The sequence below is a fragment of the Arcticibacterium sp. genome (assembly GCF_055134445.1).
On the sequence record NZ_JBSRVI010000062.1, the window covers coordinates 1 to 57,671 of the forward strand.

36 protein-coding genes (1 of these 36 running past the window's edge) are annotated in these 57,671 nt (G+C 38.4%); 18 read left to right on the forward strand and 18 right to left on the reverse strand.

The annotated features are described in order from the left end of the window. The 4 genes from ACTBZY_RS08255 to ACTBZY_RS08270 form a co-directional block, all read left to right on the forward strand. Positions 1–2,921 (forward strand): SprB repeat-containing protein (locus tag ACTBZY_RS08255; protein ID WP_463045854.1); only part of this gene is annotated, 2,921 nt, incomplete at its 5' end. 3 nt (positions 2,922–2,924) lie between these two features. After that, positions 2,925–4,604, forward strand: coding sequence for a TonB-dependent receptor (locus ACTBZY_RS08260; RefSeq protein ID WP_463045855.1), 1,680 nt, complete (start codon positions 2,925–2,927; stop codon positions 4,602–4,604). Between the two features lie 2 nt (positions 4,605–4,606). Beyond that, positions 4,607–11,389: a fibronectin type III domain-containing protein gene (locus tag ACTBZY_RS08265; protein ID WP_463045856.1), complete on the forward strand. Its 6,783-nt coding sequence runs from the start codon at positions 4,607–4,609 to the stop codon at positions 11,387–11,389. Continuing rightward, entirely contained in the window at positions 11,389–13,458 is a 2,070-nt protein-coding gene (locus ACTBZY_RS08270; protein ID WP_463045857.1) for a fibronectin type III domain-containing protein, read from the forward strand. Before ACTBZY_RS08265 ends, ACTBZY_RS08270 begins: the two co-directional genes overlap by 1 nt. A 250-nt stretch (positions 13,459–13,708) precedes the next feature. Here the strand turns inward: ACTBZY_RS08270 and ACTBZY_RS08275 are convergent, their stop codons facing one another. The 5 genes from ACTBZY_RS08275 to ACTBZY_RS08295 form a co-directional block, all read right to left on the reverse strand. Then, positions 13,709–19,657, reverse strand: coding sequence for an Ig-like domain-containing domain (locus ACTBZY_RS08275; protein WP_463045858.1), 5,949 nt, complete (start codon positions 19,655–19,657; stop codon positions 13,709–13,711). A gap of 2 nt (positions 19,658–19,659) precedes the next feature. Further along, complete coding sequence (locus tag ACTBZY_RS08280) at positions 19,660–20,013, reverse strand: LytTR family transcriptional regulator DNA-binding domain-containing protein (protein WP_463045859.1); 354 nt, start codon at positions 20,011–20,013, stop codon at positions 19,660–19,662. Between the two features lie 592 nt (positions 20,014–20,605). Then, on the reverse strand, positions 20,606–24,226 hold the full coding sequence (locus ACTBZY_RS08285) for a PVC-type heme-binding CxxCH protein (protein ID WP_463045860.1): 3,621 nt from the start codon (positions 24,224–24,226) through the stop codon (positions 20,606–20,608). A 29-nt stretch (positions 24,227–24,255) separates the two neighbouring features. Next, positions 24,256–25,374 carry a Gfo/Idh/MocA family protein gene (locus ACTBZY_RS08290; RefSeq protein WP_463045861.1) on the reverse strand — a complete coding sequence of 373 codons (1,119 nt, stop codon included), beginning with the start codon at positions 25,372–25,374 and terminating at the stop codon, positions 24,256–24,258. A gap of 172 nt (positions 25,375–25,546) precedes the next feature. Next, on the reverse strand, positions 25,547–26,380 hold the full coding sequence (locus ACTBZY_RS08295; RefSeq protein WP_463045862.1) for a sugar phosphate isomerase/epimerase family protein: 834 nt from the start codon (positions 26,378–26,380) through the stop codon (positions 25,547–25,549). Positions 26,381–26,529: 149 nt separating this feature from the next. Between ACTBZY_RS08295 and ACTBZY_RS08300 the strand changes: the two genes are divergently transcribed. Together ACTBZY_RS08300 and ACTBZY_RS08305 are read left to right on the forward strand one after the other, a co-directional pair. Further along, on the forward strand, positions 26,530–27,399 hold the full coding sequence (locus tag ACTBZY_RS08300) for an AraC family transcriptional regulator (protein ID WP_463045863.1): 870 nt from the start codon (positions 26,530–26,532) through the stop codon (positions 27,397–27,399). Between the two features lie 94 nt (positions 27,400–27,493). Beyond that, on the forward strand, positions 27,494–28,465 hold the full coding sequence (locus tag ACTBZY_RS08305; RefSeq protein WP_463045864.1) for a Gfo/Idh/MocA family protein: 972 nt from the start codon (positions 27,494–27,496) through the stop codon (positions 28,463–28,465). A gap of 252 nt (positions 28,466–28,717) precedes the next feature. Here ACTBZY_RS08305 and ACTBZY_RS08310 read toward each other — a convergent pair whose 3' ends face one another. After that, positions 28,718–30,175: a type III PLP-dependent enzyme domain-containing protein gene (locus ACTBZY_RS08310; protein ID WP_463045865.1), complete on the reverse strand. Its 1,458-nt coding sequence runs from the start codon at positions 30,173–30,175 to the stop codon at positions 28,718–28,720. A 153-nt stretch (positions 30,176–30,328) separates the two neighbouring features. Between ACTBZY_RS08310 and ACTBZY_RS08315 the strand changes: the two genes are divergently transcribed. Together ACTBZY_RS08315 and ACTBZY_RS08320 are read left to right on the forward strand one after the other, a co-directional pair. After that, positions 30,329–31,783, forward strand: a complete 1,455-nt coding sequence (locus ACTBZY_RS08315) for a UDP-N-acetylmuramate--L-alanine ligase (protein ID WP_463045866.1) — start codon at positions 30,329–30,331, stop codon at positions 31,781–31,783. 52 nt (positions 31,784–31,835) lie between these two features. Beyond that, the gene (locus ACTBZY_RS08320) at positions 31,836–32,363 is read left to right on the forward strand and encodes an NADPH-dependent FMN reductase (RefSeq protein WP_463045867.1); all 528 of its coding nucleotides are present in this window, start codon (positions 31,836–31,838) and stop codon (positions 32,361–32,363) included. Between the two features lie 75 nt (positions 32,364–32,438). Here ACTBZY_RS08320 and ACTBZY_RS08325 read toward each other — a convergent pair whose 3' ends face one another. Continuing rightward, complete coding sequence (locus tag ACTBZY_RS08325) at positions 32,439–33,728, reverse strand: Gfo/Idh/MocA family protein (protein WP_463045868.1); 1,290 nt, start codon at positions 33,726–33,728, stop codon at positions 32,439–32,441. 166 nt (positions 33,729–33,894) lie between these two features. On the opposite strand from ACTBZY_RS08325, the gene ACTBZY_RS08330 reads away from it, so the two are divergent. The 4 genes from ACTBZY_RS08330 (at position 33,895) to ACTBZY_RS08345 (ending at position 38,147) form a co-directional block, all read left to right on the forward strand. After that, entirely contained in the window at positions 33,895–35,028 is a 1,134-nt protein-coding gene (locus tag ACTBZY_RS08330) for a MalY/PatB family protein (protein WP_463045869.1), read from the forward strand. Between the two features lie 272 nt (positions 35,029–35,300). Further along, positions 35,301–36,251 (forward strand): aldo/keto reductase, encoded by a 951-nt coding sequence (locus ACTBZY_RS08335; RefSeq protein WP_463045870.1) that lies wholly within the window; start codon positions 35,301–35,303, stop codon positions 36,249–36,251. Between the two features lie 112 nt (positions 36,252–36,363). Beyond that, on the forward strand, positions 36,364–36,945 hold the full coding sequence (locus ACTBZY_RS08340; RefSeq protein WP_463045871.1) for a hypothetical protein: 582 nt from the start codon (positions 36,364–36,366) through the stop codon (positions 36,943–36,945). Continuing rightward, positions 36,942–38,147, forward strand: coding sequence for a hypothetical protein (locus tag ACTBZY_RS08345; RefSeq protein ID WP_463045872.1), 1,206 nt, complete (start codon positions 36,942–36,944; stop codon positions 38,145–38,147). The genes ACTBZY_RS08340 and ACTBZY_RS08345 overlap by 4 nt, the downstream gene beginning before the upstream one ends. A gap of 87 nt (positions 38,148–38,234) precedes the next feature. Here ACTBZY_RS08345 and ACTBZY_RS08350 read toward each other — a convergent pair whose 3' ends face one another. From ACTBZY_RS08350 to ACTBZY_RS08360, 3 genes are all read right to left on the reverse strand, one after another. Continuing rightward, on the reverse strand, positions 38,235–38,957 hold the full coding sequence (locus ACTBZY_RS08350) for an SDR family oxidoreductase (protein ID WP_463045873.1): 723 nt from the start codon (positions 38,955–38,957) through the stop codon (positions 38,235–38,237). Positions 38,958–39,031: 74 nt separating this feature from the next. After that, positions 39,032–39,598 carry a redoxin domain-containing protein gene (locus ACTBZY_RS08355; RefSeq protein WP_463045874.1) on the reverse strand — a complete coding sequence of 189 codons (567 nt, stop codon included), beginning with the start codon at positions 39,596–39,598 and terminating at the stop codon, positions 39,032–39,034. A gap of 53 nt (positions 39,599–39,651) precedes the next feature. After that, positions 39,652–40,215, reverse strand: coding sequence for a TetR/AcrR family transcriptional regulator (locus ACTBZY_RS08360; RefSeq protein WP_463045875.1), 564 nt, complete (start codon positions 40,213–40,215; stop codon positions 39,652–39,654). 300 nt (positions 40,216–40,515) lie between these two features. On the opposite strand from ACTBZY_RS08360, the gene ACTBZY_RS08365 reads away from it, so the two are divergent. The 5 genes from ACTBZY_RS08365 to ACTBZY_RS08385 all read left to right on the forward strand — a co-directional run bounded on the left by ACTBZY_RS08365 (position 40,516) and on the right by ACTBZY_RS08385 (position 43,997). Further along, the gene (locus ACTBZY_RS08365; RefSeq protein WP_463045876.1) at positions 40,516–41,451 is read left to right on the forward strand and encodes a hypothetical protein; all 936 of its coding nucleotides are present in this window, start codon (positions 40,516–40,518) and stop codon (positions 41,449–41,451) included. A 42-nt stretch (positions 41,452–41,493) separates the two neighbouring features. Next, complete coding sequence (locus ACTBZY_RS08370; RefSeq protein ID WP_463045877.1) at positions 41,494–41,862, forward strand: DUF2200 domain-containing protein; 369 nt, start codon at positions 41,494–41,496, stop codon at positions 41,860–41,862. A 138-nt stretch (positions 41,863–42,000) separates the two neighbouring features. Further along, entirely contained in the window at positions 42,001–42,828 is an 828-nt protein-coding gene (locus ACTBZY_RS08375; RefSeq protein ID WP_463045878.1) for an ion transporter, read from the forward strand. A gap of 223 nt (positions 42,829–43,051) precedes the next feature. Beyond that, positions 43,052–43,576, forward strand: coding sequence for a TetR/AcrR family transcriptional regulator (locus tag ACTBZY_RS08380; protein WP_463045879.1), 525 nt, complete (start codon positions 43,052–43,054; stop codon positions 43,574–43,576). Positions 43,577–43,586: 10 nt separating this feature from the next. Next, entirely contained in the window at positions 43,587–43,997 is a 411-nt protein-coding gene (locus ACTBZY_RS08385) for a DUF1348 family protein (RefSeq protein WP_463045880.1), read from the forward strand. Between the two features lie 97 nt (positions 43,998–44,094). Here ACTBZY_RS08385 and feoB read toward each other — a convergent pair whose 3' ends face one another. The 4 genes from feoB to galK all read right to left on the reverse strand — a co-directional run bounded on the left by feoB (position 44,095) and on the right by galK (position 49,701). Then, entirely contained in the window at positions 44,095–46,188 is a 2,094-nt protein-coding gene (gene feoB / locus ACTBZY_RS08390; protein WP_463045881.1) for a ferrous iron transport protein B, read from the reverse strand. A gap of 5 nt (positions 46,189–46,193) precedes the next feature. Continuing rightward, positions 46,194–46,439: a FeoA family protein gene (locus tag ACTBZY_RS08395; protein ID WP_463045882.1), complete on the reverse strand. Its 246-nt coding sequence runs from the start codon at positions 46,437–46,439 to the stop codon at positions 46,194–46,196. A 76-nt stretch (positions 46,440–46,515) separates the two neighbouring features. Further along, on the reverse strand, positions 46,516–48,156 hold the full coding sequence (locus tag ACTBZY_RS08400) for a glycerol-3-phosphate dehydrogenase/oxidase (protein ID WP_463045883.1): 1,641 nt from the start codon (positions 48,154–48,156) through the stop codon (positions 46,516–46,518). A 354-nt stretch (positions 48,157–48,510) separates the two neighbouring features. Next, complete coding sequence (gene galK / locus ACTBZY_RS08405) at positions 48,511–49,701, reverse strand: galactokinase (RefSeq protein ID WP_463045884.1); 1,191 nt, start codon at positions 49,699–49,701, stop codon at positions 48,511–48,513. Positions 49,702–50,114: 413 nt separating this feature from the next. Between galK and ACTBZY_RS08410 the strand changes: the two genes are divergently transcribed. Then, positions 50,115–51,119, forward strand: coding sequence for a LacI family DNA-binding transcriptional regulator (locus ACTBZY_RS08410; RefSeq protein WP_463045885.1), 1,005 nt, complete (start codon positions 50,115–50,117; stop codon positions 51,117–51,119). Here ACTBZY_RS08410 and ACTBZY_RS08415 read toward each other — a convergent pair. From ACTBZY_RS08415 to ACTBZY_RS08430, 4 genes are all read right to left on the reverse strand, one after another. Continuing rightward, entirely contained in the window at positions 51,105–51,428 is a 324-nt protein-coding gene (locus ACTBZY_RS08415) for a hypothetical protein (protein WP_463045886.1), read from the reverse strand. The genes ACTBZY_RS08410 and ACTBZY_RS08415 overlap by 15 nt on opposite strands. Positions 51,429–51,439: 11 nt before the next feature. Beyond that, positions 51,440–54,739 carry a VCBS repeat-containing protein gene (locus ACTBZY_RS08420; RefSeq protein WP_463045887.1) on the reverse strand — a complete coding sequence of 1,100 codons (3,300 nt, stop codon included), beginning with the start codon at positions 54,737–54,739 and terminating at the stop codon, positions 51,440–51,442. A 73-nt stretch (positions 54,740–54,812) separates the two neighbouring features. Beyond that, complete coding sequence (locus ACTBZY_RS08425) at positions 54,813–56,660, reverse strand: RagB/SusD family nutrient uptake outer membrane protein (protein ID WP_463045888.1); 1,848 nt, start codon at positions 56,658–56,660, stop codon at positions 54,813–54,815. Between the two features lie 10 nt (positions 56,661–56,670). Further along, positions 56,671–57,671 carry the 3' end of a SusC/RagA family TonB-linked outer membrane protein gene (locus tag ACTBZY_RS08430; protein WP_463045947.1) on the reverse strand. The gene runs 2,146 nt beyond the window's last position, so only the last 1,001 of its 3,147 coding nucleotides appear in the window; its start codon lies beyond the right edge, outside the window; the stop codon is at positions 56,671–56,673.

Genomic DNA, 57,671 nt, shown 5'->3' on the forward strand with positions numbered 1-57,671 from the left:
CTGAGTTTTGTCAAGGTGAAAACACCACCATTTCCGTTAATTCATCTTCCAGTCCAAACTGTTCAGGCACCTACATTTGGAACACAGGTCAGACAGGAAGTAGCATCACGGTCTCTTCTAGTAATACTTACTCTGTCAGATGTCAAGAAACAAATTGCAGCAGCCCCCAAAGCAATGCCATTACGATTAACGCCAAACCTATACCAGCAGCACCCACGGTATCTGGCGGTGGAGATTTTTGTTCCCCTACTACCAGTACAGTATTGAGCGTAAGTGGCTGCTCTGGCACTATCTCTTGGAGCACAGACGAAGACACGCCTACCATCACTGTTTATTCCTCTGGAAGCTATTACGCCCATTGCAGGGTAAATGGCTGCCTATCTGAGCAGTCGAACACGGTCAAAGTAAATTTTTATAATTCTCCTGGTGCTCCTATCATCCAAGCGACAAACCAAGCCAAGTTTTGTAAAGGAGGAAATACCATCCTTTCTATTAATACCTCATCAAGTCCAAACTGTGCAGGTACCTACGTTTGGAATAATGGTCAAACTGGGCCTAGTATTACCGTGACTGGTAGTAACACTTATTCTGTTATTTGTCATGAGACTTTATGCAGTAGTCCTAAGAGTAACGAAATCACGACCAAGCTACTACCGAGCCCTAGTTTTGAAATCGCCAAAGATGACATTTCCTGTTACGCCGCCAATGACGGTAAAATTTCTATAACTCCTATAGGTGGAAATGGCCCAAATTATAGTATCCAGTGGAAGGATACCGAAAAGAGAGATTTCGAAAGAAATAATCTTAAAAAAGGGACTTATACCTTCACAGTATTTGATAATGAAGGATGTGAAAACGCTAGAAGTTTGGACATTTATGAACCCACAATTCCTTCTGCTTCCTTTTTCACAAACCCTATCACGTGTTTTGACGACGCCAATGGACAATTATTTCTAGAAGCAAGCGGAGGAAATGGCGTTTATTTCTATCAGCTGAATGGAGGTGCAGTCATACCATTTGACGAAACTAACAAGACCGCTATGAACGGGTTTGCTCAATCCTTAAATCAAGTAATCATCACAGACCATAGAACCTGTTTGGTTAAACAATTTAGTGGCATTGAATTTATCAATCCAGCTCCAGTTGTTCTCAACCTGGTTCAAAAAATAGAACCCAAGGGTTATAATACAAATGATGGAAGCATAGCTTTTTCGGTCATGGGTGGTACTGGTGAATACGAAAGTTATAATTGGAGAAACGAACAAAATCAGCTTTTAGAAACAAAAACTCTTTCAAGTGGCCCAGTTTCAACACTCCATTCCATAGGAGAAGGCACTTACGCTTTACAGGTTATTGACAGTCATGGCTGCTCTGCTCTTTCCTCTGAGTTCTTGGATGCCCCATCTCAAATTACCGGTGAATTCATCATAGGCCCTGTCTCCTGTTTTGGACAAAACGATGGCTCCTTAGATATCAACCCTTCTGGTGGTGTGCATGAGCAAAACTCAGAATCAGGATATTCCATATTATGGTATAAGGTGGAGGCGTCTGGCGGAGAAACCAAAATCTCAGAAAACACTGCGGCTCAAAACATAAATGCTGGAAATTACTTTGTTACCATAACCGATGGCAACGGCATTAGTATAAAAAAAGAAATAGAAGTTACAGAGCCAGACCTAATTGAAATAAACCTTTTACAACAACTCAACAATTACTGCGAAACCTCAAATAAAGGCATTTTAGAAATCGACATTAAAGGTGGAACTAAGCCCTATCAAACGTCGTGGTCTAATCAATCTAATAGCACCTTAAACACCGATTTACCAGAAGGCGATTACACCGTCATGGTAACAGACCAGAACAACTGTACCGCTGAAGCTAATTATACGATCGAGAAAGAAACCATTCCTTTTTCCAGTTCAGTTGCCTTAACCGAAGCCCTTTGTTTTGGGTTATGTGAAGGCGTATTTACAGGTCAGGTAACTGGCGGTATAGGCCCATTCACTTATTCATGGGAAAACTTTGCGGAAAGAGGGAGTCCAATGGAGATAGAACATATATGCGAAGGTGAAACCACTGCTTTCATCGCCAAAGATGCTCTAGGATGCGAAGCCCGTTCAGAGCAACTGACGATGACCTCACCACCAGAAAATGAAATCATATTGGACGACCAAGAGGTTTGTCCAACGAATTTCGTAGTTGACGGTACACAAGCGGAGTGGGCTGTTTCTTACTTTTGGGAATCGCCCAGAGGTGATGTCATAGAAGGCCCCACGCTAACAGATGACACCACGGGCTTTTACTTACTTCAGGTGGTTGATGCCGATGGATGTCAGTCCTTTAAATCTATTGAGGTCTATGCCGACCGCTCGGTGAACACCTATTTAGCCGCTCCTTCCGTAGCTCCAAATTATGACCATGTGGTTTTGGTTGACATTACAGAACCCATACCTACCAAAGTGGAATGGCGACTCCCCCCATACGCCAATGTGATATCGGAAGAAGAACACAAACTGATACTTCAATTCACAGAAATGGGCAACTATACCATTGAAGCTTTCCTCACCATAAATGGCTGCGTTTTCCCCGTTACTCAAGAAATAGAGATTATAAGCAAAGCTTTTTATGACGACAAGGGCTTCCCTGCTCCCACAGGAGTAAACTATGCAGAGCTTAAAGTATTAAACAATCCAATTATAAATAATGAGCTGACCTTAGATATCACTTTAAACCAAGAAGATGCCTATGCTATCATACTCATACAGGCTGCCAATAAAAAAGTAATTTTCAATAAATCCTATGAAAATGATGAAGTGGGAAGGCTATCCATACCATTGGATGCTCATCTTTCCCCTGGACTTTATCTCGTTCTGCTTCATACCACAGAGGGCAATATTGCCAAAAGAATAGTCATCAGATAGAAAATGAAAAGGTTCCTTTTGTATTGTATTCTTTTTAGTGGATTTCAACTCTCTGCTCAAAACTTAAATGACGACAGAGCCATTAGAAAGGCCCCATTAATGAAGCTTAATGGCGGATTAAATTTGACCACCAATTATAATTCGTATTTTCTTGACAACAAACTTAACCTATTTGCCTCTGGCAACCTGAACCTTGGAATCAATAAGTTTAACATTCCAGTGAGTTTTAGCTATTCTGATAGGAAGTTTAACTTCAGTCAAGCCTATAACTTTAACCAATTGAGCATCAGACCTAGCTACAAATGGGCATCGGCAACGCTAGGAACTGGCAATTTCAATTTCTCCCCTTATACCCTAAATGGACATCAATTTCTGGGTGCAGGTTTTGAACTAAAACCTGAGAATTGGGACGTTAAAATCATGTATGGCAGAATGGTAAAAGCGAGCCCTATGGACTCCGTAGCTGGCCCTACTTTTGGTAGAATGGGAGCTGGAACTAAAGTTAGCTATAGGTTTGGTCGGCAACTAAAATTAGGTGCCACTGCCTTTTATGCTTCCGATAACAAGAATTCAATCCCTGCGGAAAATCAAATATTCTATGGTCAAACCATTACACCTTCCGAGAATCTGGTGTTGGCTTTAGACTGGCTTATAAAACCCCTTCCCTTCTTAGAATGGAAAGGTGAAATGGCCAATAGTTTGTTGACCTCAAATGCCAACGAAAACCCAACAGCATTGAAAATCAAATCCGCTGCAGCCCTATTTGTTAATGAAAACAGTACTTCCAAATCTTTAAATGCCTTTAAAACCCAAGTAAACTTTCATCTCGGCAAATCTGCCTCACTCATAGGTGTGGGCTATGAAAAGGTAGACCCTGGTTACAAAACTTTAGGAGGTTACTATTTCGTCAATGACCTTGAGAGTTATAGTTTTCATTTGTCAACCAATTTTTGGAAAAAGAAAGTGGCACTATTTGCCCGGCTAGGAACCCAAAAAGATGACTTAGAAAACACGAAGAGCACAAGCCAAAACCGTTGGGTAGCGTCCGTAAATTCCACTATTAGTCCTACAGAAAAACTGCAGATGAATTTAAGTTTCACCAACTTCAAATCCTTCATGTTTGTAAAAGATTCTTATCAAGAAATCACCAGAATTCCAGGACAACCTATTGACAGTCTAGATTATTCACAGATTTCAAGAAACTTTAATTTCGGTATCAATCAAACTTTGACCAGTTCAGAAACAAAATCTTCTGCCCTGAGACTAAACCTGTCCCTCATGAAAGCCGAAGGGAGTAATGGCCCTATCATAAGAGAGGAAACCCAATCGGATATTATCAATGCCGCCTTATGGTACAATTTAAACCTGATAAGTAAAGATTTCGGAATAAATACGGGCTTCTCGTTTAATCAAAACAAATATCATTTAGGAGATAATAAAGGATTAGGGCCTTCTCTGAGCCTTCAAAAGTCTTTTTTCAATAAGAAATTGACCAGCAGCATTAGCTCCAATCTCCTTTTTTCAAATTTCAACTCGGAGCAGCTAACCGCATATAATGTCTTCCTATTGGCAAATTACAGCCCTTTACCAAGGCAAAAGATTTCTATGAATATTGGTTTAGTTGCAAACGGAATTGGATCAAATTACACCAACGCTAACCTAGGATATAACATCAGCTTCTAGCCATGAAAACCACTAAAATAACATTCTTAACTTTTCTGCTAGTTTCAATGTTTATTAACCTTGAAGCTCAAGACTTTAGATACCCCGTAGTGGCGAGAATAACTCAAACCGCTCCTTATCCTATATATTTAAACGAATACGCTAGCCCTGCTCAAAACAACTTTAGTGTGCAGCTGGAAGTTAGAGATAACAGTTTACCCACAAGACAAATAAAACTACGGCTATGGATTCAAGGCCCTGGTATCATTATTCAGAGTACACCAGTTGTTCAAAATGAACAAACCATAGAATTGTCTAGTGGACAAACGTATCATATTCCAAATAATCAAATCGCTAATTATTTTCAGAATCATAACCTCCTCATTTCCCCACAACAATATGCCAACTCCTTAGAAGAAGGAACATATCAATTTGGCATTGAGGTAATTGACGCTAATACAGGCAGAGCTCTTTCTGGTGTCCAATACGGCAATCCAATCTGGATGACCGTTAACGAACCTCCAATTTTTGCGGTACCAGAAAACGATGATTTACAACAGCCTCTTTCTCCCCAAAACATAAATTTCCAATGGATTCCGAGGCATAAAAACGTAACAGATGTGGAATACGAATTCACTATTACAGAAATAAACAGCCCTAACGACTATCTTGGAAACTATCAAAATCTGTTCTTATCTCAACCACCTATTTATAGCACTAAAACCAGGCAAACAACACTAAACTATAATTACGCACTACCACCTCTAATTCCTGGAAGAATTTATGCTTATCGGGTAAGGGCTATCGCCAAACAAGGCTTGGAAGAAATTGGTATTTTTAGGAATAACGGTTTTAGTGAGATCCAATGGTTTAAATATGACCATCAACTTTTGCCACCCTTAAATGAAAAAGTAGAAAGAAGTGGACGATATGACTTTAATATAAGCTGGGAAGGGCATGATAATGACGAAAGTTATGAACTGTTCTATAGGGAAAAAGGGGCAGATTGGTCATCAAAAGAAATCCCAAAAGTTAGCTCTAAATCTGGCGTAAATATCCATGACGACATCCTATATCTACTACCAGAAGGCTCATACGACTTCCAAATAGCCGTCAAAGGGAGTCCATTTTATGAAACAGCTTATGGCCCCATCTTTCATTATAAAGACACTATAAAACCCCCTTTTGATTTAAAACCCCTTTGGTTGGATTCTACCCAGGCATATTTGTCATGGAGTGGCTATCCAAACCATACCGACTTCAAGATTCTTTATGCCACCAACATTAAAAAGGATTGGAAAGAGTTTAAATATGACAGCCCTGAAAATTATAGTCTTCAGGGTGGTGAAAATAGCTACGCCGCTTATATTTCTCATTTAAATTGGGACAGCTCTTATTTATTCAAAATAGTCGCTTTTGATGTAGACAGAGATTCCATAGTGAGTCAGCAAGCCTATTTGAAATATGAAGATAGAGAAGAAGTAAAACTTCTTTTGGAAGAAAAGAGTATCTCTGGAAATGTCTCTTGGGCCTTTTTAGAAGAAGAGCTAGCACAGGGAGCTATCAGCGGCACGGCTCAGGAAGAATGGAATAGACTGAACTCTTCTGGAAAAACAAAAACCACCAAAAAATTCATTCATAATAATCAGGAGGTATCCAATCTAAAATACCCATTGGCAGAAGCAAAAATAGAAGTCTTTGCGGATGAAAGCTGTCAAGTTTTATTAAAAACAATTGCTGCAGGTAGTTTAGGTGGCTTTAATGTCAGTTTCCCTGCCGAAGCCCTCCGTGGAGGTTTGTTACCCGACAAAATATATTTAAGCGTAAAACATGAGGTTTTTGGCACCTTTAAAAAAGAAATAAATTCCAATAGTTTTGAAAACTCATTAGACGTTGGCGAATGGGTAATTCCAGCCAAAACATTTAGATTTACCACAGAACTATCTGAAAGAGGATTTCAATCTTCAAATCCTCGAGACCATCTGGTAAAAGTTTATAGACGAGTTTCTAGTCTAGTGACTGCCCCTTATGCCAAATATGAGAACTTTAAATCGGGCAGCTATAATGTTGAAAGGATCAATAATGAAGACTATTTCCAAGTAGCGGAGTTAAAACCAGGGGAATTTGCCAACGGTATGTTTTACGCTGCCAGTAAATTCAAACAAGAGTATCTACTAAAAATAGAAGGTCCTTCTCCTTATCTCGACAAGCTTCAATTTGCTCAACTAGACACGGAAAATGGCGTTTACGAAATCACAGTTCCCATAAGTCAGAAAAAAGGCAAACCATACATTCATGGCAACATTTCTTATGAAAATAGCCTGAATGAAGGAAAGTCTGTCAAGCTGGTCTTAACATCTCCAAATGGCACAAAAAGCACTTTGCTTACGGGAAATGACAATTCTTATCGCTTTAATCTATCAACCTCCGCCGCTACGGCAGATTTGACCTATCAAATTGAAGTTTATTTTAAGAATAACCTTGTAGAAACGGTCAACCTCAAACTGGATAAAAGCAACTTAGGAACCAGAAAAGATTTCCTAATTAAACAGCGATATCTCACCGCGGTTATGGTTCAATTATTGAATGAAGAAAACGAACCTTTGAAGAACACTTTAGTAGAGTATGCCGCCTATAGTTTTACCACAGACGGCAACGGTTGGCTTCACTTCTTAGCTCCTGAAAACTCCACCGCCAACTTACAAATCAGAAGACCAGGTTATGACAATGCCACTATTAGCCTACCCATTTCCAGTCAAATAAAGAACAACAGGACAGACATTGATAGGTCATTGGTCAAACAATATATAGAAGACGATTTCACAAGTTTAGCCGAAAACCTCCCAACCGATGCAAAACCAAATAACTATAAACTGGGTTATTATTCTCATTTAGTCGGCTCTCAGTTTCTACAATCAAAAAATCAAGATGCCTTTTACGCAGGAGCAAGTATTTATAGAAGCTTTGATGACGCTAAACCAAAGGCTTTTCAGCTAACTTTCAAGGTCATAGATAAAGAAACGCAGCAGCCCATCAAAGATGTGGTTATTAATGAAAATCGTTTGGATGTCATTGGCCAGACCAATACGGAAGGTCTGTTGATGCTAGACAGCCATATTGGCCGTGGAAACAAAGTCTTCAACATTATGCCAAGCAGTACCTCTGTTGATGCACAAGGGCAAAAATATGGAAATGTAGATATCCCATTCGAATTCCCGCCACTTAAAAACGGTCAAGCAAGCACACAAACCATTACGATTGAATTAGAGTCTGGAGGCAAAATAAGTGGGATTGTTTATAAATATGGCACTTCCGGCATTTTGGCCAATGTCAACATTCAAGTGGACTTCTTAGGAACACAAACGACAACAACCACAGATGAAAATGGATACTATTCTGTAAAATTCCAGCCCTCAGAAGATGAAAACTTTCTAACCATTGAAGCCACAAAAGATGGCTACTACGATAGAATAGTGCACATGGCCACTGCAGAAAGTTATGGTCTAACCTACACCAGAGATATCTATATAAAAATTGGGGCTCAAACGGACTCTACTATAAATTCCAAAGCCCCACAGTTAGTGTCTTTGTATGGCTTTAATATTACTGAAATCACGCAATTTGATTCTGAATCTATGTTGGGGCAAATATTAGCAACTTACCCAGACATTGTCGCTAATATTCCCGTATCAGGGACAATAGCAGACAGACAGGGTAATACATTTGAATTTGCCGACGTCAATTTAAAAATAGAGGGTAAGGGTGTGTCTATTCCTACCTTCAAATTCACCTCACCAATAGTCAGCTTAGTTCACAAATCAGGAGAAATGCTTTTCGCAAATAAACTGGATGTAAAAGCCGACGCCGCAATTTACCTAAGACCTGTAAAGGAAAACGATCATAAAATAGGGATGATTTACACCAAATCATTCAGTTTGGAAGAAAGTAAGCTTTCTTCTGACATTCTCAGTGTTTATCAAAAAGCAGATTTAACCAAGTTTTCCCAGTCTAACATCGGCTATAAAAATAAGGATGAGGAAAAAGGAATTACCTACAATAAAGATCTCGGCATAAATAATTTTGAAAACATGCCATATCCTATTGCTTACAGTAATGGTGACATACCCATTTCACAACTTAAATTTATCTCTAAAAAAAGCAATACATCTTCAGCAGCTGCACTTCAAGAATTGTTCGGATATTATGAGACTATAAAATCAGACAACAAGCAGCTTGAAAAAATGTTTCAAAAGAGTAATGTCAATAAAAGTGTATTTCAAACAGGTAATTTGATTTTTGAAGCTTTGACTTTAAGTCCGATAACAACCGAATTACACAATATGGTGGTGATGCCCCTCATGAGTATTCCTAACATCCATATTTCTCTTTTGAATATTGACAAGCTACGCCTCGCAAACGAGTCTATTTCAGGTGTGTTAATCGATTATTCTAGGTCGCCCAGAAAACTCTCCATGGGAGCTGATGTGGTACAAGCCCAAATTGAAGAAGTCTATGTAGAAAGCGATGGCGTAGAAATAGTCTATTTTACGAATAACGATGGCAATAAAATCAAAGCCAATAGCGAGAGTCTAAAAGAGATCTCTTATAACGCCAATGGCATCTCTTATTCAGACTATAAAAATCAAAAAGAAGTAGTACAAACAGCCGCGGTATTAAATGAAGTTGAGATGTTCAAAATTCCCCAACCAGCCATGGAACCTGGTTCTAGAATTAAGATAACGGCTTCTGCCCGTACAAATACGGACGGCTTTGGGTACATTGAGCAGATTTTTAGAGAAGATATTTTTTTCGCCACCAACACAGGTAACAGCTACATTCCCAAGCTAAATATGCCTCTAGCCGATACCGAAGGCAGTCTTACACTAGAAGGACTTGCCGAAATTTCTATTGACCCTCATGATTTTATGCTTTCATGGAAATACAGTGATGCCGATTCCGTTTGGGCTATGAAATTGGAAAGTTGGAAATCCAATAACTTTTGGGGTTATACGGTACTCAGGCCCAAACAATTTGCTGGAAGCTCCACAGACGTCAATATAGAAGATAAGTTAATGGAAGATGGTCTTACTTCATTACCTGAGGCCAATCTAAATGATGGTGAAATAAATATCGTTTACGGAGCCGCTATTCCTCTAATTTCGACTTTTGATATGGAAGTAGTGGCAAAATGGGATGAAAGTGCCAATACTTTTAATAGAGAAACGGCCTCCGCCTCTGGTAGTTTAAGGCTACCAACAGTCATAAGTCTGGAAGTTGGCGGCATGTTGTTTTTTGACTCTACCAATAAGGTAAACGGTCTTTTCCTATCTGTTAATGGCAATTTGGAGATTGTTGGGGCAGAAATATCTGGTTCAGGAGGCTATGTGAATGTAAACGGAGATATCATATGGGGTGGAAGTTTAGCCGTAGCTTCAGAAGGCGGAATAGGGGCACCTAGTTTCAAAATGTATAGTTTGAAAGCTGGTTTCTTATACGACAAGGCCACTGATGCCACTTTTTTACAATTGGCCACATCTATTGGTATAGGGAAAGAGCAAACTTTTCCTGCAGAGATAGTGCAATACCTAAAAGATTCGACAGCAACTCAAACGGCAGATAAGGCCACTACTGATGCCGCTATTAAACAAAAATGGAAGAAAGGAAACAGCCATAACCCAATTTATATAGGTTTTGATGAGTTATTTTTTGCAAGTTCTGGCCGCTCTGGTTATGAGCCTAAAAACCATGATGTAAGCCTTAGTGACGCCGAGGTTACTGTAGCTTTTATAGCGAGCAAGCCAGGTGCTTTTACGCTTACTGGAGCTTCCGGAGTGGCTTTAAAAGGACAATACCTCCTCGATGCCGCCTTCCTTATTAGTAATGACCCTGCAGAAAAAAGTTGGCGTTTCTTTCTTGGAATACCATCTTTTAGTAGAGCTACAGTAGGACCGTTTATAGACTTTACAGCCAATTTCCAATTAGACGTTGGTTCTAAAAACGATAAAACCAACTTTTTCATCATGGGTGCCGCGGAAGGAGATTGGCCAGTTCATGCCATTGTTTATCTCAAATTATCAGCAAAAATTGCCATTGGTGTAAACGCGGAAACAGATTCCGAAAAACTAGCAGACGCCACCACTGCCGGTGGACAAACGCTTTCAGAAACAGCTTCTAAAGTTGTTCAGTTTATGGGTTCTTCATTTAACGATATTGCCGAGCAATCCATTCAACAAAGAACAGCCTTCTTTGACGCCATACCAGATTCATTTAAAGACGGAGATGGCCTATTCTCAGGATTATACTTTGGAATCAAAGCCGCTGTTCTATTGGGCGTTGCCAAAGAATTTAGTAATGATTTTGTATCTGGATCTGCTCGTGCCGGAATTGGGATTGAACTTCAATTGGGCCTATTAAAAAGCTTCAATGATGGTCAGTTTGAGCTAAGATTCAGTGGCTCACCTGTTATTGACTTAGGTGTAAAATCTAGGGCTCCTATAGACATGATACTTTTTGAATACACCATCCAAATTGCTAAAATTTGCGGAGCAGGATACACTTCAGACATTGCTTCTAAAGAAAAATGGAAATGGCGATTCCTATTCCAACTTTTTGCTTTTGACGAAATCATTGGAGCAGGAGGAGATGATGCAGACTGCAATTCTGTAGGTTTATTTTACTGGCGACCATGTATCTATTTCTATTTTTACACCGACCCCGACAAAGCTGGCTATGAAAATGGAAAATGGGTAATGGCCACCGAAGAAGCCGACGATTTCCAATCAACAACTTGTCCAATAGAATGGTAATGAAAAGAATACATATAATCCTATTACTCGCATTAAGTCTATTCTCAGAAAAGACTCATGCCCAGTTTATTGGCAATTTCGTGGAAGATAGAATTTGCTCTGGTGCCGACGGTAATTATATCTTCTTGGTAGATGAAAAATATATGATGGAGCACAATGGTCTCTTTCCTGAACCCTATCAGAATGGTCGTTTTTTCTTAATTGAACGAAGTGTAAATGATGGTGCCTTTGTGGTCATTGATACGTTAAAACCTATTCAGTCTTCTACAGAACTAGAAGCCATTTTTGGTGAAGGAACTATTCAGGCTATTTTGGAAGATAAAGTCAATTATAGTTTCCAATCAGAAGCCGAAATCATAAAAGCCTATCAATCTTCTAATAGCCCCTTTTCGTTTCTATTTCTCCAGCCTGTAAAGCAGCTGAGAGCCATGGGACATGCTTATGTAGACCTTGACGTTGAAGAAGGAAACAAATACACCTACCGCGTAAAATGGAATGATACGGGGGAGTCAATTGTGACAGGGAGTACTTCTTTTGGAGCCTCAAACAAAATGCTTGATAAGGTTAAACTTCGTTTCAATCAAATGTCAATATCCTCTCTTGATTCTTTGATTACTGGAGGATGGTTACAAACAGGAATTGAAAACAAAATGGCTTTCGAAGTAGATTTTTATGGCAAAAAGACATTTGATAAAAAGTTTGAGAAGCTTTATACCAAAAGAATGTTTTATGCTGCGGATACCGTTAAAGCCAGCATATTTCACAGAGTAAACCCTATGGAAGTTTGGGATGTGTTTGCCGTGCCCGTAGATCTTCTGGGCAATAGAGGAACTCCCTCAGATACGGCTACCATTGCAGCATTTACCAAGGGAAGGCTCCCTTACCCCAAAAACTTCACCGCCAAAGACAGCACAAATGCCATTTACTTGACATGGGAACCTGTAACAGAGCATTCTTATGTGAGCGGCTATTTACTTTCACGCGAAATAGGCAATAGAGTTTATGCTATTTTAGATACCATTCCTCTAAATCAAAACTATTACTTGGATTATGACGTAGAAAATGGCCAATCTTATAATTATGATTTGCAGGTGATTTCTTCACCTATAAATAACCTTATTTATAAAGATTTCCCATCGGTTAAAGCCGCTGGTAGTCATACAACGAGTGAAAGAATACTACCTCCTGCAAAGCTCACGCTGAGTCATGTAGGTCCTTATATAAGAATTGATTGGGAGCCCGTAGATGAGACTAATTTGATGAATTATTTTGTGTATTCTTCCCTTACTCCGGATGCCGAGACATTTGAAACCGTAGGGTCATCCAGAGACAGTACTTCCTTAATAGATAGCACATTAAATGGAGATTTCCAGCATCAAACCAGGTATTACGGTATAAAAAGTATGAGCTATAACATGAAATTAAGCCAGCTCTCCACTATTGCTTCCATTCAGCCAAAATTTGAGACGGAGATAGAGAAACCCATTGGTCTTAATGTAAAACGATGGGCGTCTGGAAACAAACTAACTTGGGAAACGCGGGAAATGTCCTCCAACTTTATTTCGTCGTATAATATTTACCGACGTGCCAGTGCCTTAGAGCCTTTTTTCGTGATAGACTCCCTTATTAAGGTTCCAGAATATTTAGACGAGGCCGCTATTCCAGAATTAGCTTATGAATACGCTATCTCAGCCATGGGAATTAATGAAAAAGAAAGCCCAGTATCCGTAAGTCAAATTATTGAGGGTTTTAACGCTATCCATGAGGAGGACAACCACTTGTCTCGTGTATCTTATAAAAACATACCTCCAGGTATAGAAATCAACTGGCTTTGGCCAAATAATGCCGATATAGAGAAGATAGTCATTTATAAAATGCTGGCGAATACAGCAACAGAACAAGAATTCCAGAAAGTCGCAGAAGTGGATGTAGAAAAAAGTAGATTTTGGGATAAAGATGTAAAAGTGGGAGAAACTTACGCATACCAAATTTCGGTAAAAGATAACTCAGGAAGAGAATCCACTCGAAAGTTCGCGAAAATTATATCAAGACGCATTCAAAAGGATTAAACCCGGTTTACCCAATGGAGAATCGTAATGAGTTTACGAACTGATTTTGAGCAATTTAACCACGGAATAGATGATAAATCGGAATAAATGCTCTATTATCTCTTCCCAGCCACCTTTACTTTGTCATGCATATAATACAATAAAGGGCTGCTTATGGACAGTCTTGGATCTTTTGTAATTTCACTTATAACCGTATAAGAGGCCACCTCCGTAATGGAGACAGCCTCTTTAGATTCTGAATTAATCCCTATCAATTACTTGAAACCACCAACTTATGAAAGCTTTCTTTTTTATCTTTTAGTCCTTTGAATTTAAGGAAATAGGTTCCAGCTTCCAGCTCATTAGTGTCTAAGCTGAAAGTGTTCACGCCACTTTCATAAATGATGTCAGAATTAAATTCTCCCTCCTTAGAAGCAACAGAAGTTAGTAATGCTATTTCGAACTGTTGTTCAAAGGCACTTGCAAAAGGAATAAGTATTTTTCCATCTTTATCTATCTTTTGGACAATCCCTTTACTTTCATCTAAGCGACCTTTGTTTTCTAAGGTGTAAGTAGCAAGCTCTGGTGCTGCTGGGATATTAGCAGTAGCTAGTCTAGCTCCTTTACCTCCACCTGATGAGCCGCCGCCAGTAACTGCGTTAGGACAATCTTCCTGAATAGCTAAGAAAACAGAGCCATTTTGTACCTCAAACCCTGGCTTAAGCGTAACCGAATGCTCTCCTTTAAAAATCACTGTAGTAGGAGATTGCACTAAACCATCCGACTCTAAAATTGATTTGTGGTATTCACCAGCAGATATCGATGTATTTCCTGAGGCATTATTCGTCACAAGGAACGGAGCACCTCCATTTTCACAATCATCGCTGTCGTCATTTAATATGGTAAAGGTTGCCTTATTACTTCCTCCTATGTTATAGTCTCCACCACTTAATATTCCGAGAATAATACTTTCGTCAGCCTCTAAATCTGAATCTGCCGTGGGGTCAATATGCAACTGAGCTAGCAATGAACCTTTAGCAATATAAATAGAGCCTTCATTTCCATTAAAACTTTGTGCTCCAGAGACGGTGTAGTCTACACCATATGTTGCCGTTCCTGCCACAATGAAATATACCAAAATACTATCACTTGCCGCTTGGGAGACCGTAAAGTCTACATTGAGCGTGCCAGCATCATCCTCATTCAAAGAATTCGGTACACTTGAGATAGAAGATGAGGTACTAAATCCAGAAGCGGAAGGGTTTAGCTGAGCATAATAAGACACTGTAGAATCCACCTCTTGGCTTCCGATATTAAACTTCCAAGAATAGTTGCTTGCAGCCGGATTACCATATTTATCTGAAATATTAACAAGGTCAACCTCAATGCTGTCTCCTAAATATTGAAGAATATCTACCGTAGGTGTTAAAATAATTTTGTTATTAAAACATCCCAAAATTGCTGGAATAGCTGCATTATTAGACAATCTTGTCATGGTAAAATTGCTAGCATTAAAAGAACCACAGGCTAGGGCTTCCGTAAAACTCTGAGAAATTTCATCTCCTAAGGCGTAAATATCATCTGCAGGCTGAGGAACCCCAAAAGCCTCTGGCCCCTTTCTGTCTATAACTCCACTTACTCTTTGTGAGTAAACCACATCTAAACCACACTTTAATTTTAATCTAAAGCTGTACTCGCCATCGGAAATATACTCAACATTTAAATTCATTGAGGTTCCAAAACTACTATTCTGAATTTGAGCTTTTGGAATGGTAATAGCCTCAACCCAATTACTAGTTCCTACCGCGGCATATTCCACCACAATCTCATCTAGGTTAGCATATACATAGTCTTTCATGGTTAAACCTAACAAGTTGTTATTTGCCTGACTTACCACAAAACCATTTTCTGGAGCAGCAAGTGTAATAGGGCTACAGCCATTAGCAAAAAACGCCGAAATACTTATTTCTTTTCTACTTAAAGGGAAAGCAGTGTCCTTACCTCTACAAGCGTCAATGGCCTCAAATCTAATATTTTCGAAACCATATACGTTTTGGTCGTATCTAGATACCCCCACATTAACGGTCTCTTGTTGTAGGTAATTAAGGTCATATTGGAAAGGTATGATAAACGGATTTCCATCATTCTTTATGGTGGCTCCAGTTCCACTTCCATTAATATGCCTTAACCAATAGGTTCTATGCTCTTCGCTTTGACTCGTATTCCCAATTTTAAGAGGGAATATACCTTCCCCATTTGCTGGAATTTCAGAAATAACAGGATTAGCCGCCGTTAAGGAGACCTCGTATCTCGGCTGGGTACCTGGCTCCGTAGGGCAAGAGCTAGTACCCGCTATTAAGTCAAACACTGGTGTATTATAAACTGGATCTGTCTTTACGTCAATTGTAAAAAAATCGCCTGGGTTAGCATCACCAATAGAGTAACCTGTAGTAGTACTTTGAGTAAAAGTGTTAGACTTAGACTCACCAGTTTCCATTTTCACTCTTATTTTAACGCCCCCGCTTATACCTGCACCTCCTAGCTCAGCTCCTAACTCCGTGGCTACACCTAAGTCTATGGCAAGGTCAAATTCCGTTGAAATAGTTCTTTTAGAACTCGCTGTTGTGCTAGATGTTATGGTACCTCCAGCTCCATCAAAAGATATATTTTCTACAAACTTCGCTTTCCTTTTAAGCTCTTTATTATTTTCAATAGTTTGTTCCCACACGCTTATTTGGTCTTCGTAATTCTCTATCTGAGCCTGTGTGTTACTAGGGTTATCTCTGAAAGCTCTTAGCGTAGGAATCAAGGTTTTCAAAATGTGATTTTCACTGTAAATGTATTTTGTTTCAAAACCTTCCGTGGAAATCATTAGGAACTTCCGTAAATAAAAGGAGCACGTATCTGGGGAATAAATCACCTCATTGGTAACTGCATATTTCAAATTCATAGCGGCACCTATATAAACATCTCCTTTTTCACCTGTAACAAAATTACTATTAGAGGTAGAGAAGGCCTGACTGTTGGTAGTGGAGACTACTACTTCCTCCCCTGTTTTATAGTTTCCTGATACAATAAGGGAACCTCCTAATTCACCCCAAACCTTTGATTTAACCGAAACGCCAATTCCATTTTGGGTTTCTACGCCTACTTTTACTTTACCCCAAACCTCTTCACTTCCACTCAATTTAGCATAAAACCTTTTAGCGGTTTCCACCGTGGTGTTTTGACTCCAAGAACTAAAACTTTGATCACCTGGTGGGTCCCTTAAGATTAGAAGTGGAACCTGAGGAGATACGGTAGCAAAGCTTCCAATATTAGACTTTAAGCCTGTCACTACAGGTGTCAATACAAGATTATCGGCCGTACGCTGCCATATATCCGTAAATACAAAGGCTAAGGTTTTATGATGTGGAGGAATTATGTTAGGAATACCTCCCGTTAACGTTAATTCTATTTCACCATTAACGGTCATGGTGTCTAATTGTTCATTGGCATCATCTACCTGAATATTCGTACTAATAGTTAAGGTAGTGTCTAAAGCTGGGCATCCTTTTGAAGGGTTTCCTTCCCATACTTTTACCGTAAATGTACGGGGTACACTTTGTTCAAAGATAGGGTTACTTGACAGATCTTGTGAACCTGCAAGTGCCGACCCCGAACACGGCCCTTCTAAACCAACTACGGTTATTTGCGGTCTCTCATGAAAATACAAATTTAAAGTGGTATCTGAATTTGTAATATCTCTCACTCTAATAGAGTCAGGGTAGGCATTTAAAAATGTTTTCATTTCTTCTCCGTTCAAATCTTTCCCTGACGGAACGCCTGAAAAGGAATTAACAGAAACCCTATATTTAGCGGCAGGAAGCCTTACTGAATAGGACCCAGAACTAGAATTAGTTATAATTGTTTTTTGAAAAGTAGGCAACACAGGATTCCCTTCAATATCAGGTAATACTTGCGAAAAAGTCAAACTCGCTTGACCAATATAATAGTCTTCACAGTTAATAATTACATTACCTGAGATTACATGTGTGGTGGTATCTTTAAAATTAACATTATTGACCTCCACGCCATTACTTCCTCCTACTGCCACAGACTCCTGATAAAGCTCAAATTGATGTGTCTCATATTCTGGCTTTATAAAATAGCTTCCTTCAAACTCTTTGATGGTGGCATACTTCCCATCAAGCCCTGTGGTAGTTTGATTATCAAGTGGGCTTCCTCCTACGGTCATAGACTCTAGCATCTTCACATTAGGAAGAGGGTAAATCTTTGGGCTGCTTGGCGTTGCACCATCGCAGTCATAACACTCCTGCGTAACAGTACCAGCTATCACGTAGCCTGTGGTGTCTTTAAATATTAAGTCCGACGGATGAGGCAGGGTTTGCTGTAAAGTAATTGGAGCCATGTCTGGGTCAAAACCATGTCCTGGCCTTGAGGGTGTTACTTCAAAATCAGCAGTAGCTCCGGAGCCAGGAGATATACTCCCATAATAAACGCCAGAAATGTTAAAAGAACCACCATTTCCTGTTACTGTTGTGTACTCCTTATTGGCTTGTCCTCCTTCTACAGCAGTCGTTCTTTTTGCGGTAATTGTTATTCCTTGAATACCATTTACACCATTTCGGTCTTTTACATGACCTGATATCACCCCATTAGGGTTTACTACTTTTATCTCCAACTCGTTTGAGTACTCGGCCACTTCTGGGTTAGTACATGTGCTTTTAACTTTCCTACGATACTTCGTGGTTACAGAAATGGAGTCAGGCAAAGTAATAGACTGACCGTCAGCTCCTGCTATAGTTTGCCAGCCGCCGCCGTCATCCTTTTCCCATGAGAATATAGAAGAAGGGCTGGCCGAAGCGGTACTAGAATTAAAGAGATAACCATTACTGACCTCATGCGGGTATGGAATCATTTTAGAACCCATTATTGCCCCACCTGTGGCAGATGTGCTGGCTTTATAGAAATATAAAATATTGCTATACGCAGAGCTTCCACAATCGGAGGCTTTCCTCCTAATTCTTATGGTACCTGTGGTCCCCATATTTCCAAGGGCTGAACTAGAGGTATTGGAAGAACCAGTTCCTGAAATAGAAAACCAAGAACCATAATTATTACTTCTTTCCCAAGTATAAGTTACTCCTCCTAATGTGCTAGATGCTGAGGTGTTATTATATATGGAGCTTAGGTTAGCATTTGGACATAGTGTTGTGGTTGTACTTCCATTGGAACTAGCTATACGGATAGCTCCGGCATTAACGTTTAGAGATGATGTTGAAATAGACAAATTAAAATCACCACTTGCTCCGGAATCATACCCTTCTACAACAACAGCATAAGTGCCAGGACAAAGATCTCTTGTGATCGTGGATTTTGTATTCCCACCCCCAACATCATCATGACTAACAATATAACCATAATTATTAGGAGGGTAGAAATTGAGCAAATGGATATAGGTATCAAAATCAGTTGTTCCGTTATTGGTAGAAATAGTAACCGTTTTGGCAGTTGTGAGTGTAAACCTATAGGTAACGTCGTTTCCACTTCTTGCGAACGACGCCGAAGCCCATCCCAAGTTTCCATATCCTAAACTGGATGCTGCCCCAGATGGAGCACTTCTATTAGAGTTAGTATGAGACCTACTACCAGAGGTTATTGTTCCGAAATCCAGAGCACTTGAAAGGTATTGACCATTTGAATACCTCCAAGCGTGTTTAAGCGTACTATAAGAATTATTAGTAGCGTTGTGTTCTTCAATTGATTTCCAAGTACTTGATTCCACGCCGCTATAAGCAGTTCGGTAATTATATTGCCAAGAGCGGTCATCATCTCCACTATCCCATCTACATCTATACCCTCCGTCATGCTCCCAGCTAAAAACTTCCCAATCAAACCTTCCTGTAGAATTAGTAAAAGTTCCTAAGTTATAATCTACGGCTGGTCCATATCCATTTCCGTCGATATCATAATAATAGCAGGTAGCATCACTATTTGCCGCTCCATCAGAATGACTAAGAAGAATGTTTTTGTCATAACCAATATCTTCCTGAACTTTTATTAAAAAGCTTGGTTCAGAATCGTTACTTTCATCATCAACTTCACCCCAGCCACGGGTGAAATGTACTTCCATATTATAGGTATTACCATTGGTAACTTGCCCCAAAACCGAGAAATTAGCGGTTAAAGCTATCAGTAATAGTAGTAGTCTTTTCATAATTAAAATGGTTTAAGGATGGATGGTATAGTTCTCAGAAGTGTATTCTTTTTTCTTCTTGGTATAAGGATTTCCTGGATGTTTTGAAGTCTGACATAATGAGAATTGTCTCTTTCAATAATGGAGCTGATGTAACCTTTGTTAACTAGGTTAGTGCGGTTAATTCTTAAAAAAACATGCTGACTAAAAATTCTCTCAAACACTCCTAAGGAATATCCGGAAAGAAGTTTCTGACCATTTTTTAAAAGGACAATGGTATAATTTGAAGATGCCTGAAATCGGTTGATTTCATCAACTTTAATCTCTTTAATAATCTTAGGTATTTCCTCGGTATTTCTTTGAAGTGATGTGTTCATATCAATGGTCATTCGATGGAACACCAAAGTTCCCCATTAAACAAACCCCTGTCAATCACCCTAAAGGGTGACATTTCGAGTATTTCGCCGCTTTTATATCACCCTTTTGGTGAAAGGGGGACAGCCATTACTCGGATTTTTAAAAATAGCCCGATAAAGCAAACCTTCTTTTTACAAAAAAATGACTGCAATTTCAATATGACGATTACCCTCTAAAAAGGACAAACCCACGCTTTTATTCAAGCTCTATAAATACTATTGGGGAGAGGTATAAAAAATCAGAGAAGCAGCTTCAGATAAAACAACTCGGATTTCATTTAAGAACATCGTTTGGTTTTATGGTACTTTGAAGCACCAGTGGTAACAACTAGTTTATGGTAGATTGTTTCCCCTTCCTTTTATACTTAAACACGAAGTAATACGCTCCTTGAGTTATTGGAGACCTATCAAGAAGGAAGTCGTTTTTACCGGCTTAGCAGACGGTTTCATCATTCAAATGATTCATACATTCACTTTTGGAGTCATACAAATAAAAAGCGACCGACTCATATGATTGAGTCGGCCGCTTTTACTTAAGTAAATAGTGTTTATCTTACTCCACTATCATCACCCCTTGCATCAGTCTCCAGTGACCCGGAAACGTACATATATAAGGATACCTGCCTGGTTTCGAGGGTACTTTGAAAGTTAAGCTGAAAGTTTCGTCTGGATTAACCAATGGACTTGCGAACAAAACTTCTGGCATTTCTGGTACATAGTTTTTCTCAGCTCCTTTATCGTCCATCATCATTTTATCTGCAGCCGTTCCCACTTTTTCCATGGCTCCTGGCTTCGTGATAACAATGTTATGCTGCATGGCATCAGGATTTATAAATACCAATTCCACCGTTTCACCTGCTTTCACTTTAAACTCCGTCAAGTCATATTTCATGGCTTCTCTGATGGCCTTGATGGTTACAACTTTTACGTTTTCTGCTCTAGTCACCACTTCCCAAGCTTTTAGTACTTTATTGAGGTAGCTGTTATTGGCATCTTTAAGTCCTATTAAATAAGCTCTGTCTGCCGCAGAGATCTGCACATTTTCAGCTCTATAATCTATGCCTTCAGAAATAGCTTTATAGATAGAATTTCTTCCTGACACCGCAAATTTCTGAGCATCCTTAATCAGCTGAATAACCTCCGCAGGAGAAGAAACTGATGTATGTGAACGTATGGCCCTTTCCAACACAAAAGCATTCATATTCTGAGGTGGATTCACCGTCATTTTCTTTGCTTTATAGTTATTAGAACCATCTTCAGCTGTCAATTCATTAAATTTATCCAGCTCCACTACCACATAATATTCACCCGCTATATCCGAACTAAAAGCAATATTCCCTTTCCAGGGTCCATTTAAATTACCCGTGATAGAAACCGTTTCACCAGCTTTAATACCTCCAGCATAGTTTCTACTAGTTTGTGAATTCAAAATTCCGTTTCCTTGAAACTTTATTTCAAAAGGAACAAATACACCCTCGGCTAAATCCACGTCTCCTTGATTTTTGATTTCCACAGAAACCCCTACCTTTTCTTGTACAGAAGGGTTTGACGGTGTAAGCGTAATTCCTGCGACTACTAAATCTAAACCTTTGGTTCTAACCATCTCTTCTTTGGCTGCCTCCATCATTTTGTGATGGTCATGATTCATCATGGTTTTGTCGGCAGCAGAAACTTTTGACTGCTCAGCCATATGAACCTTCATTAACTTACCTCCATTGGCCGTCAATACTACTGAAAAAGCATCTGGCAACCATCTGTCCTCCGTATCCTTAGATGCAGCTAGTTTCATAAAGAAAGCTTTTTCGGCCCTGGCATTTAATGGCGACTTAGAGAAAACCAAAAGAGCATTTAATACTACTAAAGGCTCTTTATCATAAAGGAGATTTTTAGCCAAAATTTGATTGACAGAAGTCGCTGTAAAAGGCATCACTTTCAACGTATTCTTTCTAACATCCGCATCTGGATGAGCCAAACCTATCTCAATAATTCCAGCGTTTATCGCTCCCAAACCCTCTAGCGTCCATAAAGCATGAATAGCAGAAGGATTTAGACCTATTTCATCTGTTTTAGTGCTTTTTAATAGCTCCACCAACTGTGGCACTACATCGGTATTTCCTCTTTCTACCAATAATCGCTGAGCCTGCATACGCCAGAACATGTTATCACTTTGCAAAGCCGCCAAAAGTCCTTCTGTATCATCTTTTGATAGATTTAAAGGCGTATAGGCATCAGCTCCTTTGTAAGAAACCCTATAAATTCTACCATGCGTAAAGTCTCTTAAGTCTGTCTCATAAGCATTTCCCTCACCCATTTCAAAGCCATCTGGTCTCGGGTTATGCTGAATAATGTAGCTATACCAGTCTGCTACCCAAACGGCACCATCTGGACCCGTGGAAGCAAAAACGGGAGAAAACCATTCGTCGGATCCAGCCATCAAGTTAAAGGCTTCTTTGTCGCTATAATCTGTGCCATTTTTCACCATGTTATTTTGGTGAACAATATGACCAGTAGGCTCCGTTACAAAGGCTATTTTGTTCCAATATTTTTGAGGAAAGGCCCTTGCGGTATAAAAGTTATGTCCCGTAGCCGCAGTAAATCCACCAAAGGCATCTACCTGCCGCACTTTAGCCGTAATAGGCTTCATATCCCTATGTGTATCCGTACTTCGGCTACCATTATTTACCCGATTGGTGGCATTAAAGTACGAATGAGGAATGGCCATATACCATCCGTGAGAGTTATTGGCTGTAGAGCCAAAAACATCATTGGTTTCATTGAAAGCAAAACCCCAGGTATTGTTAGAGGTCGTAGTCATCCATTCTAAAGCAGAGCCATCCGCTTTGAATCTAAAAAAGGCTTGTCCAAATTTCAAGTCTTTGCCATCAGCCGTTTTTCCTTCATAACCAGAATAGCCAACGCAACCCCAAATCCAGTTGTCAAAACCATAATGTAAGTTAGAAGGACCTGCATGTGTATCAAAAGTGCCAAAACCAGAATAGATGGTTTTCTTTACGTCTGCTTTATCGTCGCCGTCAGTATCTTTCAGAAAAATAATATCTGGTGCTTGTGAGACTATTAATCCGCCATTGGCAAAAACTAAACCTGTGGGTATACTTAAACCTTCGGCAAAACGTGTAAATTTATCTGCCTTACCGTCGCCATCGGTATCTTCACACATTAAAACGTAATCGCTTCCGCCTTCTGGCTTTCGTTCGTTTGGGTAATCTTTGGTGATTAAGACAAACAATCTTCCTTTCTCATCCCAAGTCATGGCCATCGGGTGCATTACATTTGGCTCGGCCGCAAACAATTCTAAGTTAAAATCTACAGGCACCTGAATGTGTTTCATGGACTCCTCTGGACTTAATGCCAACTGCTGAAGCTGCACTCCAGGGCGTTGCTCATAATTAGGAAGATCTGCTTCCCTATACTTAAAAGACTCTGGCTTTCTAGCTTTAAATGCTTCTAGGGCTTCCTCATTAACCGTCCACAGAATGGCGTTATAAATTAAATCATGAAAGCCCTTTTTGCTCCAAGTTCTTTCATCATGACCATAAGCCGTATAGAAAACTTTTCCTTTGCCATGTGTTCTTGTCCATGTATATGGCTCTGTTTTCACACCTGGTTTGTCTTTAGCTTGGTCTGCTTTAATTTCTCTTTCTGCCAATACATTATTATCGGCTTCTAAATGACTGTGTAGATAAGTTTCATCGTAAGCAGTAAAAGGACTTATGCCTTTCATTATTGGATGGTTTGGCTGTAAGGTTTTAGTACTTACAGAATCCATGGTATGCCTCCAAAACTGACCACCCACTAGCTTCACATATTTGTCAGAATTTCTGAAACAGTACGAAGCACAGTGAATAGGTAAGAAACCTTTACCAGAAGCCACAAAGTCCATTAAGGCCTTCTCTTGGTCTGGTGCTATCTCGTCAATATTAGCATAGATCATCAATGCATCATATAGCTGAAGCGTTTTCGGATTTAAATCCTTCACATCATCTGTATAAGTAAAATTGATTCCTTTTGGCCCTAAAGCTTCCATTAAACTAGGAATCCTTTCTATGGGCTTATGGTGACTATTATCACCTAAAAATAGTACTTCTAGTCGTCTGTCTTCTTGTGCCAAGACGATATTTGAAACCAGTAAGAGTAAAACAATAATTTTCTTCATAATATATTTCGTTGCCTTTCTAAGGTTATTTAGTTAAAATCTGGCAGATACATTTTTTCTCCACCTTTTAAAGCAGACTCATGAGCCAAAATCCCTACAGACGTCCAATTGGCAGACTGTGCCGCATTAGGAAAAGGTTCTCGGTCTTCTATGAGAGCCATTACAAATTCATGTGCCAAATGCGGGTGAGAACCACCATGACCACCACCTTGAGCAAAACTCAGATGTTCGTTTTCTGCTACGTCATAAACTCCTTTGGTAGTGAATCTTCTAATTTCTTCTGGTAAAAGATGAGCGTAATCTGGCACGCTCACTTTTGAAGGAATCTCTGGTTCTGGCAATTTAGCAGTGTGCAACACATGCTCTTCGTCTTCTATCAATGACCACTCAAAAGACTTTTTAGAACCGTACACTTCAAAACTCTCTCTATACTGGCGAGCCACGTCAAATAGCGAACGGTACACATGAGCACTTAAATCTGAATCTTTAAATTTTATATGAGCCGACTCTACCGCAAATGGTGAGTTATGTATATCGGCTAGTTCTTTTCTAATGGTTCCTGAACCGAAACATGAAACATACTCTGCTTCTAATTTCATTAAACCTGTAACAGGACCAACACAGTGTGTCGCATAATGCATAGGCGGCAAACCTGGCCAGTAGTCAGGCCAGCCATCCATGTCTTGCTGGTGGGTCGCTTTTAAAAACTGTACTTTCCCTAATTCTCCTTTTTCATACAACTCTTTTACATAAAGAAACTCGCGGGCATAAACCACGGTTTCCATCATCATGTACTTTTTACCCGTTTCTTTACAAGCATCCACTATTTTCATACAATCCTCCACAGATGTAGCCATAGGCACTGTACAGGCCACGTGTTTACCAGCATACAAAGCCTTCAATGTTTGCTCTGCGTGATTAGGAATTGGCGAATTGATATGTACTGCGTCAATTTCAGGGTCTTTTAATAACTCGTCATAGTCAGAATATCTTTTTTCTATTCCAAAAGCGTCACCGATGGCATTCAACTTTTCTACATTTCTCTGACAAATTGCGAACATGTTGGCATCCGGGTGACGCTGATAAATTGGAATAAATTCGGCTCCAAAGCCAAGACCCACTATTACTATGTTTATTTTTTTGCTCATTTTGTTTTGCTTTGAGCTGTTGGCTTTTAGCCTTCAGCGTTTTTAAATTTCTTTTTCGTTATCGGACTGTTCTCCCAGTCTGCCGATTTATCCTCCGCAAGGAAGACAGGCGAGGACTTCGCTACCATTAACAATTTTATTGAATCATTCCAGCATTGCATCTTTTATTGACCTACCTCGTCAACACCTTCAAATACTTATAACTGTCTTTGGTCAATTGCTCCTCTGACTCGAACATCTTTCTCCAAATATTAGCTGCAACCAGTTTTTGGCTAAAAGCCTCCACACTTATTACGCCTTTGTATTCCATCTCTTTAAGGGTGTTTATCACTTCCTCAAAATTGATGTGACCATGCCCTATTGTTCCTCTATCGTTTTCCGACAACTGCACATGAACAAGATGATCTCCCATTTTTCTAATGGCATCTGGTAACCTTTTCTCTTCAATATTGGCGTGAAAAGTATCAAACATGAGCTTACAGGAAGGATGATTAACGCTGACCATAAGCTCTACTAACTCATCTGTACAGGAGACTAAATAGCTCTCAAACCTGTTCAGATATTCCAAACCCAAAACAATATTATATTTTTGGGCGTGCTCGGCTAAATCATATAGCACGCTTGCACCCCATTTTTTTTCTTCTTGAGTGGCTGGCTGCCCAGTAAACACACCTAAAGCCGAATGAATAGGACCAATAAGTAACTGGGCACCTAAAACGTCAGCACAATCCAGAACAGCCTTGTTAAAATCTAAAGCATCCTTTCTTCTGAATTCGCTAGGGTCTATCGAATTATATGCTGGGCCATTGATGGTTTCTGCCACACAGCTCAATCCAAGATCGTCTAATTTCCTCCTCCATTTTTCCCACTTTTTAGGATTCAGATCCATGATTGGAATCTCAACAGTATCATAACCCGTCTCCTTTATAAGCTCCAATATGGGAAACATATCTTCTGACATGTCTGTGCCCCAAAGCAATAGGTTCATTCCTAGTTTATTCTTCATTGACTTTTTAGGCTTGTGTTTATGTTACAATATTATCAAAGAATAAGTCAATTCCTTACCTGTAAATTTGCGAATGTTGACTATATTTTAACCATCATTAGCATTTAAGCTATATTTGAAAGATAAAATATTAACACAGGTAATTAAAAGTGAGGACTGTCTTAGAAAAAAATATCGAAAACCCTTTAAACTCCATTACAGTTTTAGACCTAAAAGAGCCTTTCTTTGACCCTAACTGGCACTTTCACCCACACTATCAACTATTTACTGTTCTAGAAGGAGCAGGAACACGACTTATAGGAGACAGCATCCAACATTTTGAAAAAGGCGATACCGTTCTTCTGGGCCCAGATTTACCCCATCTATGGAGAAACGACAAAATCTATTTTGAGCCAAATTCCAATTTAAGTACACACGGAATTGTGGTTTATTTCACACAAGATTTCCTAGATAAAACCCTCAGTAACATCCCTGAGTCCATCAAAATACAAAAGCTCTTAAACGAAAGTTATAGAGGGGTAGAGTTTAAAAATGAGTCTAAGATAATAGTAAAAGAAGCCCTGTTAAAACTATCTAAATCTGATGGCTATGATTCCATTTTGCAACTTCTAGCCTTGCTAAATAAACTGTCGAAAAGTACGGATACCTCTTTTATTTCAAGCTTAGGTTACACCAACACCCATAAACAGTCCGAAACAGAGAGGATGGATAAAGTATATAAATTCGCCATGCAGCACTTTAAAGAAAGCGTAAGATTAGACGAGGTAGCCGCTTTGGCCAATATGACCGTACCCGCGTTTTGTAGATATTTCAAAAAACGTTCTAATAAGACCTTTTCAGATTTTATAGCCGAAATTAGAATAGGCCACGCCTGCAAATTAATAAGTTCCGAAAGCTTAAGCATAGGTCAGGTTTGCTACGAAAGTGGGTTTAACACCCTTTCCAACTTCAATAAGAAGTTTAAAGAGATTATGAAAACTACCCCCAGTCAGTTTAAACAAGAATTGACCGGAAAGTAAATAGAATTGATTTTAAGAATTTTTATAGAAATCTCCAGCCCTTAATTTCTAAACTCTTTATCTTGGTACTCATATTCAATCAAAAAGAAAAGAAATGATAAAGTGGGGAATTATAGGCGTAGGAGATGTATGTGAGAAAAAGAGTGGACCCGGTTTTCAAAAAGCAGAAGGTTCTGAACTGGTGGCTGTGATGAGAAGAACGGGCTCATTGGCAGAAGACTTTGCTAAAAGACATGGCGTACCCAAGTGGTATGATCAAGCGGAAGATCTCATCAATGACCCAGAAGTAAACGCCATTTACATCGCTACTCCTCCTAATGGTCATGAGAAAATCACCTTAATGGCCGCTAAGTCTGGCAAACCTATTTATGTGGAAAAACCCATGGCCAGAAGTCACGAAGAGTGCCTTAGTATGATTAAAACTTGCGAAGCAGCCAACGTGCCACTATTTGTGGCATATTACAGAAGAGCACTTCCAAACTTCTTAAAAATAAAGGAACTGGTAGACTCCGGTGCTATAGGAGATATACGTTTTGTAGACGTTAAGATTCATAAATTTGAAAAGGAAAGTTCAGAGCCTAGTTGGCGAACAGATCCTGAAGTGGCTGGAGCAGGGCATTTCTATGATCTGGCCTCTCACCAATTAGATTATCTAGACTTTCTTTTAGGACCTATCAAAAAAGCCACGGGTATGGCTAAAAATCTTGGCGGCTTTTATCCTGCAGAAGATACCACCCTAGGAACTTTCGAATTTGAAACGGGTGCCTTGGGAATGGGAAGCTGGTGCTTTGTAGCCTCTAAAGAATCTGAGTTAGAAAGAACCACCATTTATGGTTCAAAAGGGCGAATTGAATTTCCTTTTTTTGATGGGTCAGAGGTGGACCTGTTTGTAGACGGCCACTTAAAACAAACCTTTAGTTTTGATATGCCTAAACATATACAACAGCCTTTAATTCAGTCTATTGTAGATGAACTTATTGGTAAAAAATCGAAGTGTGTTTCTACAGGAATTTCGGCCGCCAGAACAAATTGGGCCTTAGAGCAGATTTGCCAAAGAATAGACTAATACGCAATATCAGAGAGACGAACCAAAATTCGTCTCTCACAAAACATATTAATATTTAAGCACCTTAAGCTTTAACAACCTCCACCTCAGAAGCTTGAGGCACGTGACCATATGCTGGACACTGTTTCTTCACACATGAAGAAAAAATAAAGGTAGCTATTACTAAGAAAGCGAATAATCTATATTTCATCGTATTTAAATAGTCTTTTTTAAGCATTCCTACAAAAAACGAACCAAGACTTGTAATATTATTTACTCGTCAGATTCCTTAATAATTGGATTAAGCAACTCTGGTTTACTTCTTTCTGATCTGTAACCCAAAATTCTCATCATGGACTCGGCATCTTGCTCTTCCGCAAAAAGCTCGGTAGTCAAGTTTCCTTCTTCGTCTAAATTTACCAAAACATGCTTTGATGCGGGTATTAAACAATGTTGAATACCGCCATATCCTCCTAAAGATTCTTGGTAAGCACCCGTATGGAAAAATCCAATATACTGCTCTTGAGTCTCTTCTTCAAACATTGGCAAATATAAATCCTCAGAATGAGCCTCGGTATTATAATAATCTGCCGAATCACAGGTAAGTCCGCCTAAGTTTACCTTCGTATATGGAGCGTCCCAGTTATTGACAGGAAGCATGATATACTTCTGACCGATACCCCAAGAATCTGGCAACTGCGTTATAAAAGAACCATCAATCATATACCAAAACTCACGGTCGTTTTGCTGTTTGATGTCTATGACCTTGTAAATAGTGGCACCACTCTCTCCTACGGTGTAACTGCCAAACTCGGTAAAGATATTTGGAACGGGTACATTGTTTTTGTTACAAATCCACTGAATGTTTTCAATAATCTCATCAATCATCGCTTGATAATCATAATTAAAAACTACTGAAGTTTGAATAGGTAGACCTCCTCCGATATCAATAGAATCTAACTCTGGACAAATTTTCTTTAGCTCACAGTATTTAAACATAAAGCGAGTAAGCTCAGACCAATAGTATGCTGTATCCTTTATACCAGAATTGATAAAGAAGTGAAGCATTTTAAGATTAAAACGTGGATTAGGCTTTATCTTAGTTAAATAAAGCTCGTCTATATCCTTATATCTTATTCCTAATCTAGAAGTATAAAAAGGGAAGTTTGGCTCTTCATCCGTCGCAATTCTCACTGCTATTTGTACTGATTCAGCCTTATCTACATGCTCTAAATAATAATCTATTTCATCTAAATTATCTAAAACAGGAATAAGATTTTCGTAACCATCATTCAGCATTTCAGAAATAGATTCTAAATACTGAGGTCTTTTATGACCATTACAAACAATGAAAGTCTTCTTGGTAATTTTACCTTCTTTTTCTAGTGTCTGAATGATAGGCATATCAAAAGCCGAAGACGTTTCAAGGTGTATATTGTTCTTTAAAGCCTCTTCTAACACGAATTTAAAATGACTTGATTTAGTACAATAACAATACGTATAAGAGCCCTTATAATTATATTTTTTAATAGCATTCTTAAACATCAAACGAGAGTTCTCGATATGCTCCGTTATCTTAGGAAGATAAGTTAACTTTAGTGGTGTTCCGTATTTTTTGATGATATCCATCACCGGAACATTATTAAACAAGAGATTATTATTTACATCAACACCAAACTCTCTTGTAGGAAACTCAAAAGTTTGCTGAATAAGATCTATATATCTTTTCATTTAAGGTAAAAAACCTACTGAAGGCAAAAAAATTAATTCCAGAAAGGGCTGGACCCACAAAAACCTTGTGCAAAAGTGACATAAAATTTACAAATTGCAATCGAATTTTCTGGCAAAATCATAATTTATAACTCCGGAGTCAATCTCATTTAAATGTCGAAATCAATTAAGAACATACACTTTATAGCAGTTGGCGGAGCCATTATGCACAATTTGGCACTCGCTTTACATCAGAAAGGATACCATGTTACGGGATCTGATGATGAAATTTACGACCCTGCTAAATCACGTTTAGAGAAAGCGGGGATACTTCCAAAACAAATAGGCTGGAACCCAGAAATCATCACCGATAAGCTGGATGCTATTATTTTAGGAATGCATGCCAGAAAAGATAACCCTGAACTTTTAAGAGCCCAAGAACTTGGACTTAAGGTTTATTCTTTTCCAGAATATGTTTTTGAACAAACCAAAAATAAGCAGCGTATCGTTATTGCTGGAAGTCACGGAAAAACCTCTATTACAAGTATCATACTACACGTTTTGAAATACTATAATAGAAATTTCGATTACTTGGTGGGAGCTCAGATTGAAGGTTTTGACCTCATGGTAAAACTAACCGATGACGCTCCAGTCATTATACTGGAAGGTGACGAATACCTTTCATCTGCTTTAGAAATGAAATCTAAGTTTCTTTTTTATCATCCTCATATAAGTCTTATTTCTGGAATAGCTTGGGACCACTTTAATGTCTTCCCAAAATTTGATGATTACGTCAAAGCTTTCGACCAATTAGCCGACGGCATGGAAAAAGCTGGAACACTACTTTGGGATGAAACCGACGACATAGCCAATATCATAGGAAAACAAGTAAGACCAGACATTAGCAAAGAACCATATGCTGCCCATCCTTACGATGTAAAAAATGGCAAAACTTGGCTAAAAACCAATAATGGTGCTATTCCCTTAAAGATTTTTGGTGAGCACAATATGAAAAACCTTCAGGGTGCAAAGCTCATATTGGAAAAAATAGCCATTACAGAGCCTATGTTTTATGAAGCCATTCAAACTTTCAGCGGTGCTGCAAAAAGGCTTGAGAAACTAGGAGAAAACAAAAACACCGTAATCTATAGAGATTTTGCACACGCACCTTCAAAAGTAGGAGCCACCACATCTGCCGGTAAAGAAATATATCCAGAAAGAAGATTAGTGGCATGCTATGAATTACATACATACAGCAGTCTCAGTAAAGATTTTTTACCGCACTATGAAGGTAAATTGGATGCCGCAGACTTGGCAGTAGTATTTTACAGCCCTCATACGGTAGAAATGAAAAAGATGCCTCCCATTTCTATAGAAGAAATTAAGGCAGCTTTTGGCAGAGAAGATTTAGAAATTTTTACCACTTCCGAAGAGCTAGAAGTCTTCCTAAAAGCACAAAACTGGTATCATTCCAATTTGCTACTTATGTCTTCTGGAACATTCGGCGGCACAGATTTGCCGAAGCTTGCTGCTAAAGTTTTAGAATTACCCGTAAAGAAAACCAACTGGGCATCTATCCCAACTAAAAAGAAGTCTTGGAAAGGGATTTTCAAGAAAAAAGATAAATAGGGAATCAATATATTCTTGGCTTAGTTTTCATTTCATCAAACGCAAATATGAAGTGAGCAAGCCAAGAATTTTAGTTTTATCTGGAAGCCTAAAAAAGGATTCTAGTAATAATCGAATACTAACTTTTATTGCTGAACAGTTTCATCAAGAAGCCTGTTTCATAGACCATATCAACTTAGCAGACTTACCTCATTTTAGTCCAGACATTGATGCTGATAATGTTTCCGAAAATGTTAAAGCTTTAAGAACGGAGATTAATTCTGCAGATGCAGTTTTGATTTCAACACCAGAATACGTTTTCAGCATGCCTGCGGTTCTTAAAAACGCGTTGGAATGGTGTGTTTCAACGGAAGTATTTACCCATAAACCTGCTGGAATCATCGTAGGAGCTGCTTCTGGAGAGAAAGCTATGGAACAGTTAGTATTGGTTTTGGGTACCATTCAGTGCCAACTGAGTTCAGAAACGCAGCTGGTAATTTCTGGTATTAAGGGGAAGATAAATCCTTCTATGAATGATGCTTTACGAAAGGATTTAAAGGTTTTTATGGATTCTTTTTCACGTCAAATAGAACACGGATAAACAGGCCCGCTTGCCGACAGGCAGGGATTGGACACGAATTTATATTCTTCCGTGTCCAATTATTCAAAACTAATTTCAGCTAGGATAAACCCACTCTCCTCTATAATCACGGGTAAGAAGCTTATTGGCTTCTGCATCACCTACTACCATATCTTTTTCGTGGTCCCAGATGATACTTCTGCCCAAATCATTTGACAGCATTCCTAAGAGCGACATATTGGTGGCTTGACGTCCATGTTCTATATCTGCATGTGGTAGCTCTCCTGTTTTAATGGAGTTTAAGAAATCTTCCCACACCAGTTTGATGTTCTGACCATCTGGCAAATCCAATTGTGGGTCTTCATGTATGGTTGTGGCATTTTTACCATGCGGATAGAATGTCCAGCCGCCATGCCAGCCCATATGGAATGTGCCCTCAGTGCCATGGAAATAAGCACCTACATTTTCGCCTTGCTGTACCGGTCTGGTGTTATTAATACTGTGCTCCCAAAAGCAAATAAAATCTTCAAATTCGTAGGTCACCAATTGATTTTCGGGAACAGTCTGAATGTCATCGTGAATTTTCTTAGTACTGGTAGAGAAAATTTTCTTTGGAGCCTTTTCTTCCGTCCACCAAAGAATTTGGTCAAACCAATGTGGTGCCCAGTCGCCTAATGTACCATTGGCAAATTCTCTTTGACGTCGCCAGGCTCGTGGATGAATACTTGAATGATAATCTATCAATTTGGCTGGACCACAGTACATATCCCAGTCCATATCTGCCGGTTTAGGCTCGCTTGGTTTCTGCTTACCCCCACCACCTGCATAATTCACAAATGCTCTAACTTCCTGAATCCTGCCAACTTTGCCAGACTTTAAGAACTCCATCCCACTCACATTATGTGGAGAATATCTTCTATGAAAATCAACAATACATATTCTCTTGCTATCTCTAGCAGCCTTTTGAATGGCTGTTCCTTCCTTAAGCGTATGAGCTATGGGTTTTTCAAGAAAAACATGACAACCATTCTTAAGGGCATGAATTGCAATTAAGGCATGCCAATGATCTGGCGTGGCATTGATAACCAAATCTGGCTTGGCGTTTTTGATACAATCTCTAAAGTCTTTAAATTTCTTTGGTTTGTCTGTACACCAAGTGTTTAATTCTTTTGCACAGCCATTTATTTGAGCTTCGTGTACATCGCACAGAGCTACCACTTCCACTACACCACTGGCTACGGCTTCTTTTAAAATATTGGTTCCCCACCAGCCACAGCCTATGAGAGCCACACGATATTTAGAGGCATTAGCGTAGGTTATGAAAGGTCTTGAAAGTATTCCGGCCGACGCCAATGCAGAAGTTTTTATAAATGTTTTACGGTTCATTATGGTTGAGTTTATGGATTAAAAGTAAGCCTATTTAAAATAAATCAAATCATTAAATAGACCAAAACAGGAAATGATACATCAATAATCAATTCCTAAGAATACACCTTTTGAGCGAACTTTTCTTCGCGGATTATCATTTAAATTATAACCAAAATCGACTTCAATGCCATTCAATTTCGACAAACCGATAAACAGAAAAAACTCGGGAAGTATAAAATGGGATAAATTCCCTGATAACGTTTTACCGCTTTGGGTGGCAGACATGGATTTCGAAAGTCCTGTAGAAATCACAGAGGCTCTTCAAAAGATAGTGGACCATAAAATCTATGGTTATGCAATGGGGTCAGATGAGCTTTACAAAGTCATTATAGACCGTTTGGCCCTGAGACATAACTGGAAAGTAGAAAAAGATTGGATCGTATTATTGCCAGGTCTAGTTCCAGGTTTACATGCTTCCGCACGTATTTTCAATGATGCTTCGGCAGAAATAATGACCTCCACGCCTGTTTACTTACATCTAAGTTTGGCTGGTAAAACCATTGGTTTAAAAACAGCGGAAGTGCCTTTCGTTTGGCAAAATGACCGATGGGAAATGGATTTCGAAGAAATGGAAAATCAGGTCAACGCTAATACTAAAATGTATATGCTTTGCAACCCTCATAATCCCAACGGAAGGGTATTTGACAAAGGCGAATTGACCGCCCTGAATGCATTCTGCGAAAAGCATGATTTGGTTTTGGTTTCTGATGAAATCCATTGCGATTTGATTTTAGATTCAGAAGCCAAACATATCTCTACGGCTTCTTTAGATAGCCGTACGGAGCAAAATAGCGTGACACTTTTAGCTCCTAGTAAAACTTTTAACATTGCAGGTTTAGGAGGTTCCATGGCCATTATCCCTAATCCGGAAATACGTCAAAAATTCCAAGATGCAACTTTTGGAATTACGCCTCATAATAATTATTTCATGGCTCAAACTATGCTGGCGGCCTATAAACATGGCGAACCGTGGAGAAAAGAACTTGTAGCTTACTTAAAATCAAACCATGATTACTTATGGGATGAAATCAACAAAATACCTTCTTTAACAATGAATCCCTTGGAGGCAACCTACCTCGCTTGGATAAAGTGTGATAGGGAAGATATACCAAATCTAGAAGATTATCTTGTCAAATTTGGACTTGGTGTTTCTGGTGGGCATCAGTTTAAAGGAAAAGGTTATTTTAGACTAAATTTCGGTACACAGCGAGCAAATTTAGAACTGGCAGTGGAGCGTTTGAAAGCGGCCTTTGGGTAGATATTCGTTGTTGGATATTCGTTGTTCGATATTAGATATTAGTTTTTTCGATATTAGATATTCGTTGTTGGAAATTTGCTCTTTTTACTCGATATCTGATATTTCATATTAGGTGCTAATTCTACGATATTCGATTCCTGATTTTAAATTTGTCTTTTTTTACATATACTGAAAAAGCTGATAGCTAAGGGCTCAAAGCTAATAGCCATTAAACACGTCCTAAAAAGGCTTATAGCTAAATGCCCAAAGCTAATAGCCATTAACTATAAAAAATGAAATACTTAGAATTCTCAAATAAAGACAAAATGCCCGCTCTGGGTTTAGGAACTTGGAAAGCAGCTCCTGGAGATGTTTACAAGGCAGTCAGAACTGCTATTACCTTAGGCTATACGCATTTTGACTGTGCCCATGTTTACGGCAACGAAAAAGAGATCGGCGAAGCTTTCACGGATGCTTTTAAAGCAGGAGAAGCCAAAAGGGAAGACCTTTGGATTACCTCAAAACTTTGGAATAACGCACACCGAGAGGAGCAAGTAGAAGCTGCTTTAAAAGTGACCTTGGCAAATTTACAGTTAGCTTATCTGGACCTTTATCTTATACACTGGCCAGTCGTTTTGAAAGATACCGTCATGTATCCAGAATCAGGTGCCGATCTAGTGAGTCTTAGTGTGACACCGCTAGAAGAAACTTGGAAAGGCATGATTGCCGTGAAAGAAAGTGGTCTAACAAAACACATTGGTGTTTCCAATTTCAGTCCAAGTAAAATCGATAGCCTGATAGAAAAAACGGGCGTAAGTCCTGAAGTCAATCAGGTAGAAATGCATCTTTTCTTACAGCAAAATGAGCTAAAGAACTATTGTGACAAGAAAAACATCATCATGACGGCTTATGCTCCTTTAGGCTCTGCCGATAGACCGGAGGTAAGAAAAGCAGCCGACGAGCCTAAACTTTTTGAGAATGAAACAGTTAAAAATATAGCGAAAGAAAAAGGCTGTTCAGCAGCACAAGTAATGCTAGCATGGGCTGTGGTGAGAGGTACCACGGTTATACCTAAATCTGTAAACGAATCTCGTTTGGCTGAAAATTTAGCTGCTGCAGATATAGAACTTTCAGATGTTCAAATGGTGTCACTGAATGACTTAAATAAAGACTACAGGTTTATCAAAGGAGATTTCTGGTGCATGGATGGCTCAGATTATACTTTTGAAAGCCTTTGGGGTTAAAATAATTTCTTTGCTTACAAAATTCAGATAGAAATCATTTGTTTTGGGCTACTTTATCTATTAATAATAATTATTTTAGACTTAAATTCTGAAAGAAACTAGAATCCGCTGAATGAAAACCTATTTTTTATTAATAGCAATTACTCTATTCTATACCGAATCCTACGGAAGTTTAAACTTAGACTCAACCTCTGCACCGACCTCTAAAAACTCAATAAGTTTACATTTTTTGGGAAACATGCCAACTTATGGTGTAACTTTTAACAGGAAATTATTCCCTAGAAGATTTGCCAAATGGAATTTTAGCACCAACATTGGTATTTGTCATGTTAAAATTTTCAATGTCTTAGAATCTACTTTAAAAAGAGATTTTGCTATATCCCATGGTTTTACATTTGCCTATCTTACACAAAATACGATAAGGCCTTTATTAGGCTATACAGGTCTATTTAGCACGATTGATTTCAAGGATGAAACAAGTACCAAACTCAGATATTATCCAGCTATCTTCCTTGGAATGGGCATTAGACCAGATAGCAAGATAAGCTTGAATATCATTTTAAACATGACTTACTATAAGATGGCATCCTATAAAAGCTATGAATCTCTAAGTATATACAATACTAATAAACATATTTTAGGCTTTCTTCCTGGCCTCTTGATTAAGATTCCATTACAAAAAATAAGAAAATGAAAGTTAAGTTGATTTTTATTACTCTCTTTTATCTATTTTCTAGCTGTGAGGTAACCATTCTTGAAAGCAAAAAATCACTTTTTACTGACAATGACCGAATTTATAGAAAGGCAAAGTTCGGCCCTGAGATAGATGGTCTAGTGAATATTTATTTAGAAAATTACATAAAGGAGGATAAATATGATGATATGAATTACTGTTCGGATGTGAGGCAATTGTCAGATTTGTTTATTCACTATGATTACGCCGGCAATATTTTAGACCAAAATACGCTTCCCGAAGAAAATTTTCAATTCTTTAACGGACATGTGTATAATATAAGATTTAACAAAAAAAATCAGTTAGAAATAGTTCAATATACTCAAGGATATCAAGTAGTAAGCACCACATTAATAAGCCCTCATTCTTACTACCCGAATACGGGAATGACTTTTAAATTTTTCAACGACAATGAAGTCATAATTTTCTTAAATACTACTTTGGAAAAACCTGAAGAACCTAATTTAATCTATTTAAAGAACAATAAAATAGTCTCCGAACTAAAGGTTGATAAATCGCAATCGGATTATTTTGAAATTGAAGAATCTAATAAATTCTTCCTTTCTGAAACAAATGAAATTTACTGGCTAAGCTCAAGTCTTAATAAATCTTTTCTTGAACTGAAACGATTAAATATTAGTCTTAATAAACTAGAAAAGGTAATTGATATTAAAAAAGCAGGCTCGAAAATAAAATTATATATTCAATCAGATACGCTGAGCATTTATCAAATAGAAGAGAATTACTCTAACGGAAATGCACAAACAGTGCTTGATAAAATTAACTTAAGAAATGCAACGGTATTAGAATCTAGCCCCTTGAAACAATACGACCGAATCTATTCCACAGTTTTTTATAATAATCAATTATACTATCTAACGAAAACATATCATAAAATAGAACTTATTGACCCACAAAAACTCTTTACTGTTTCCGATTTCATGAGCACTTCTTGGACTGTTACGCCGGGCACTTGCAATTCAAATTGTTCATTCTCTCTAACAGAGTTTAATGGTGATTTAATGTTACGCAGTCTATACACCAAATACAATCGTGATACTCAGCTCTTAGAAACCAGGTTACAAATTTCTACGGCAAATGATTTTGAAGACATCCTTATTACAGAATCCTCATTTAGTTTTATCCCTTGTAACCCTAGATGACCTAATTACAAATCATGGAATTAATTGTAATATGATTTAATTTAAAATTCCAAAAATAGAAAATTATGGTTTTTAGTAACACCAAACTTAAGCCATAACCACATTGTCTGAAAACGATTGGTAAGCACCTTCAAACTGCTTCGCCAACTCATCCGGGAACAAGTGGAAATCTCCAGCTTTCAGGGAACTCACTATTCCTTCCGCAACGATTGAAGGATCTGCTGCTTCTTCAAAACCTGCCGCTGCTCCCATGTCTGTAGCGACAGGCCCTGGATGAACACTTAAAACACTAACACCTTTCTCAGCCAACTTTACTCTCAAACCTTGCGTCAAAGAATAAGAAGCCGCTTTTGAGGCTGAATAAGTTGATAAATCTGGGAAGTTTTTAATAGACGCCACAGAGTTTAACTGTACCAAAGCTCCTTTATGGCTTTCTAAAATTCCTGCGAATGCATTTGCAACGCGTAATAAACCAAAGACATTCACGTCCAACTCTTGTGTCAATGCTTCTTCTGCATTTTCGCTTAGCGGTGAAGCTAATTTTGCTATTCCTGCATTGTTTACCACAATGTCTACATCTTTTGCCGCTCCAGCCAATGCATTAATAGAAGCTTGGTTGGTCAAGTCGGCCTGAAGTGTCACTACTTTATCACCATATTTTTCTTCTAGTGCTTTTGTAGAATTAACATCACGCACGGCCAAATACACTTTCTTAGCTCCGTGATTTATAAAAGACTCTGTAATCGCTTTTCCGATTCCACGATTTGCTCCTGTGATTAAGGCTACTTTACCTTCGATAGTAAAACTCATAAATATGTTTGTTATTAAAATTTACTAAGCGTTCGCTTAGATTTGGTGTAAAAAAATATAAAAGAAGTTTAGGCCTATGCCAAAACTCGGGTATCTGATTTCGCCATTGTCAATAAATCTTCTACTGGCACGTGGTCTCCGTAATGCTCGGCATAATGAGCTAGCACTATCTCTCCTTCTGGATTGACCAAAAATTCGGCAGGTAATAAGGCATGATCCATGTCTGTTTCTTCGTCTTTTAGTTTCATGGCCAATTTGGTGGCATCCCAAACGAGTTTTGGATGAAGTAACAACTTGATGGCAGCACTTTTAGAGGATTCTGTTACCCCAAACTTTTCAAAAATGATTTTCTTTTCATCAGAAACCATCGGAAAGGGTGTGGTAGCATGCTCACCTACTTTCAACATAGCCGTTGCACTAGAAGGCCAAATACTGATAATATCAATATCATTTTCTCCAAACTCATCATACCTGCTGACAAGCTCATTGGTCCGTAAAACACAGAAAGGGCAAGCCGCAAAACGGTGAAACGACACTAATGTCCATTTGTTAGCCTGAAAAGGCGTCACCTTATGATTACGAATATCCTTTGTGGTAAAATGAGGGGCCTTATCCCCTACTTTTAGTCTACCTATATCCATTGTTTATATCTATATTTTACTAAGCAAATGCTTAGCTATTAATCAAAAAAAATCTATAAGTTTTTAAACGTTGTTTCAATAAAGTCCTCCAATTGCTCCTGAGAATAAACCCTGGAAGCCTGAGATAAACCCTGAAGTGAAATCATCAAATAATTGGCCTGCCTTTCAATATCCTGAGCGTCTCTTCCCGCTTCCTGTGCCAAATTTTGTTTGAAAAGGTCTTTTAAACTGTTAGAAAACTTCATCAATTCCTCTAAAACAGTAGGGTCCGATTTTTCACATGTTTCGCTCATGGTATTCGCTACCATACAGCCCTTTTTTAATTCACTGTCTTTTGAAAATTCCTGAAAATCGTAAAAGTATTCCTTGATACCAAGCAGGCCATTTTCAGAAGCCTTTAGCTTATCCGTAATACAGCTCAACTTCTTCTTATAACACTTCACACTCTCCAAAAAGACACCCTGCTTATTGCCAAAACTAGCATAGATAGAAAACTGATTAATGCCCATTTCCTTTTCTAGCATACGGACAGAAGTAGCCTCATAGCCATTTTTCCAGAAAACAGCCATCGCCTTTTCTATCACCTCTTCTTCACAATATGCTTTTTGTCTTCCCATTGATGACACAAAACTAAGCAACTGCTTTGAAATAAAAAAGTTTTGGTGGGGAAATGTAAAACTTTAAATAAAATGGTTCGCTTAGCGAAGCTAAAAACTTCGCTAAGGTGATATCAAACCTCTGATTTGTACTAGTTCTATCATTCACCCTTAAAAAGCTTAAAACTCCTCCATATCAGCCAGAGGCTAATTAACACCCCTACAAAACTGAAAACTTCGTAGAGCATTTTCCTAAACATTCTAAAGCAATTAAAAAGTACCTAGATTTATGTTTAAATAATCTCATAGAATATTATTCTGATGTCTGAAAAGTTGAAATCATCTTTTACGCCATACCGTAGAACTATACTCATGGCACTCTGCATTATGATTGGCCTCAGTTTGAGCCCAATTCAAAGCTTTGCCCAGCAACTTAAAAACGCCCCTGAAGCATTTGACAGCATAAGTTCTGAGCCCACGGTATTTATCCTAAAAAATAACTTAAACGTGCCTCGCGATGGAGGCCACTTTCAGGGTGTACAAGTCATTGATCAGAAGCTTTTAATATCTGGCAGTTCTTCTTCTTTAGCTTACATCTTGCAGGCCGACTTAGCCTCACAAAAGACAGAAAAGCTCATCGCTCTCATGGACAACCCTTATAGACATGCTGGCGGCATTCAGGTAAGTGGCGACTATTTAGCCGTTGGCATTGAAGATAATATCATCAAAACCTCTTCTAAAGTTCGACTTTATAATTACCAGAACGATAATCTAGGAAAGACTCTCCATTCCTTAAATATTAATAGAGCGGGCGAAGCCGAACAGCAAACCTCAGGAGCTGTAGGTTTATTAGCCCTAAACAGTGATTATCTTATGGTGGTAAGTAATTGGGATAGCAGGATTTGGGACTTTTACGCGGTTAATCCAGAAAAGCAAGAACAAGAAATATTACATTCATTTACTGCCCCAGACCACTGGGCAGGCTATCAGTCAATTAATCTTCTTAGAGATGAAAACGCCATTTACGCTATCGGTTTTTACAGCAAAGCAAACGTTAGCTACGCCGACTTAATTCTTGTTAGTCATCCAGAAGCTTTTGACCCGATAATGAAACAAGTAGCCAGTAAAACTTTTAAAACTACCAATGGCGTTGATTTTGGCTCCGCTGCTGGCTTAGAAATAGATAAAGAAGGAAACCTACACATTTGGGGAACGCAAAGTAAAGCGTCGAAAGAAATTGCTGTAAATAAGTTTTAAATTAGCTAGCAGAAAGTATTGTTCAAACCAAAATACGCCATTATGCCTAATACAACTCCTGCTCATGACGAAAAAATAGCAATTTTGACATTCGCCTCTGTCTATCCACATTACATTACTAAAGTGGAAAAGAAAGGCAGAACCCTAACAGAACTCCATGAAGTCATTAAATGGCTCACTGGTTTTGATGAAGAAAAGTTACAAGAACTCATTGAAGAAAAGATAACTTTTAAAACATTCTTTGAAAGAGCAAAACTAAACCCAAACGCACCCCTGATCAAAGGAATGATATGTGGTTACAGGATAGAAGATATTGAAACACCTTTGACACAACAAGTCAGATATTTAGACAAACTGGTAGATGAATTAGCAAAAGGGAGAAAAATGGATAAGATTCTTCGTACATCGTAAATTCTATTTCGAAGAAGTATTTAACTACTACTTGCTCGGGTATACATAAACGCTTAAGGTTAATCGTAAAAAATGTATGTTTGGTCGCCATAAATAGCTCATAAAACCCTATACTTGTGAATAGTTAAACAACGAATTTTGACACTGCGAAAAAGAGTTCACGAGATTTTGGAAATTAAGTTTCAGCGAAAGCGTGGATTAAGCTTTATTGTAAACATTGCTCTTTCGATTCTAATATTCCTTAATACCGTCGCCATTATACTCAATACGGTACCAAGTTTTGGTAACCAATATCGCCGGTTCTTCTTAGATTTTGAGTTCTTCTCCGTATCTATTTTCTCCATTGAATATATTTTAAGAGTTTGGTCTAGTGTAGAAAAAGCCGAATATAGACACCCATTTTGGGGAAGAATTAAGTTTATTTTTTCTCCTTGGGGAATCATTGATTTTCTAGCTATTTTCCCATTCTATTTTTCGTTGTTCAGAACGGATTTAAGCTTCGTAAAGATACTTCGACTCCTACGTATCTTCAGGCTCTTTAGGGTTAGCAGATACTTTCATGCCTTACGTGTTATTCAAAATGTGTTAAAGGAGAAAAAAGAGGAACTCCTGCTTAGTATTTCATTCATTATTTTCCTGCTTTTAATCTCTTCAAGCCTTGCTTTTTATATAGAGCAAGAAGCTCAGCCTGAAGCTTTCTCTTCTATCCCTGCCTCACTTTGGTGGGGTGTAAATGCGATGACCACCGTTGGTTATGGCGACATGCATCCAATTACGCCATTGGGGAAAGTTCTAGGCGGACTTATGGCCATACTTGGCGTTTCCATTTTTGCTCTTCCTACAGGTATTTTGGCGAGTGGATTTGCAGAACAAATTCGCGGGAAACGACAAGGCTCTAAAAAGGTACACTGCCCTTTCTGCGAACATGACTTTTACTTAGAGGATAGGCATCAGCACAAAGAATAAGTAGAAGACATTTAGCTTGACACCTTTTCCCTATTCCCGGAGTCAGCTCAGGAATTCTAGCGTCCTGTGGCAGAAGTAAAAAACGGAGTCACTGCGGAAACTCAGTAGTAAGAAAAAAGATTAACCAAATATCTATTCCTTTAACACGATAAACTTTCTCAAAAAACATAGTAGACAGACTTGTATGTCTATTTTATATTTATAGTTTTGTAAAAAAAAGTAAATGAGTTCACCACGTGATAGAATACAGGAAACTGCTTCCATATTGTTTCATCAACAAGGATACAATAGCACCGGAATTAACCAAATAATAAGCGAAGCAAAAGTTGCCAAGGCAAGCTTTTACCTGCATTTTAAATCTAAAAATGATTTATGTGCACAATTCTTAAATACAAGACATGATTTTTGGTTTGCCCAGATGCAAAGTTTTGTATCTCCAGCTCTCAATTCCAAAGAAAAAATATTGGCCGCTTTCAACTTCTTGATTTACATGAATGAGACCGAAAACTTTAGAGGCTGCAGCTTTTTGAATATACTATCCGAAATATCCAAAGAACAAAAGGACATCCTAGCAATTATCCAGAATCATAAAAATGATTTACGAAACTTCTTTAGTTGTGAAATTCCGGATGAAATATTATCAACACACATTTATTTACTCTTTGAGAGTTCAATCATAGAAAGTCAACTCTTTCAATCCAATGAGATAATTGAAAAGTCAAAACTCATTGTAAACAACATCATTTAAATCAAATCATATGGAGCAAAAACAACCTCTCCCACCTTTTACCGTTGAAACCGCAAAGCAAAAAATACAGATGGCGGAAGACGCATGGAATTCTCAGAACCCTGCAAAGGTTTCCCTAGCTTACACCGTTGATAGCGAATGGAGAAATAGAAATGTATTTGTTAACGGCCGCGAAGAAATTGTAAATTTCCTAAGCAATAAGTGGAAAAACGAATTGGAATATAAACTAAAGAAGGAATATTGGTCCCATTCTGGAAATAGAATTGCGGTAAGATTCGAATATGAATATAGAAACAAAAATGGCGAATGGTTCAGAGCTTATGGAAATGAAAATTGGGAATTTGATGAGAATGGGCTTATGCAAAAACGATATGCCAGTATTAATGACCTTGCGATAAGGGAAAGTGAGAGGTACTTATAATATCTCCTTCAGAAGGCCCTAGAATAGTCTAAATTCCAATCCATATTTACAAGTCACTGGCTTTCGCTAGAGACAAAACCTTTATTGGTAAAAATCCTTACTTCAAAATCTGATAAACAATAAAGGCAGAAACATAAGCCAAGACGCTCATGTAACCCAGCTGAATCATTGGCCATTTCCAGCCCTTGGTTTCTCGATATACGATGGCAATGGTACTCATACACATCATAGCAAAAACGTAGAATATAAGCAGCGAAAACGAGGTAGCAGTATTGAAAACCGGCTCTCCCGTTTCAGGATTCACTTCTCTTCGTAATCTGGCTTTAATGCTATTATCATCGGCACTGTCCCCTCCAATGCTATAGATGGTAGACATGGTGCCTACAAACACCTCACGAGCGGCAAATGATGTAATCAAAGCTATCCCTATTTTCCAATCGTAACCCAAAGGTTTGATGGCTGGCTCTATGGCCTTCCCAAAATACCCTGCGTAAGAATTTTCCAATTGATAACTGGCAATGGCGTTGGTCAGATCGTTTCCTGAAAGCTCTGGTTTGGCAGCGGCTACCATTTCAGGAGCTTGCTCTATTTTATCACCAGGACCATAAGATGCCAACACCCATAAAACTATGGAAATAGCCAATATGACCTTTCCTGCTTCAAAGACAAAGGTTTTTACTTTTTCATAAATGGTATAAAAAACCTGTCCCCATCTAGGGGCTTTGTAAGTTGGCAGCTCCATTACAAAGAAGCTTCGCTCATTGGACTTTAGAATTTTCTTCATCACCCAGCCAGCCAACAAAGCAGAAACAAAACCTAAAAGATAAAGTCCCATTAAAGCCACACCCTGCATACTCAAAAGACCTAAAAACTTGGTATTAGGCACAACTAAGGCTATCAAAATAGTATAAATAGGTAACCTGGCTGCACAGCTCATTAATGGCGTCACCATAATGGTCACCAGTCTTTCTTTCCAGTTTCCGATGGTTCTAGCAGACATCACCGCAGGCACCGCACAGCCTATACCAGACATTAGCGGAACCACCGATTTTCCACTCATTCCAAATCTTCTTATGAGCTTATCCATTAGCACCACTACCCTAGCCATATAACCCGATTCCTCCAAAATGGCTATACCAGCAAACAAAAGAGCAATTTGTGGAATAAACATAATGACTCCACCAATCCCAGCCACAATCCCATCTGTTAAAAGCGACGTCAATTTACTGTCAGGAAGTGTGGTTTTCAACCAATCGTTTACCTGAGCAATGCCCCCATCTATCCAGTCCATTGGATATTCTGCTAAGGCAAAAACAGCATTAAAAATAGCAAACAGAATTCCCAAGAAAATCAGATAGCCCCAAACTTTATGTAGTAAAATGGCATCTATTTTTTCCGTTCTAGATTCCTTCTTAACATCCGCATTTTTAACAACCTCTTTTAAGGCTTGAGATATATCCTGAAAGTGTGCCAAGGTTTCGGCCGACTGAAAAGTTCTAGCATTAAAACCGTATTTCTGAGATATCTCAGAAATCTTGAACTTCTCATCATTGGTCAGAAACGATAGCTTTTTACTTTGAGCTAAATATTGACTGGCTAGATAATCATTCTCAATATTAAATTCCTTTTTAACGGCAGAAATAGCATCTTCATAAACGCTCTTGGCATCATTATTATAATGCACTTTTCTGTCTTCTAGAGCCTTTTCTATAACAATTTTTAGTCCGTTTACACCTATTCCCTCTCTGGCATTAAGTTCTACAACTGGTACCTCAAGGTGTTTTTCTAACTTTAAAGTATCTATTTCTGTTCCCGCGTCTAAGGCAGAATCCAGCATATTAAGAGCTAAAACAGTTGGAATTCCTAAATCAGAAACCTGCTCGAAAAGCAACATGTTTCTTTTAAGATTAGAGGCATCCACCACCACCACGGCCAAATCTGGATAATCAATATTTTTAGGATTTGAGAGCACCTCCAAAACCACTTGCTCGTCTACAGAGGTAGGATAAATACTATAGGTACCCGGGAAGTCTACAACCTCCACTTTTTCACCTGAAATAAGCTTGGTTATTCCTATTTTCTTATCTACTGTAACGCCTGGAAAATTCCCTACTTTCTGCCTAAGACCAGTTAACTGATTAAACAAAGAAGTTTTACCACTGTTTGGATTACCAATCAGAGCTACTTTCATACTTCCTATTTTTTAAGATTTTTAACCAAAACCGTAGCGGCCTCAGATTTTCGAAGAGATACCTGATAATCTCCACCTATAGTGACACAAACCGGACAACCGAAGGGAGCTTCACGGTCAATCTTGACAACTGTACCAGGCACAAAACCCATCTCCATTAGTTTTAAAGAAAGTTCTTCGTCCTTAAAACCGTCAACCATGACAGTTTCTCCAGGAGAAAAATCGGATAAAATATGAGTGGTGTTGTCCAATTAAATGCTATTTAGAATCAGTTTAAATAAAACACAAATCTAATAGTTTTCGTTCTGCTGTAAAGAGAAATATCTACTAAATTCCTGCAACGGACTGAAATTTGTCTAAAAGCTCACTGTATTCCTTCTTGTTTTTTTCTAATTCTTCATCGGTCCAATCTAATCCCTTTTGAAAAAGAACTGCCGCTTTGTCTATAGCTTCTTTGGTAGCTTCCCAATCCATCAGTTCCATTCTAATTCTTCTTGAGAAAAAGTCTCTCAGCTTTACGCACATGCCACCTTTAACACCATAAACCACTTCGGCTTTAATAAACGGATACTTTTCATGAAGTTTCTCTGCCAATTTTGGATCCTTTTGAACCAACATAAGCACCTCTAAAGAGAGGTCGCCATAGTTTTCATAAAGATGTTTCACGGTATCTACTCCTAGCAGTTGAGAAGCTTTTTCTTTATAAACATCCATCACAAAAGCACCGTTTTGTGCTCCCACCAATTGCTGTTTATCCGTACTGCAGTTTGCCTCTTTATTTAATATTACACCCGCATAATCTATCGCATCCTTTGCCATAACTCTATAGGTAGTCCACTTTCCACCCAATAAGCTTAAAAGACCAGATTCTGGCAAATATTCTACTTCGTGGTCTCTCAGAAGAGACTTCGTTTCTTTCCTTTTACTGCTTTTAGGAGCTAAAAGAGGTCTTACACCCGCAAAACCCGAAACGATATCTTTTCTTTCTAAAGGTGTTTCTAAAAAAGGATTGACGGTTTCTAGCAGATAATCCACCTCTTCCGATTCCAATAAAGGTTCCTCATTCATGTCATTATAGGCTGTATCCGTGGTGCCTACCATCACTTTATTTCCTAGAGGTTTCACAAAAACCACTCTCCCGTCTTTGGTCTCTGGAATAAGCATGGCATCCTCCCCTGTCAATAATTCAGATGGAAAAACGAAATGTACACCCTTGGCAGGCCTCATTCTTAATTCCTCGTCCTTATCGGCCATTAATCTCACATGGTCTGCAAAAGGGCCCGTACAGTTCAGAAAAAGCTTAGCTTTTATCTCAAATGATTCACTATTGCTTTCATCTTGCACAATGGCTTTCTCTATCTTACCATCTTTATCTTTCTTGAAAGCATTAACAGAAACGTAATTGGCGACCACAGCACCTTTATGTTCGGCAGATTTTACCAATGCAAAACTAAAGGCGGCGTCGTTAAAAGTACCATCATAATACATCACAGAGCTGTGCATCTTTTCTGTAAGCCCCGGCATCCTTTTCAAAGTATCCTTTTTACTCAGCCATTTGGCAGACGGCATACCGTCTCCACCAGCAAAAAGTCCGTATATTTTCAGACCGATAGAATAATACAATCCTTCGAACCAAGAAAAAACGGGCGTAATTAGTGGAATGGGTTTAGCCAAATGCGGGGCTATTTTCAATAGCGTATGACGCTCATGCAAACCATGCCTTACCTGTCTCAACTGCTCCAAGTCCAATTGTTTAAAGGCCCTTTCCAGATAGCGTACACCACCATGAATAAGTTTAGTAGACTTGGCAGAGGTTTCTGCACAGAAGTCATTTCTATCTATTAAAGCTACCTTATAACCTCTAAGAATAGCATCTAAAGCTGCTCCCGAACCACTAGCACCTGCACCTATGATACAAATATCGAATTCTTCAGATTTAAGCTTAGAAAGATGATGTTTACGATCCATTTATTTTTTTGACAACGAAGCCCCAAAATTAAGAGATAATTAATCTAATTAATGACGCAGGCACAAGAATAGCTGTTATTTTTGAGCTTTTATGGCACATGCGATAAAGCTATTTTACTTCTAACGCCCCTTTGCAACAAACGAAGATGTAGAATGGTTGCGTCGCTTTTAAAAACATTTACTTAAGATACCTGCTTTCAAAGCTGATCTAGGTAAAAACCTATCTCTTTAATAATGTAATGGTGTAGAAATTAGTGGATAAGACCCTTCTTGAAAAATGACATGATCTATATCATCTTTAATTCAAATTTAATTCAAACAAATTTCACATTGCGTGTTTGAAGAGCTCATTATTTATTTTGAATTCTTATGCTCATGGTTTTCTAGATCGTAGATGACCGAACAACCATCCATAATTTTTACCTCGAAATGTTCTAGCTCGATTTGAAACTTGTCAAAGTACTTTACCTTAAAACCATCAACTATTCCCTGAACAGCCTCTTTTTTAATAAGATTTATGGTGCATCCACCAAAACCTCCACCCATCATTCTTGAACCTAGAATGGATTTGTTTTCTGTGGCCAAATCTACCAAAAAGTCTAATTCTTTGCAGCTCACTTCATAGTCGTTCTTTAAGCCTTTATGTGTTTCAAACATCAATTGACCGAAGGTTTCTAAAGCTCCATTTTCCAAAGCCACAGTGGCTTCTTTCATTCTCTTCTCTTCAGAAAGAACGTAATGACACCTATGATACACTTTTGCTTCAAATGCTGACTTATTGGCTTCCAGCATAGAAAGGTCTGCGTCTCTAAAGCTCGAAACGTTTGGATATATACCTTTCAAAATACTTAAGCCCAATTCACACTCCTCTCTTCTTTTATTATACGCTGAGTCTGCTAGGTTATGTTTTACGCCCGTATTAAAAAGAACTAAGTTTACTTCTTCAAAATCGAAGGGTAAATAAGTATGACTTAAGTTTTTACAATCTAGCTTAATTACCTTATGCTCTCTGCCCATTAAAGAGGCATACATATCCATAATGCCGCACCTCACTCCGGCAAAATTGTGTTCGGCTCTCTGTGCCACCAAGGCCAAATCTAAAAGACTTAAGTTGAGGTTATAAAGTTGATTTAAGGCAAAGCCCAAACCACTCTCAATGGCCGCGGAGGAGGATAATCCTGCTCCCAAAGGCACATCTCCACCAAAAGCCAAATTAAATCCTAGAACCAAGTCTCCTCCAGAATCTATAATCTCTTTGGTAACACCAATAAGAAAATTGGCCCAATCTTTATCCGACTTCACCAATGTGTCCAAGTCTATCGCAAGGCTATCTTTTAGGTCTACTGAATGAAATATCACCTTCCTGTCTTCCCTTTTGGAGAGACAAAAGTAAATGGCCTTATCTATGGAAGCTGGAAGTACAAAACCATCGTTGTAATCTGTATGCTCACCTATTAAATTAATTCGACCAGGGGCTCTTACGGCAATAGTGGGTAATGTATTATACGCTCTTTCAAAAGCTTCGGATATTACCGTTTCATTCATTATTGTAAAGCAGTTTTTATTATTAATTTCAGAGAATAAGTTTCCTTGTACCCACAATAACCAAAGTGGTATTGTCAATAATTACATTAAAAAACTATGCCAACAATGTCGGCATAGTTTCCTTATTCTCTACCTAAATTTTAACCTTATTCCATATATGACGTTTCGTCATTCTTAAAGCTAAATTAACTTTAGCCCAAGTTTCAAAAACAAACATCTACTTGTAAAGTTGGCCTAATACAAATGTAGATAGGTTTATAATTCTTACCATTAAAAGTTATGCATAATAGTGCCCTAAACACCGTACAAACGTTTGCACAAAGCCAAAAACGTCCTTATATAAAAGGTGCAAACAATTGCACTCAGTGCGGATTTAATAGTAACTTGCCAATAGAAAAAACGCTACTCACATAATGGCTCGAACCACCATAACGATTAAGAATATTGCTACTGAATTAGGCATATCTCCTAGTACAGTTTCTAGAGCTCTACATGATCATCCAAGAATTGGCATCAAAACTAAGGAGCGTGTTAAGGCATTGGCTAGTAAGCTTCATTATGTTCCAAACCCTGCAGCCTTACTTTTAAAAAATAATAAAACGCTTAAAATTGGTGTGCTTCTTCCTTTTTTAAAAGAGGAGTTTTTCACCATTGCCATCACAGCTATTGAAGACGCTGTATTGCCACATGATTACCATGTCATGGTGAGTCAGTCTAGAGACAATCTGGAACGAGAGAAAAAAATGTTAGACGCATTTATTTCCACCAGAATAGATGGACTCATTGCATCCGTTTCCGCAGAAACCAATCATTATGGTCACTTTAAAGTTTTAGAAGAATATGGCATTCCAGTGGTTTTTTTTGACAGAGTACCCAGAAATCTTGAAGCCAATAAAGTAAGAAGCAACGTCACCATGGGTAGTATAGAAGCCATTCAGTTTTTGGTAAACAAAGGTGTCAAAAAAATTGCGATTATAAATGGCCCTGGAAACCTTCAAGTGTCGGATGAAAGATTAAATGGGTACTTGGAGACCATTTCGAAGTTTGGTCTTCAGACTTCTCAGAAATACATTAAGTCTTCCAATCTGACAAGAGAAGAAACAGAGGAGAAAATGCTGGAACTTTGTGAACTAGAAGATAGGCCTGAAGCAGTTCTGACTTTTAATGATTACGTAGCTCTTCACGCCATGTCAGCTTGTAGAAAAAAAGGCATCATGCCCAATAAGGATATTCTTTTTGTGAGTTTTGCCAATTTACCCATTACAAGCCTACTAGAAAACCCACCAGTGGCTTCTGTTGAGCAATTTCCCTACACTATGGGTACCAAAGCCGCAGAATTACTGCTTCAGTGTATTGAAAACGACGAGCCATTGCCCTACGAAGAAATAATTGTAAATACCGAGTTAAGGATTCATTAATGGCTTTCTCTTATTCATAAGGTAAGCCAAAATCACAATGACAATTAAGGTTAAAATGTAAAAAGAGTCCGGCACCTCATTTTTTTCATCCTCAGGCTTTTCCTTCTTGATTTCCTGCTCATCCTCAACCTCAGCCTGTATCCCAATCTTATCTGAGAGATAAGTCAAACCAGGATAATGAGACAAAATAAGTCGTTCATAATGGCTCAAAACCTCAGAACTCCAAGAATCAGCTGTTGATTTAGCCTCTGCCGATCTTTTCTCTATGAATGAGAATAAAGAAACCAATACCAAAAATATCACCTTCATAAAATCTATTTTTAGAAACTATAACTTGTTATTCCAATATCATTAATCCCTATAAAGAGCTTGTTATTGATTAATAAAGAGCTCCGTACATCTCCTTTTATATTTAATCCCGATTTAACTTGAGAAACAGTTTTAAATTCGCCTTTTCCATTTCCTTTTAAAAGTAATCCATAATTAGCATCCGATTTACCCAACCTGAGTTTACTATGGCTATTATTTCCTAGTAAAAGGATGTCCTCAAAGCCATCTTTATCAAAATCTGTAACATTTATTGAAAAAACGGGTGCATACTGAGCTTCCAAAGGTACATTAGCCATTTTATATTTACCATCTGCCTGACTTAAAAATACGGTAGTCGACATATAATCCGCTTTAAAATGACTCGCCGTTTTTAGTTCTGACTCAGGAAATAGTTTATCTAAACCAACTTCAGAAAAGCTAGCATAGGTGGTGAAATCTGAACGAAACTTCGACAATTGATTAAGCAATTCGTCCCTCGTGATATAAGGATAACTTTTCCCTTGAATATAAAAACAAAACAGCGGATCCACTATTCCATTAGAATCGAAGTCTTTTGCATAAAGCTCTAATGGCTCTGCTTTACTCGCTTTAAACTGCGTATTTAATCCTTCGTTTCCCACCACTAAATCTGGATGACCATCACCATTTAAGTCTTTAATAGTTATGGTATTCCACCAGCCCAAAAGCTCCTGATCAAAAAACTTATTGCTGATATCTGTCAGTGTTCCCTTATTATTCTTATAAACTTTTATGCCCATCCACTCCCCTACCACAATCATTTCGAAAGACTTATCGCCATCCAAATCTGCCCATTTCACTTCTTTTACCAAGCCTACCTTCCCAAGACCCCTTATAGCTTGCTTATTTAAGCCTCCTTTGCCATTATTTATCAAAAAGTAACTTTCCGAAACTTCAGGATATCTTCCTGGCAATATACCTCCACCTACAAAAACATCTACCAGCCCATCACCATTGATATCTTCTTTTGCTAAACAAGATGTGGCCGTGTTTTCTAAAGACAATTTCACCTTAGAGAAACTCCCTTTTCCATCATTGAGATATAGCCTGTCGGCCAATAAGGCGTCGACTGCTCCCAGCTGATGATACCCCCCGCTCGCCACATAAAGGTCTTTAAACCCATCTGCATTTACATCCAAGAAAAGGGCGTCTGTATCTTCATACATTTTATCAATTTCAAGACCCAGATTTGAAACTTTAGAAAAACCACCATTATTATTTTGAATAAAAAGAGCAGCACTTTGACCTACTGATCCGCCAATAAAGACATCATCTAAACCATCATTATTGACATCTTCTTTGATCATGAAAGGTCCATTAAAAGATTGCTCATGAATCAAAAGCGGTTGACGGTCAAAATCCCTATATTTTGGAGCTTGGTGTGTAATGTTTAGAGGAGAAGATATTTGGCTAAAAAGTGGTACGGTAATAGTTTTTTCCTTTTCTTTTTTTTGTGCATTCTTAAAATCCACTTTAAGCGTCTGATTGGCCATCACGTTTAACAATTCTTCCACTTCTCCGGTTGGCCAAGCAATGGTAAGCCTATCTATTTTATCCGTTTTCCCTAATCCTAAATTTAAGATGGGAGATACCGACGAAAGGTAACCTCTCCCGATATACTGTTCCAAAATCATTTTATTTTGACCTATTTCTGCGGTAAGCTTTGCCCCAATCCCCAAAGTGTTTTTATCAGAACCCTTCAGCTTTACTTTTAAGTAATTATTGGTAGCATCGTTTCTAAAAACAAAAGCGGCTTTATTGATATTATTAACCACAAGATCCAAGTCGCCATCATTATCTAAATCTACATAAACAGCCCCATTACTATTTGACGCCTCAGCCAAGCCCCAATTCTTGGTCACGTTTTCAAAACCGTTACCATTTTTATTTTTAAAAATGTAATTACCTACATTTGATGATGGCATATGAGATATAATTTCCAATACATCATCTCTCACTAATCTCCCTTTTTCCTTCACAAAATCGTCCATGTATTTGATGAAGTCCAGATTGGTATAATCTCTAAAATACCCATTACTTACAAAGAGGTCTTTCCAACCATCATTATCATAATCTGCTAGAAGTGCCGACCAACTCCAATCTGTATTAGAGATACCAGCAAGCTGACCTACCTCAGAAAACGTACCGTTCCCATTATTGACCTGCAGCATATTTCGCATGTACTGGTAATGAAACCCACTGCGTACGTTGAGGTCAAATTTGTTAAAATTGTCTGGTGCTAAAAGAAGTTTTTGACGTCTATTATCTTCCGGGAGCATATCTAACGTGAAGATATCCACCAAGCCATCGTTATTGATATCGGCCATGTCATTACCCATTGAAAACTGACTGGTATGCCCTATGCTATTGTCTATTTCATTTTTAAATTTGCCGTTCTTTTGATTGATATAGATGTAATCTGGAACAGAATAATCATTAGACACATAAAAATCTGGCCAGCCATCCTGATTAAAGTCAGAAATACCTAAACCTAAGCCATAGCTTAAAGCAGAACCATTTATACCCGAGCCTTTCGTTTCATCTTTATAAAACCCCTCTTGGTTCATAAAATATCTCAGTCCCATTTCAGGGTCGTCTGTCCGCATAAATTCGGCCGTACTGGCTTCATTAAGAATCGGTAAGTTTTTGGGGTTATGATTCAACAAAAGCATATCTAAATCTCCATCTAAATCTGCATCGAAAAAGTACGCTTGATTACTAAAACCAGGGCTGTTTAAACCATATTTAGCGGCTTCTTCTTTGAATATAGGAATACCACTGTCATTATTGCCTTGGTTAACAAAGAGCTCATTCACTCTTTTTTGTGGAGGCAATGCCCCAGAATAACAAAGGTATATATCAAGTAAACCGTCTGCATTTATGTCTACCATGGTTGCACCTGTTTTCCAAGGACCCGGTCTTCCACCTGCCCCAGCTATTTTTGTGACATCCTGAAAATTAAAATCTCCATTATTTAAATAGAGTTTATTGTCAGATAAATTAGCTGTAAAGTATAAATCTTCTCTGCCGTCGCCATTGAAGTCACCTGTGGCCACACCAGCTCCGTTATAGAAGTATTCATACATTAAAATGTTGGTATTGAGGCCTTCCGTTAGGGTATTCTGGAAGTTCAAATTAGTTTTAGTTGGATATAGTAGGGTAAATAATGTTCCTTCCTTTTCTTCTTCCTCAGGGCTTGAAGAAGTGCAAGAAACGAGCATAAAAATGCCTAAGAAAAGCGTAAGTAAGTCTAGCTTAAGGTGTTTTTTCATGTATATATAAATGTAAAAAAAATCTATCCCAATTTAGGGATAGATTTTTTCAATTCGGTTTAAATAGATTCAATTACTCAAAACCTGGATTTTGAACCAAGTTTGCATTTCTATTTATTTCGTTTCTATTGATTGGCAAATAGTACATTTTATCTGCCCACTGTCTATTTTCTTTTCCTTCATCCATATTAATTACAGTATATGAGTAATTATATATGGTAGGGTCATATTTATAGACACCAATAGTTTTACCTGGCTTAAGCGTACCTACGATATTGATACCATTGGCCTTTCTTCCTAAAGTTTCTTTAGCAATCATCCATCTTCTGGCGTCATGATAACGCTGCTCTTCAAAAGCCATCTCTATTCTTCTCTCTTGTCTGTAAAGTTTCATTAAAGCATCTCCTGTGGCAGAAATAGCAGGCATACCTACTCTAAAACGAACTTTATTTATCCACTTAATAGCCTCTGCATCTTCACCTAACTCAATACAAGCTTCTGCATAGTTTAAAACAGCTTCTGTGTATCTCAAGACTGGCCAAGGAATTTCCTGCCATGTATTTTGATCTACAAAATCAGCAGCAGGCTCTGTGAATTTTCTGATATAATAACCTGTGTAGCTACCATTCCAATCTTCAATAGGACCATTTCTAGTATCTAAACCAAAATGTGTATCTCCGCTTGGAAGCTCATACTGTCCTGTCTGAATCTGACCTAATGGATCTCTAGGCTGGTTTGCAGATGCTCTTGGTTTCCACTGTGCTCCATCATAAAGAATAGATGCATAAAATCTTGGGTCACGATTTTCATAAGGTTTTGCAGCATGCTCTGCTTTTTTCCAATCAAATGAAGAACCATCCATCATTTGATAATCATCTACTAATAAAGAAACGGGGGTGTTACCTGCCCAGTTATTATAACCGTTTGGTCCGTTGAAAAGTCCTTGACGCCCTCCCCCTTCTCTTTTAGCAGCAATGAAATATCTACCTAAGATTAGCTCACTTTCTCCGCCATTCCTTGACAAAGAATTGTTCATGTAGTTTTCTTTTCCTTTCGCCGCAGAAACAGGCTCAGAGTAATTCAACAAGCTTCCAGTTCCTTTGTCCAATACTGCCTTTGCAGCAGCTTTGGCGGCCTGCCATCTGGTTTGTTGGCTTCCAGAAGTATAACCCAATAAGTCTTTCTTAGAAAAGCCAGAAATTACAGATGACTTGGCAGATGCCTTTGGTATATCATGTAAATCACTGGCAGCATAAAGTAAAACTCTCGATTTTAAAGCTAAAGCGGCTAATTCTGTTGATCTTCCTGTAGCTGGATTTTTGCCGGCCAATAAAGTAGCGGCATCATCTAAATCTTTAACAATGAAGTTCACACAATCCTCGTAGCTGTCTCTTGTTACCAAGAAATCATCATCAGATAAGCCATAACTTTTAGCGATAATAGGAAACCCACCATAATAACGAAGCAACTGCTGATAATAATAGGCACGAAGAAATTTAGCCTCGCCCATTAAGCGATCCACTAATCCTCCTGAATTATCAATTTGAGGCTCAGTCAACTGCTCAATAGCCACATTAGCTGCCCTGATATAGGTAAACATATTTCCCCATTCATAGGTGTTATTTGTCCAACCCGGATCAGCCGAATTAGATCTTGACTCCGTAACAGTGGTGATTCCTCTACCTGGGTGCGTAAACATGGTCTCATCTGTTAAAGAAGCTAACATTTGCTCATCAAAACCACCGTTTCCAATACCTCTATAGATATTAGTAACCGCTGCTTCTGCCAATGCCGCATCTGTCCAAACGGATGCTTCTGAAACCTCACCGAGTGGTTGTGTGTTCACAAAGTCATCACTACAGCCTGTTACTGAGAATAATGAAATGAGAATTGGTAATAATATATATTTCGTTTTTTTCATTTGTCCTTAATTAAAATGTAATAGAAACGCCAGTATTTAATACTCTAGCTTGTGGGTAATACTGACCGTTAGTAGACGCAGATTCTGGGTCTAACACTTTTAGCTTGTTCATGATGTCAAACAAGTTCAATCCATTAGCATAAATTCTAAAGTTGCTTAGGCCTATTTTTGAGCTCAAAGCAGCTGGTAAAGTATATCCTACTTCAAAGTTCTTTAAACGGATATAATCTGCTTTTCTGAACCAGTAAGTATTTCCACCTGAGAAATACTGATCACTTCTGTTGGCAATTCTTGGATCTACACTACTTGGATTATCTACGGTCCATCTGTTCTGGTAAATATCTAAGAAGTAGTTACCAATATTTCCAGACTCACCAGCACTGATGTATTGTCTAGCACCGAAAGCACCTTGAATCAATACAGATAAGTCAAATGCTTTATAAGAAACAGATAGGTTAGCACCACCTTGGAAAAGGGGAATGTTATTGAAGTCCATTCTCACTTGATCATCTGGCGTAATCTTACCATCTCCATCGTAATCTTTATACTTCATATCACCAGGTCGAAGCGTATTAACCAAGGCTGAATAATCTAGCTGGTTGCCATCAATTTCTGCTTGGTCTTTAAATACACCATCATACTGATACACTATGAAAGTATTGATAGGTCTACCTGTAGATTTTTGCCAATCTGGTGCTCCAGCTGCTTCATCCCAGAAAAGAATCTTATTCTTAGCATAGCCACCATTTACACTTACTTCATATTTGACATCACCAGAACGACCTCTATAACCTAAATTAAAGTCAAATCCTTTATTGGCAACTTCACCAATGTTTTCAGCTGGCAAGGACAATCCTGTACTTTGAGGTACGGAAGCATTCTTTTTCCAAAGGATATTGGTTCTCTTATTATAAAATAAATCTAGTTCGAAGAATAATGAGCTCTTAAAAAGATCTCCTTCAAGACCAATGTTGGCGTTATTAGCCACCTCCCAAGTAATAGCTGGGTTAG

Coding starts and splice junctions, on each gene's coding strand:
- ACTBZY_RS08270 (WP_463045857.1), top strand. CDS start 11,389: ATGAAAAGAATACATATAATCCTATTACTCGCATTAAGTCTATTCTCA.
- ACTBZY_RS08275 (WP_463045858.1), bottom strand. CDS start 19,657: ATGAAAAGACTACTACTATTACTGATAGCTTTAACCGCTAATTTCTCG.
- ACTBZY_RS08370 (WP_463045877.1), top strand. CDS start 41,494: ATGCCTAATACAACTCCTGCTCATGACGAAAAAATAGCAATTTTGACA.
- ACTBZY_RS08380 (WP_463045879.1), top strand. CDS start 43,052: ATGAGTTCACCACGTGATAGAATACAGGAAACTGCTTCCATATTGTTT.
- ACTBZY_RS08335 (WP_463045870.1), top strand. CDS start 35,301: ATGAAATACTTAGAATTCTCAAATAAAGACAAAATGCCCGCTCTGGGT.
- ACTBZY_RS08355 (WP_463045874.1), bottom strand. CDS start 39,598: ATGGATATAGGTAGACTAAAAGTAGGGGATAAGGCCCCTCATTTTACC.
- ACTBZY_RS08350 (WP_463045873.1), bottom strand. CDS start 38,957: ATGAGTTTTACTATCGAAGGTAAAGTAGCCTTAATCACAGGAGCAAAT.
- ACTBZY_RS08290 (WP_463045861.1), bottom strand. CDS start 25,374: ATGAGCAAAAAAATAAACATAGTAATAGTGGGTCTTGGCTTTGGAGCC.
- ACTBZY_RS08365 (WP_463045876.1), top strand. CDS start 40,516: ATGTCTGAAAAGTTGAAATCATCTTTTACGCCATACCGTAGAACTATA.
- ACTBZY_RS08340 (WP_463045871.1), top strand. CDS start 36,364: ATGAAAACCTATTTTTTATTAATAGCAATTACTCTATTCTATACCGAA.
- ACTBZY_RS08295 (WP_463045862.1), bottom strand. CDS start 26,380: ATGAAGAATAAACTAGGAATGAACCTATTGCTTTGGGGCACAGACATG.
- ACTBZY_RS08285 (WP_463045860.1), bottom strand. CDS start 24,226: ATGAAGAAAATTATTGTTTTACTCTTACTGGTTTCAAATATCGTCTTG.
- ACTBZY_RS08410 (WP_463045885.1), top strand. CDS start 50,115: ATGGCTCGAACCACCATAACGATTAAGAATATTGCTACTGAATTAGGC.
- ACTBZY_RS08400 (WP_463045883.1), bottom strand. CDS start 48,156: ATGGATCGTAAACATCATCTTTCTAAGCTTAAATCTGAAGAATTCGAT.
- ACTBZY_RS08305 (WP_463045864.1), top strand. CDS start 27,494: ATGATAAAGTGGGGAATTATAGGCGTAGGAGATGTATGTGAGAAAAAG.
- ACTBZY_RS08345 (WP_463045872.1), top strand. CDS start 36,942: ATGAAAGTTAAGTTGATTTTTATTACTCTCTTTTATCTATTTTCTAGC.
- ACTBZY_RS08310 (WP_463045865.1), bottom strand. CDS start 30,175: ATGAAAAGATATATAGATCTTATTCAGCAAACTTTTGAGTTTCCTACA.
- ACTBZY_RS08425 (WP_463045888.1), bottom strand. CDS start 56,660: ATGAAAAAAACGAAATATATATTATTACCAATTCTCATTTCATTATTC.
- ACTBZY_RS08385 (WP_463045880.1), top strand. CDS start 43,587: ATGGAGCAAAAACAACCTCTCCCACCTTTTACCGTTGAAACCGCAAAG.
- ACTBZY_RS08330 (WP_463045869.1), top strand. CDS start 33,895: ATGCCATTCAATTTCGACAAACCGATAAACAGAAAAAACTCGGGAAGT.
- galK (WP_463045884.1), bottom strand. CDS start 49,701: ATGAATGAAACGGTAATATCCGAAGCTTTTGAAAGAGCGTATAATACA.
- ACTBZY_RS08315 (WP_463045866.1), top strand. CDS start 30,329: ATGTCGAAATCAATTAAGAACATACACTTTATAGCAGTTGGCGGAGCC.
- ACTBZY_RS08325 (WP_463045868.1), bottom strand. CDS start 33,728: ATGAACCGTAAAACATTTATAAAAACTTCTGCATTGGCGTCGGCCGGA.
- ACTBZY_RS08265 (WP_463045856.1), top strand. CDS start 4,607: ATGAAAACCACTAAAATAACATTCTTAACTTTTCTGCTAGTTTCAATG.
- ACTBZY_RS08420 (WP_463045887.1), bottom strand. CDS start 54,739: ATGAAAAAACACCTTAAGCTAGACTTACTTACGCTTTTCTTAGGCATT.
- ACTBZY_RS08360 (WP_463045875.1), bottom strand. CDS start 40,215: ATGGGAAGACAAAAAGCATATTGTGAAGAAGAGGTGATAGAAAAGGCG.
- ACTBZY_RS08280 (WP_463045859.1), bottom strand. CDS start 20,013: ATGAACACATCACTTCAAAGAAATACCGAGGAAATACCTAAGATTATT.
- ACTBZY_RS08415 (WP_463045886.1), bottom strand. CDS start 51,428: ATGAAGGTGATATTTTTGGTATTGGTTTCTTTATTCTCATTCATAGAG.
- feoB (WP_463045881.1), bottom strand. CDS start 46,188: ATGAAAGTAGCTCTGATTGGTAATCCAAACAGTGGTAAAACTTCTTTG.
- ACTBZY_RS08260 (WP_463045855.1), top strand. CDS start 2,925: ATGAAAAGGTTCCTTTTGTATTGTATTCTTTTTAGTGGATTTCAACTC.